At 63.4% G+C, this 56,151-nt stretch carries 58 protein-coding genes, 1 tRNA gene and 2 pseudogenes (2 of these 61 only partly in view); 19 read left to right on the top strand and 42 right to left on the bottom strand.

All coding sequences use genetic code 11. The features are described from left to right. From JHX87_RS09305 to kynU, 4 genes are all read right to left on the bottom strand, one after another. A protein-coding gene (locus JHX87_RS09305) for an efflux RND transporter permease subunit (protein WP_271886448.1) crosses the window boundary here: on the bottom strand, positions 1-2,079 show its 5' portion. The gene continues 1,002 nt to the left of window position 1, outside the view; 2,079 of the gene's 3,081 nt are visible here — the first part of the coding sequence; its start codon is at positions 2,077-2,079; the stop codon falls past the left edge of the window. After that, positions 2,076-3,191: an efflux RND transporter periplasmic adaptor subunit gene (locus JHX87_RS09310; protein ID WP_271886447.1), complete on the bottom strand. Its 1,116-nt coding sequence runs from the start codon at positions 3,189-3,191 to the stop codon at positions 2,076-2,078. The genes JHX87_RS09305 and JHX87_RS09310 overlap by 4 nt, the downstream gene beginning before the upstream one ends. Beyond that, positions 3,188-4,270, bottom strand: coding sequence for an efflux RND transporter periplasmic adaptor subunit (locus tag JHX87_RS09315; RefSeq protein ID WP_271886446.1), 1,083 nt, complete (start codon positions 4,268-4,270; stop codon positions 3,188-3,190). Before JHX87_RS09315 ends, JHX87_RS09310 begins: the two co-directional genes overlap by 4 nt. A gap of 64 nt (positions 4,271-4,334) precedes the next feature. Next, positions 4,335-5,525 (bottom strand): kynureninase, encoded by a 1,191-nt coding sequence (kynU, locus tag JHX87_RS09320; RefSeq protein WP_271886445.1) that lies wholly within the window; start codon positions 5,523-5,525, stop codon positions 4,335-4,337. Between the two features lie 59 nt (positions 5,526-5,584). Between kynU and JHX87_RS09325 the strand changes: the two genes are divergently transcribed. Further along, complete coding sequence (locus tag JHX87_RS09325) at positions 5,585-6,370, top strand: alpha/beta hydrolase (RefSeq protein ID WP_271886444.1); 786 nt, start codon at positions 5,585-5,587, stop codon at positions 6,368-6,370. On the opposite strand, the gene JHX87_RS09330 is transcribed toward JHX87_RS09325, so the two are convergent. Beyond that, positions 6,371-6,841 (bottom strand): YbaK/EbsC family protein, encoded by a 471-nt coding sequence (locus JHX87_RS09330; protein WP_271886443.1) that lies wholly within the window; start codon positions 6,839-6,841, stop codon positions 6,371-6,373. Between the two features lie 117 nt (positions 6,842-6,958). Then, a complete protein-coding gene (gene wrbA, locus JHX87_RS09335) occupies positions 6,959-7,558 on the bottom strand; it encodes an NAD(P)H:quinone oxidoreductase (RefSeq protein WP_271886442.1) in 600 nt (199 codons plus the stop codon). A 601-nt stretch (positions 7,559-8,159) separates the two neighbouring features. Here wrbA and JHX87_RS09340 point away from each other — a divergent pair. The 3 genes from JHX87_RS09340 to JHX87_RS09350 all read left to right on the top strand — a co-directional run bounded on the left by JHX87_RS09340 (position 8,160) and on the right by JHX87_RS09350 (position 10,231). Then, positions 8,160-8,501, top strand: a complete 342-nt coding sequence (locus tag JHX87_RS09340; protein WP_271886441.1) for a hypothetical protein — start codon at positions 8,160-8,162, stop codon at positions 8,499-8,501. A 167-nt stretch (positions 8,502-8,668) separates the two neighbouring features. Further along, entirely contained in the window at positions 8,669-9,931 is a 1,263-nt protein-coding gene (locus JHX87_RS09345) for a lytic murein transglycosylase (RefSeq protein ID WP_271886440.1), read from the top strand. A 63-nt stretch (positions 9,932-9,994) separates the two neighbouring features. After that, on the top strand, positions 9,995-10,231 hold the full coding sequence (locus JHX87_RS09350; RefSeq protein ID WP_271886439.1) for a hypothetical protein: 237 nt from the start codon (positions 9,995-9,997) through the stop codon (positions 10,229-10,231). Between the two features lie 45 nt (positions 10,232-10,276). Here JHX87_RS09350 and JHX87_RS09355 read toward each other — a convergent pair whose 3' ends face one another. The 7 genes from JHX87_RS09355 to JHX87_RS09385 form a co-directional block, all read right to left on the bottom strand. Beyond that, complete coding sequence (locus tag JHX87_RS09355) at positions 10,277-10,774, bottom strand: RNA pyrophosphohydrolase (protein WP_271886438.1); 498 nt, start codon at positions 10,772-10,774, stop codon at positions 10,277-10,279. Continuing rightward, complete coding sequence (locus JHX87_RS09360; RefSeq protein WP_271886437.1) at positions 10,767-12,209, bottom strand: S41 family peptidase; 1,443 nt, start codon at positions 12,207-12,209, stop codon at positions 10,767-10,769. The genes JHX87_RS09355 and JHX87_RS09360 overlap by 8 nt, the downstream gene beginning before the upstream one ends. A 17-nt stretch (positions 12,210-12,226) precedes the next feature. Then, complete coding sequence (locus tag JHX87_RS09365) at positions 12,227-13,420, bottom strand: murein hydrolase activator EnvC family protein (RefSeq protein WP_271886436.1); 1,194 nt, start codon at positions 13,418-13,420, stop codon at positions 12,227-12,229. Continuing rightward, positions 13,417-14,934: a 2,3-bisphosphoglycerate-independent phosphoglycerate mutase gene (gpmI, locus tag JHX87_RS09370; protein WP_271886435.1), complete on the bottom strand. Its 1,518-nt coding sequence runs from the start codon at positions 14,932-14,934 to the stop codon at positions 13,417-13,419. The genes JHX87_RS09365 and gpmI overlap by 4 nt, the downstream gene beginning before the upstream one ends. A gap of 110 nt (positions 14,935-15,044) precedes the next feature. Next, positions 15,045-15,512, bottom strand: a complete 468-nt coding sequence (gene rlmH / locus JHX87_RS09375; RefSeq protein WP_271886434.1) for a 23S rRNA (pseudouridine(1915)-N(3))-methyltransferase RlmH — start codon at positions 15,510-15,512, stop codon at positions 15,045-15,047. Positions 15,513-15,526: 14 nt separating this feature from the next. Continuing rightward, positions 15,527-15,892: a ribosome silencing factor gene (rsfS, locus tag JHX87_RS09380; RefSeq protein ID WP_271886560.1), complete on the bottom strand. Its 366-nt coding sequence runs from the start codon at positions 15,890-15,892 to the stop codon at positions 15,527-15,529. A 137-nt stretch (positions 15,893-16,029) separates the two neighbouring features. After that, positions 16,030-17,397: a mechanosensitive ion channel family protein gene (locus JHX87_RS09385; protein WP_271886433.1), complete on the bottom strand. Its 1,368-nt coding sequence runs from the start codon at positions 17,395-17,397 to the stop codon at positions 16,030-16,032. 247 nt (positions 17,398-17,644) lie between these two features. Between JHX87_RS09385 and leuC the strand changes: the two genes are divergently transcribed. The 4 genes from leuC (at position 17,645) to JHX87_RS09405 (ending at position 21,855) form a co-directional block, all read left to right on the top strand. Continuing rightward, positions 17,645-19,075: a 3-isopropylmalate dehydratase large subunit gene (gene leuC / locus JHX87_RS09390; RefSeq protein WP_271886432.1), complete on the top strand. Its 1,431-nt coding sequence runs from the start codon at positions 17,645-17,647 to the stop codon at positions 19,073-19,075. A 72-nt stretch (positions 19,076-19,147) separates the two neighbouring features. Continuing rightward, positions 19,148-20,173, top strand: a complete 1,026-nt coding sequence (locus tag JHX87_RS09395) for a patatin-like phospholipase family protein (protein ID WP_271886431.1) — start codon at positions 19,148-19,150, stop codon at positions 20,171-20,173. Positions 20,174-20,191: 18 nt separating this feature from the next. Then, positions 20,192-20,797 (top strand): 3-isopropylmalate dehydratase small subunit, encoded by a 606-nt coding sequence (leuD, locus tag JHX87_RS09400; protein WP_271886430.1) that lies wholly within the window; start codon positions 20,192-20,194, stop codon positions 20,795-20,797. Next, complete coding sequence (locus tag JHX87_RS09405) at positions 20,788-21,855, top strand: endonuclease/exonuclease/phosphatase family protein (RefSeq protein WP_271886429.1); 1,068 nt, start codon at positions 20,788-20,790, stop codon at positions 21,853-21,855. The genes leuD and JHX87_RS09405 overlap by 10 nt, the downstream gene beginning before the upstream one ends. On the opposite strand, the gene JHX87_RS09410 is transcribed toward JHX87_RS09405, so the two are convergent. From JHX87_RS09410 to JHX87_RS09450, 9 genes are read right to left on the bottom strand one after another with little or no spacing between them, the layout of a single operon-like run. Beyond that, on the bottom strand, positions 21,849-22,220 hold the full coding sequence (locus JHX87_RS09410; RefSeq protein ID WP_271886428.1) for a hypothetical protein: 372 nt from the start codon (positions 22,218-22,220) through the stop codon (positions 21,849-21,851). The genes JHX87_RS09405 and JHX87_RS09410 overlap by 7 nt on opposite strands. Then, positions 22,214-23,275, bottom strand: coding sequence for a flagellar type III secretion system protein FlhB (flhB, locus tag JHX87_RS09415; protein WP_271886427.1), 1,062 nt, complete (start codon positions 23,273-23,275; stop codon positions 22,214-22,216). The genes JHX87_RS09410 and flhB overlap by 7 nt, the downstream gene beginning before the upstream one ends. Beyond that, positions 23,272-24,030, bottom strand: coding sequence for a flagellar biosynthetic protein FliR (locus JHX87_RS09420; RefSeq protein ID WP_271886426.1), 759 nt, complete (start codon positions 24,028-24,030; stop codon positions 23,272-23,274). The genes flhB and JHX87_RS09420 overlap by 4 nt, the downstream gene beginning before the upstream one ends. Next, positions 24,027-26,126 (bottom strand): flagellar biosynthesis protein FlhA, encoded by a 2,100-nt coding sequence (locus tag JHX87_RS09425; RefSeq protein ID WP_271886425.1) that lies wholly within the window; start codon positions 26,124-26,126, stop codon positions 24,027-24,029. Before JHX87_RS09425 ends, JHX87_RS09420 begins: the two co-directional genes overlap by 4 nt. After that, the gene (locus JHX87_RS09430) at positions 26,123-26,404 is read right to left on the bottom strand and encodes a hypothetical protein (RefSeq protein WP_272833665.1); all 282 of its coding nucleotides are present in this window, start codon (positions 26,402-26,404) and stop codon (positions 26,123-26,125) included. The genes JHX87_RS09425 and JHX87_RS09430 overlap by 4 nt, the downstream gene beginning before the upstream one ends. Next, a complete protein-coding gene (motA, locus tag JHX87_RS09435; protein ID WP_271886423.1) occupies positions 26,401-27,267 on the bottom strand; it encodes a flagellar motor stator protein MotA in 867 nt (288 codons plus the stop codon). The genes JHX87_RS09430 and motA overlap by 4 nt, the downstream gene beginning before the upstream one ends. Before the next feature lie 12 nt (positions 27,268-27,279). Next, positions 27,280-27,822: a MotE family protein gene (locus JHX87_RS09440; RefSeq protein WP_271886422.1), complete on the bottom strand. Its 543-nt coding sequence runs from the start codon at positions 27,820-27,822 to the stop codon at positions 27,280-27,282. Further along, the gene (locus JHX87_RS09445) at positions 27,815-28,168 is read right to left on the bottom strand and encodes a hypothetical protein (protein WP_271886421.1); all 354 of its coding nucleotides are present in this window, start codon (positions 28,166-28,168) and stop codon (positions 27,815-27,817) included. Before JHX87_RS09445 ends, JHX87_RS09440 begins: the two co-directional genes overlap by 8 nt. Continuing rightward, positions 28,165-28,632, bottom strand: coding sequence for a flagellar basal body-associated FliL family protein (locus JHX87_RS09450; RefSeq protein ID WP_271886420.1), 468 nt, complete (start codon positions 28,630-28,632; stop codon positions 28,165-28,167). The genes JHX87_RS09445 and JHX87_RS09450 overlap by 4 nt, the downstream gene beginning before the upstream one ends. Before the next feature lie 58 nt (positions 28,633-28,690). Between JHX87_RS09450 and fliF the strand changes: the two genes are divergently transcribed. From fliF to fliP, 4 genes are read left to right on the top strand one after another with little or no spacing between them, the layout of a single operon-like run. After that, complete coding sequence (gene fliF / locus JHX87_RS09455) at positions 28,691-30,325, top strand: flagellar basal-body MS-ring/collar protein FliF (RefSeq protein ID WP_271886419.1); 1,635 nt, start codon at positions 28,691-28,693, stop codon at positions 30,323-30,325. An 8-nt stretch (positions 30,326-30,333) separates the two neighbouring features. Next, a complete protein-coding gene (locus tag JHX87_RS09460; protein WP_271886418.1) occupies positions 30,334-30,897 on the top strand; it encodes a hypothetical protein in 564 nt (187 codons plus the stop codon). Then, entirely contained in the window at positions 30,885-31,142 is a 258-nt protein-coding gene (locus JHX87_RS09465) for a FliM/FliN family flagellar motor C-terminal domain-containing protein (protein ID WP_271886417.1), read from the top strand. The genes JHX87_RS09460 and JHX87_RS09465 overlap by 13 nt, the downstream gene beginning before the upstream one ends. Continuing rightward, positions 31,139-31,852 (top strand): flagellar type III secretion system pore protein FliP, encoded by a 714-nt coding sequence (gene fliP / locus JHX87_RS09470; RefSeq protein ID WP_271886416.1) that lies wholly within the window; start codon positions 31,139-31,141, stop codon positions 31,850-31,852. Before JHX87_RS09465 ends, fliP begins: the two co-directional genes overlap by 4 nt. Before the next feature lie 44 nt (positions 31,853-31,896). Here the strand turns inward: fliP and dxs are convergent, their stop codons facing one another. The 5 genes from dxs to dapF all read right to left on the bottom strand — a co-directional run bounded on the left by dxs (position 31,897) and on the right by dapF (position 37,115). Continuing rightward, positions 31,897-33,813: a 1-deoxy-D-xylulose-5-phosphate synthase gene (dxs, locus tag JHX87_RS09475; RefSeq protein WP_271886415.1), complete on the bottom strand. Its 1,917-nt coding sequence runs from the start codon at positions 33,811-33,813 to the stop codon at positions 31,897-31,899. Between the two features lie 27 nt (positions 33,814-33,840). Then, on the bottom strand, positions 33,841-34,704 hold the full coding sequence (locus tag JHX87_RS09480) for a polyprenyl synthetase family protein (RefSeq protein WP_271886414.1): 864 nt from the start codon (positions 34,702-34,704) through the stop codon (positions 33,841-33,843). Beyond that, positions 34,704-34,940, bottom strand: a complete 237-nt coding sequence (locus JHX87_RS09485) for an exodeoxyribonuclease VII small subunit (protein WP_271886413.1) — start codon at positions 34,938-34,940, stop codon at positions 34,704-34,706. Before JHX87_RS09485 ends, JHX87_RS09480 begins: the two co-directional genes overlap by 1 nt. Positions 34,941-35,034: 94 nt before the next feature. Beyond that, positions 35,035-36,288 (bottom strand): tRNA (N(6)-L-threonylcarbamoyladenosine(37)-C(2))-methylthiotransferase MtaB, encoded by a 1,254-nt coding sequence (gene mtaB / locus JHX87_RS09490; RefSeq protein WP_271886412.1) that lies wholly within the window; start codon positions 36,286-36,288, stop codon positions 35,035-35,037. Continuing rightward, positions 36,285-37,115, bottom strand: coding sequence for a diaminopimelate epimerase (dapF, locus tag JHX87_RS09495; protein ID WP_271886411.1), 831 nt, complete (start codon positions 37,113-37,115; stop codon positions 36,285-36,287). Before dapF ends, mtaB begins: the two co-directional genes overlap by 4 nt. A 93-nt stretch (positions 37,116-37,208) precedes the next feature. Between dapF and JHX87_RS09500 the strand changes: the two genes are divergently transcribed. The 3 genes and pseudogenes from JHX87_RS09500 (at position 37,209) to JHX87_RS09510 (ending at position 39,404) form a co-directional block, all read left to right on the top strand. Further along, positions 37,209-37,284 (top strand) — tRNA-Lys (locus tag JHX87_RS09500). 253 nt (positions 37,285-37,537) lie between these two features. Continuing rightward, positions 37,538-38,122: pseudogene (locus JHX87_RS09505) on the top strand (hypothetical protein); the annotation flags it as partial. Positions 38,123-38,189: 67 nt separating this feature from the next. Then, positions 38,190-39,404 (top strand): IS256 family transposase, encoded by a 1,215-nt coding sequence (locus JHX87_RS09510; RefSeq protein WP_272833666.1) that lies wholly within the window; start codon positions 38,190-38,192, stop codon positions 39,402-39,404. Between the two features lie 91 nt (positions 39,405-39,495). Here the strand turns inward: JHX87_RS09510 and JHX87_RS09515 are convergent, their stop codons facing one another. The 6 genes and pseudogenes from JHX87_RS09515 to JHX87_RS09540 all read right to left on the bottom strand — a co-directional run bounded on the left by JHX87_RS09515 (position 39,496) and on the right by JHX87_RS09540 (position 43,177). Continuing rightward, positions 39,496-39,759, bottom strand: a complete 264-nt coding sequence (locus JHX87_RS09515) for a hypothetical protein (protein WP_271885355.1) — start codon at positions 39,757-39,759, stop codon at positions 39,496-39,498. 16 nt (positions 39,760-39,775) lie between these two features. Further along, positions 39,776-39,898 carry a hypothetical protein gene (locus JHX87_RS09520; RefSeq protein WP_271885354.1) on the bottom strand — a complete coding sequence of 41 codons (123 nt, stop codon included), beginning with the start codon at positions 39,896-39,898 and terminating at the stop codon, positions 39,776-39,778. Positions 39,899-40,036: 138 nt separating this feature from the next. After that, positions 40,037-40,300 (bottom strand): hypothetical protein, encoded by a 264-nt coding sequence (locus tag JHX87_RS09525; protein WP_271885353.1) that lies wholly within the window; start codon positions 40,298-40,300, stop codon positions 40,037-40,039. Positions 40,301-40,302: 2 nt separating this feature from the next. Next, positions 40,303-40,667: pseudogene (locus tag JHX87_RS09530) on the bottom strand (transposase); the annotation flags it as partial. 126 nt (positions 40,668-40,793) lie between these two features. Next, positions 40,794-41,513 (bottom strand): CAF17-like 4Fe-4S cluster assembly/insertion protein YgfZ, encoded by a 720-nt coding sequence (ygfZ, locus tag JHX87_RS09535; RefSeq protein WP_271885352.1) that lies wholly within the window; start codon positions 41,511-41,513, stop codon positions 40,794-40,796. Continuing rightward, the gene (locus JHX87_RS09540; RefSeq protein ID WP_271885367.1) at positions 41,510-43,177 is read right to left on the bottom strand and encodes an ABC transporter ATP-binding protein; all 1,668 of its coding nucleotides are present in this window, start codon (positions 43,175-43,177) and stop codon (positions 41,510-41,512) included. Before JHX87_RS09540 ends, ygfZ begins: the two co-directional genes overlap by 4 nt. 317 nt (positions 43,178-43,494) lie before the next feature. Here JHX87_RS09540 and JHX87_RS09545 point away from each other — a divergent pair, with 317 nt between their 5' ends. Then, complete coding sequence (locus JHX87_RS09545) at positions 43,495-44,673, top strand: pyridoxal-phosphate-dependent aminotransferase family protein (protein WP_271885351.1); 1,179 nt, start codon at positions 43,495-43,497, stop codon at positions 44,671-44,673. A 120-nt stretch (positions 44,674-44,793) separates the two neighbouring features. Here JHX87_RS09545 and copM read toward each other — a convergent pair whose 3' ends face one another. From copM to JHX87_RS09560, 3 genes are all read right to left on the bottom strand, one after another. Beyond that, on the bottom strand, positions 44,794-45,207 hold the full coding sequence (gene copM / locus JHX87_RS09550; protein ID WP_271885350.1) for a CopM family metallochaperone: 414 nt from the start codon (positions 45,205-45,207) through the stop codon (positions 44,794-44,796). Between the two features lie 95 nt (positions 45,208-45,302). Beyond that, positions 45,303-45,869, bottom strand: a complete 567-nt coding sequence (rsmD, locus tag JHX87_RS09555) for a 16S rRNA (guanine(966)-N(2))-methyltransferase RsmD (protein ID WP_271885349.1) — start codon at positions 45,867-45,869, stop codon at positions 45,303-45,305. Positions 45,870-45,933: 64 nt separating this feature from the next. Then, on the bottom strand, positions 45,934-47,133 hold the full coding sequence (locus JHX87_RS09560) for an NAD(P)/FAD-dependent oxidoreductase (RefSeq protein WP_271885348.1): 1,200 nt from the start codon (positions 47,131-47,133) through the stop codon (positions 45,934-45,936). Positions 47,134-47,218: 85 nt separating this feature from the next. On the opposite strand from JHX87_RS09560, the gene JHX87_RS09565 reads away from it, so the two are divergent. Further along, positions 47,219-47,701: a peroxiredoxin gene (locus JHX87_RS09565; protein ID WP_271885347.1), complete on the top strand. Its 483-nt coding sequence runs from the start codon at positions 47,219-47,221 to the stop codon at positions 47,699-47,701. A gap of 30 nt (positions 47,702-47,731) precedes the next feature. Here the strand turns inward: JHX87_RS09565 and JHX87_RS09570 are convergent, their stop codons facing one another. The 6 genes from JHX87_RS09570 to smc form a co-directional block, all read right to left on the bottom strand. Continuing rightward, a complete protein-coding gene (locus JHX87_RS09570; RefSeq protein WP_271885346.1) occupies positions 47,732-48,862 on the bottom strand; it encodes a GNAT family N-acetyltransferase in 1,131 nt (376 codons plus the stop codon). Positions 48,863-48,920: 58 nt separating this feature from the next. Next, a complete protein-coding gene (locus tag JHX87_RS09575; protein WP_271885345.1) occupies positions 48,921-49,841 on the bottom strand; it encodes a phosphotransferase family protein in 921 nt (306 codons plus the stop codon). Between the two features lie 39 nt (positions 49,842-49,880). Next, positions 49,881-50,657 carry a glycerophosphodiester phosphodiesterase family protein gene (locus JHX87_RS09580; protein ID WP_271885344.1) on the bottom strand — a complete coding sequence of 259 codons (777 nt, stop codon included), beginning with the start codon at positions 50,655-50,657 and terminating at the stop codon, positions 49,881-49,883. Then, on the bottom strand, positions 50,657-51,112 hold the full coding sequence (locus tag JHX87_RS09585; RefSeq protein WP_271885343.1) for a RidA family protein: 456 nt from the start codon (positions 51,110-51,112) through the stop codon (positions 50,657-50,659). Before JHX87_RS09585 ends, JHX87_RS09580 begins: the two co-directional genes overlap by 1 nt. An 80-nt stretch (positions 51,113-51,192) precedes the next feature. After that, positions 51,193-51,753, bottom strand: coding sequence for an NADPH-dependent FMN reductase (locus JHX87_RS09590; protein ID WP_271885342.1), 561 nt, complete (start codon positions 51,751-51,753; stop codon positions 51,193-51,195). A gap of 77 nt (positions 51,754-51,830) precedes the next feature. Beyond that, entirely contained in the window at positions 51,831-55,283 is a 3,453-nt protein-coding gene (gene smc, locus JHX87_RS09595; RefSeq protein WP_271885341.1) for a chromosome segregation protein SMC, read from the bottom strand. A gap of 158 nt (positions 55,284-55,441) precedes the next feature. Here smc and JHX87_RS09600 point away from each other — a divergent pair, with 158 nt between their 5' ends. Next, a complete protein-coding gene (locus tag JHX87_RS09600) occupies positions 55,442-55,810 on the top strand; it encodes a CidA/LrgA family protein (protein WP_334220885.1) in 369 nt (122 codons plus the stop codon). Further along, positions 55,803-56,151, top strand: partial view of an LrgB family protein gene (locus JHX87_RS09605; protein WP_271885339.1) — the 5' end (the start) only. The gene runs 371 nt beyond the window's last position; only the first 349 of its 720 coding nucleotides appear in the window; it begins with the start codon at positions 55,803-55,805; the stop codon falls past the right edge of the window. Before JHX87_RS09600 ends, JHX87_RS09605 begins: the two co-directional genes overlap by 8 nt.

The following is a 56,151-nucleotide window of genomic DNA, read 5'->3' on the forward strand; positions in this document are numbered from 1 at the left end:
ATCGCGCAGGCGCGGCTCCTGCGCCAGAACGGTTTCCAGACCGCGCGCCGCATCGCGCGCTTCATCCACGCTGGGCGCGCTGACACGGTATTGCACCGGCTTACCCACAGGCGGGCCGATCTCAAGGTTCTTGACATAGATATCGACGCCGGCAAATTCGCGCGCGGCCAGATCGTTCAGCTTGGCCTTGACCCGGTCGCGGGCTTCCAGATCCGGGGTCTGGATAATGATCTGGCCCATTTGCGGCCCCCGCGTGGGCACATCCAGCGACAGGACGAAACGCGGCGCCCCCTCACCCACGTAAGAGGTCCAGAACCGCACATCCGGGTCGCCGCTCAGCGCCGCTTCCAGCTTGTCCATATCGGCGCGGGTCTTGCGGATCGAGGAATTCTGACGCTCATTGATATCCACGATCACCTCGGTCCGGTCCGAGGTCGGGAAGAATTGCTGTTCGACGAAGCGCATGCCAAAGACCGACACCCCGAACAGCACGAAGGTGATCAGCACGGTCGTCCATTTGAAGCGCATGGCCCGCAGCAGCAGATGGTGAAAACGCCGCCGCAGCCAGCCCGCCTTCTGTTCGTGATGGCCGATATTTTCCTTCAGAAAGGCCACCCCCAGAAGCGGCGCGAACAGCACCGCGACCACCCAGGAAATCAACAGCGACACCGCGATCACGACGAAAAGCGAAAACGTGAACTCGCCTGCCGCCGAATTGTTCAGCCCGATGGGGATGAAACCCGCCACGGTGACCAGAGTGCCGGTCAGCATCGGAAAGGCGATCGAGGTCCAGGCATAGCTGGCGGCCTCTGGCAGCGATTTGCCGATCTCCAGCCGCGAGATCATCGTTTCAATGGCGATCATCGCATCATCGACCAGCAGCCCAAGCGCAATGATCAGCGCCCCAAGCGAGATCCGCTGCAGGGTGATCCCGTAGAGATCCAGAATGACAAAGGTGATCGCCAGCACCAGCGGAATGGTCATCGTCACGACGAAACCCGCACGGAAGCCCAGGCTGACGAAGCTGACGATCAGAACGATGATCACCGCCTCGGCCAGCGCCTTGACGAAATGGCCCACGGCCTCATCGACCACATGCGGCTGATCGGCGACCTTGGCCATCTCGATCCCGATCGGCAGATCGGCTGCGATCTGCTCCATCAGGGCGTCCAGTTCCTGACCGAATTCAAGGATGTTCTCACCCTCGCGCATGCCGATCTGCAAGCCGATGGCGGGCTGTCCGTTATAGCGAAACAGCGATTGCGGCGGATCCTCATAGCCGCGCGTCACCGTCGCGACATCGGCAAGGTTGAAGAAACGCTCGCCCACACGCAGGTTCACGGCAGCAATGGCCGAGGCATCGTCAAACTGCCCGCCGACGCGGACCAGAACCCGCTCTGGCCCGGTTTCGACCACGCCCGAGGGCGCGATGGCATTCTGCTGGGCCAGCGTGCCGATCACCTGCTGCTGGTTCACCCCAAGCGCGGCCAGGCGGGCGGCGGAAAACTCCAGAAAGATCTGCTCGTCCTGCTCGCCCAGCAGCGAGGTCTTGCCCGCCGCATTCAGGGCCGTCACCTGTTTGCGGATATCCTCGACCCGGTCCCGCAATTCACGCGGGGTGAAGCCGTCGGCGGTGAAGGCATAGATATTGCCATAGACATCGCCGAAATTGTCATTGAAGGCGAAGCCCTGGAATTCGGCGGGAAAATCGGCGCGGATATCCGACATCATTTCGCGCACATGGCGCCAGATGCCCCGCACCTCGGATGCGGGGGTGGTCGGCAAAAGCTCGATATAGACGATGGACTGTCCCGGCGTCGTGACCGAGCGGGTGAAGTCCAGTTCGTCCAGTTCTTCCAGCTTGGTTTCGATCCGGGTGGTGACCTGCTTCAGCGTATCGTCGATATTGGCGCCGGGCAGCGCGGCGCCGATCACCATGGTCTTGATGGTGAAATTCGGGTCCTCTTCCCGGCCCAGATTCAGATAGGCCAGCGTGCCCGCGATCAGCGAGATGATCAGCAGGAACCAGACAAAGCTGCGATGGCGCAGCGCCCAGTCGGACAGGTTGAATCGCGTCACGGCGCAACCCTCCGCCCGACCTGCTGGCCGTCGGACAGCGAATGAATGCCGCGGGTGACGATCTCATCGCCCGGCTGGATCCCGGTATCGACCGACAGGCGGCCCTGAAATGACGGCATATGCGTGATCTGCACCTTTTCGACGGTTGCACCCTGCGGCTGTCGCAGGACGCGCCAGACATAGGACACCCCATGCTCTTCCAGCACCGCAGAGGCGGGCAGCGTGATGACCGGCTGGAATTCGGTGCCCAGGCGCGCGCGCACCAGCGCGCCCAGCCGGAAGGGCGCATCCTTGGGCAGGGTCAGATACAGGCGCCGCGTGCGGGTTGCCGTATCCGCCATCGGATCGATCCGGTCCAGCGTGGCGGGGATGACATTCTCTGGCGCCGTGCGCTGCCAGATCGAGAATGACGCATCCTCGGGCAGGCTGACCAGCGCCGATTCCGGCAGGTCGATCACGGCTTCGCGGCGATCCCCGGCCGAAAGTTGCAGCACCGCCGAACCGGCGCTGACAACCGCGCCCGGCGCCTCATAGACCGCGCTGACCACGCCGGAAAACGGCGCAACCATGGTGGCATAGCTTTCGGCGTCCTGCGCCTGCACCAGTTCCGACCTTGCCTGCCGCAGCCCGGCATCGGCTGCCGCGGCAGCGTTTTGCGCCTGTTCAAGCTGGGCGGTGGTCGCGACATTGCGCCGGGCCAGCGCGCGCGTGCGTTCCAGCGTCAGCTGCGCGGTTTCGTTCTGCACCTCGGCCGAGTCGACAGCGGCCCGCGCCGCACGGGTCGAGGCCTCAAGATCCTCGCTGGCCAGTTCCGCCAGCACCTCGCCCCGCTGGACCCGGTCACCCAGATCGACATTCCGCGTCACCATGCGGCCAAGCGTCTGGAACGCCATTTCGACCTGCGTGCGGGACTGGACCAGCCCGGGGACCGAGCGCGCATCCTCGCCATGCCCCTCGACGATCTCGCTGACGACGGGGCGTGGCGGGCCGCTGTTTTCGGCACCGGCACTGAAATTCAGCCAGTCCGGCAGGCTCAGCGCCGAGGCCGACGTGAGCGGCATCGAAACCAGCATCAGGGCCAGAAGCGCGGCGCAGCCCCTGCGGACAGTCATGGCAACACCTCGGCCCGCTGCACCTGACGGCCCGGATAAAGCAATTGCGAGCCTGCGCCCACCACGGTCTGGCCGGGCTCGACCCCTTCGGTCAGAAAGACGATGCCGTCCACGAAACTGCCGATCCTTACCGGGGTCAAGCTGACCGAGTTGTCGGGGTTCACGATCCAGACGGCGGCATCTTCGCCCTGCCGCATCAGCGCCGTCCACGGCACCGCGATGCCCTGATCGGCGGCGATTTCGACCTGCGCACGGACCGCAGCACCCAAAAGCGCCATATCGGAACGCACGCCGTCAATTGCGACCCGCAGCGTCACGGTGCCGCTGGCCGGATCCACCAGAGGCGAGATTTCACTGACCGTGCCGGACATGGGCGGACGCTGGATATCCAGCGTCGTCAGCTTGACATGCGACCCAAGGGCACCGTCAAGCCGGGGGTGATCGGCGGCGGCAAAAACCGCCTCCATCCCGTCCAGCGTGGCCATGGAAAAGGCGGGCTGTGCGGCGCCGACGATCTGGCCGGGGGCGACATAACGGTCGGTGATGACGACCTGTTCGGGCGCGCGCAGCACGGTATCATCCACCGCCCGCTGCGCCTGATCCAGATTGCTTTGCGCACTTTCCAGCGCGCCATTCGCCTCGGATTCCGCCTGCACGGCATTGTCGCGCGCCGCGCGGGTGCCGACACCACGCGCCAGCAGCGCCTTGGCCCGGTCGCTGGCCTGCCTGGCCTGATCGGCCGCCGCCTGTGCCGCGGTCACGGCGGCCTGCGCCACCTGCAGGGCCTGATCCTGCTGAACCGCCTCAAGCCGCGCCAGCGCATCGCCGCGCGCGACGTAATCGCCTTCATCGGCCAGCACCTCGATCACGCGACCGCTTTGCTTGAAGCCCAGTTCAATGCTGTCCTTGGCCTCGATCGTGCCAGAGAGTTGAAAATCGGTCAGTACGGATTCTTCCTTCACCTCGACCATTTCGACGCGCAGAAGATCGGATTGCGCAGATGCGCCATTGGCAATGACAGAAAAAGATAAACAGAATGCTACAACGGCAAGCTGGTGCCCCAGCCGAAATTCAATCATACCACGCCCCGTCGTTGTCATAGACAAGATGTAAAAGCAGGGAGCTTTTACAAGCCCCCTGCCCTTACGTTACCGCCGCTTTTTGATGAAAATCCGGTCTATTCCACGTGCGATTGGCCAGAATATCGGCCAGAATATCGACCGCATGGGCCACATCGTCCAAATCGTTATAAAGCGGCGCAAAGCCGAAACGCAGCACATCGGGGGCGCGAAAATCGCCGATCACGCCCCGCGCGATCAGCGCCTGCATCACCGCATAGCCATCGGGATGGCGGAAACTGACCTGAGATCCGCGCTGCGACGGATCCCGTGGTGAATTCAGCGTGACCTCGGGGCAATTCGCCTCGACCCCGGCGATGAAGGCCTGGGTCAGGTCGATGGATCGTGCGCGCAGATCGGCCATGTCCACATCGTCCCAAACGTCCAGCGCCGCATCCAGCGCCGCCATGGCGATCACCGGCGGCGTGCCGACGCGCATCCGCTCGATCCCTGCTGCCGGACGATACTCCATGTCAAAGGCGAAGGGCGCGGCGTGACCCATCCAGCCCTGCAGGATCGGCTGCGCCTGTTCGGCAAGATCGGGATTTGTCCAGATAAAGGCCGGCGCGCCCGGCCCGCCATTGAGGTATTTATAGGTGCAGCCGACGGCAAAATCCGCCCCGCAGCCCAGCAGGTCCACATCCACCGCCCCCGCCGAATGCGCCAGATCCCAGACCGTCAGCGCGCCGTGGCGATGGGCCTTTTCGGTCAGCGCCTTCATGTCATGGCGGCGGCCCGTGCGGTAATCGACCTCGGTGATCATCAGCACCGCCAGATCGTCACTTATCGCATCCGCGACCTGTTCCGGGGCAACGACCCGCAATTCGGCATCGACCGCCTTTGCCAGCCCTTCCGCAACATAGAGATCCGAGGGGAAATTGCCGCTGTCGGACAGGATCACCCGGCGATCCGGGCGCAGGGCGCGCGCGGCGCTGACCGCCTGAAACACCTTGATGGACAGCGTATCGCCCATCACCACCTGCCCCGGTCCCGCGCCGATCAGCCGGGCGATTCGGTCGCCCACCTTGCGCGGCTGGACATACCAGCCCGCCTTGTTCCAGCCCGTGATCAGCATCTGCGACCACTCATCCGTCATCATATCGGCAACGCGACGCGCGGCATCCCTGGGCATCGGCCCCAAAGAGTTTCCATCCAGATAGGTCACGCCCTCTGGCAAGTGAAATGCCCGGCGCGTATTGGTGAAATCAGTCGGCATGTGAGCCCTCCCCAGCGAAACCTATCAGCGCATCCCGGCAACTGAAAGAGGAGTCAGCCATGCCCTATCAGGTCAAAGACTGGAACGACGCCTATTCGAATTTTGCCTATATTCCGGATGCCGAACAGATCGTTGTACGAATGCAGCAGCAGGCGCAGGAATTCTGCCTGCAGCATCCGCCACAACCGCTGGGCGGTGGGCGCCTGTTTCTGCCCGACGGTCCGGCCAAGGGTCTGGCCGTGTTCATTCATGGCGGATACTGGTCCGAACCCTATCCAGATCTGTGGTCGCATCTGGCGGCGGGGCCTTTTGCGCAGGGCTGGGCGGTGGCGATCCCTGCCTATCAGCTTGCGCCAAAGGTACGGGTTGCGGATATGGCCGTGGAACTGGCGGGCATCATTGGTCAGGCGGCATCGCGGGTGGATGGCCCTCTGGCGCTGACCGGCCATTCGGCGGGCGGTCATCTGGCTGCACGGCTGATCTGCGGCGATCTTCTGGGATCCGAACTGCTCGCACGGGTGCAAAGCTGCGTCCCGATCTCTCCCATTGCGGATCTTCGGCCGATCCTGCGAACCGAAATGAACAGCGTGATCGGGCTGGATGAGGCCGAGGCCGCGCATGAAAGCCCCATCTTCCTGACCCCACATCCGGGCATTCCCGTGACCTGCTGGGTCGGCGGGGATGAGCGGCCCGAATTCCTGCGACAGGCAAGGCTCTTGGCCGATATCTGGGCCGGGCTGGGTGGCCCGACCGATTGCGTTATCGACGCGGGGCGCAATCACATGACGGTGCTGGAAGGTCTTTGTGATCCGGGCAGCCCGCTGACGCGCTGCCTGATCGCCTGATCACAGGGTAAAATCCGCCACCGTCGCGCCGGTCAGCGCCAAAAGCCGCTGCGGCGAGATCGCAAAGATATGTCGCGGCGTCCCGGCGGCGGCCCAGACCTGCGCGAAATCCAGCAGGCGCGGATCGAAATAGGCGGTGATGGGCCGCAGATGCCCCACCGGGGCAACGCCGCCAATGGCAAATCCGGTTTCCTCGCGGATCAGCGTGGCATCCGCCTTGCCCAGAGGCTGCCCTGCCACGGCCGAGGCCTTGGCCGCATCGACCCGATTGCCGCCCGCCGTCAGGAAAAGCAGGACATGGCCGCTCTCTTCGCCCCGGAAAATGATGGATTTGGCGATCTGATCGACCTCGCAGCCCGCCGCGCGGGCCGCATCTTCGGCGGTGCGGGTCGTTTCCGACATCTCCAGCACCTCGACCGGTTCTTGCGCGGCCTCCAGCGCCGCCTTCACCCGCTTCAGACTTTTGCTCATGCCCGCCCCCTTCTTGCGTCGCGGCAAACCTAGCTGTCGGCTGCGGGCTTGGAAAGCCGGGGCGGAAACAGAAAAAGGGCGCCGGTCCCGCGGCGCCCTTTCAGACATGTCAGGAGATCAGCCGAACAGCTTGGCTGCGGTATCGGCCACGCGGCGGCCCATATAACGGGCGCCGTCCAGGTCTTCGGCTTCGGGCTGGCGGCTGCCATCGCCACCGGCGATCGTGGTGGCACCATAAGGCGCCCCGCCGAGGACCTTGGAATTATCCATCTGCGCCTGGAACCCGTAATCCAGACCCACAACCGTCATGCCGAAATGCAGCAGGTTGGTGATGACGGAAAACAGCGTCGTTTCCTGCCCGCCATGCTGCGTCGCGGTCGAGGTGAAGGCCGCGCCCACCTTGCCGTTCAGCGCGCCGCGCGCCCAGAGCCCGCCTGCCTGATCCAGGAAATTCGCCATCTGGCTGCTCATCCGGCCAAAGCGGGTGCCGGTGCCGACCACGATGGCATCATAGTTTTCCAGATCGGCGATTTGCGCCACCGGCGCCGCCTGATCCAGCTTGTAATGCGCATTGCGGGCGACCTCTTCCGGCACCAGTTCCGGGACGCGCTTGATATCGACGGTGGCACCGGCGCTGCGTGCGCCTTCGGCGACAGCCTCGGCCATCTGCTCGATATGGCCATAGGCCGAGTAATAGAGAACCAGAACCTTGGTCATCCGTCCGCTCCTTTTTTTCCATTCAGGGAAGATTTCTTGCCAGCGACATAGGACAGGGCGATCGCTGCTGTGAAGTCACGACAAGGGAAACGCCGGGTTCGAAAAATCAGATCGCATTCGCAATATTCTGTCGAAATGATTTCAACGGGATGGTCGAAAACGCTTTCATGCCATCAATTTTGAGTGTACATTTATCTAGCGCGTCACGCGCCCAAGCTAAGACCATGGTCACCTTAACGATGTGTATTGTTCAAGTAAATTTAAGCCGAAAGACGCGATTTTTGCCGGTTACCTGATGTTGACGAAAGCGCCTGTGATTGCAGGCGGGAAGTTCCGGTATCTTGCCTTATGGGGACCATGACCACGCTTGGTTGGTTGCGCCGTGAATCAGGCGGTTGGCGCAGATCGTCTGGTGAAATCGCAACTGCACATCGCTCCGCCTCTGTCCTTTTCGGCTTAGGCACAGGCGATGAGAGGAAACGCCCCGCACCTCCTCCCGCGGGGCGTTTCTTTTTGCGGCACGGCCCGGCAGGATGGTTCCACCTGCGCATTCTTGCCGCTATGACGGGGCATCGCGACAGTTGCCCCGAAAGGAACGGCCATGGATGTTTACACTTTGCTGGTTCAGGTCGGCCGCAATGCCGGGGACGGGCTGCCCGATGGCGCCACCGGGGCCGCGCTGGTCTGCTATGCCTCGGGCAAGGATGAGGCCGAGGCCGTGCGTGAAACCGTCGCCATCCTGAAACAGGCCGATCTGGCACCGCTGGATGTCACCGGCTACGGCAGTCTGGATGAACGCCTGTCCGAAGGGCATGAGATCGATCAGGACGAACGTGACCTGATGCAGCGCGCGCTGGACGAAAATTCGGTCATCATCGCGCAGATGCAGCCCTTTTTTAAAGGCTGCGACGGCGCGGCAGATGAGGACGGCCCCCTGCACTGATCGCCGCTGCCCGATTGCGGCGCGCGCGGCGAAAAATCCCCGGAATGCGCGGCAAAATTCGGATGGCAGCCTGATGCTGTTCGGGTGATGTTACCCTATTCAACCGGTGTCTGTTTCGTTACACTGCCTCACAATAACAACTGAAGCAGTCACAAACAGGCGATTACATGAATTTATCCCGCTTCATTCTGACCACCGCGCTGGTGGGCGCAGTGGCCGCATGTGCAAGCCCGATGAACCGCAGCCCGGGGGGCATGTCCTCGGCCACGCTGCCCGAACCCGCCCCGATTCCCGCCGCCTCTGCGGGGGATGAGGCCGGTCTGCAGCGCTTCGTTCAAAGTTTCCGCTCGCGCGCATTGGCCTCGGGCGTGTCGGCCACGACCTATGACCGCGCGATGCGGATCGCGCGCTATAATCCCGACGTGATCCGGCTGGACCGCAAACAGGCCGAATTCTCGCGCCCGGTCTGGCTGTATCTGGACAGCGCCGTCTCGGATGCCCGTATCGGCACCGGGCGCGAAAAGGCCTCGCAGCTCAACAGCACCATGTCGGCCATCGAATCCCGCTACGGCGTGCCGCGAGAGATCGTACTGGCCGTCTGGGGGATGGAATCGAATTTCGGCGCCAATCGCGGCAAGATGCAGATCATCCCCTCGCTGACGACGCTGGCCTATGACGGTCGCCGGGGCGAGATGTTCCAGAACCAGCTGATCGCCGCGCTGCGCATCCTGCAGGCGGGCGATATCAACCCGGAAAACATGCTGGGCAGCTGGGCCGGGGCGATGGGCCATACGCAGTTCATGCCGACCTCTTATCTGGAATATGCGGTCGATTTCACCGGCGATGGCCGCCGCGACATCTGGTCGGACAATCCGACCGACGCGCTGGCATCGACGGCCGCCTATCTGGCGCGCAACGGCTGGCGTCGGGGCGAGGCATGGGGCGCGGAAGTGCGGCTGCCCTCGGGCTTCAACATGGGCCAGATCGGCAAGAAGACCCGCAAATCCACGGGCACTTGGGCATCGCAGGGCGTGACCCGGATCGGTGGCGGCGCGCTGCCCTCGGGCAATGGCTCGATCATCATGCCCGCGGGCGCGAATGGTCCGGCCTTCCTGATCCTGGACAATTTCCGGGCGCTGCTGCGCTATAACAACTCGGACAATTATGCGCTTGGCGTGTCCTTCCTGGGCGAACGGATTGCCGGTCGCTCGGGCATTCAGGGATCCTGGCCGCGCAACGACCGTCCGCTGTCAACGGCGGAACGCAAGGAAATCCAGCAGCGCCTGCGCGCCAAGGGTTTCTATAATGACGAAATCGACGGGCTCTTCGGATCCGGCACGATGGAAGCCGTGGCAGCCTATCAGCGCTCTATCGGTGTCACGCCCGACGGCTATCCGACCTCGATCCTTCTGGGTCAGTTGCGGCGCTGATCTTGACCACCGGTGTGGCCGGAAACCGGCCACCCGCCACTTCACTGCACAGGAGATCCCCGAGTGACCAAATACTTCCTTCTTACCGGCGTGGCGATTGCGGCACTGGCTGGCTGTTCGCCGAAAGACTATGAATCGGCCCCGGTCACGCTGGAAACTCCGCAAGGTCCGGTTGTCTGCCAGCTTTATACCAAAAGCAGGCTGGACTGGGACCGCTCGGTGACGCGCCCCAATACGATGAGCGTCGATGTCGCCGATGCCCTGTGCGAAGAAGAAGGCCGCCGCCAGCAGCGCAACTGATCGGATAGGGGCATGGCCGCAGATCGCGCGGCCATGCCGACCCCGTCACCGCAGACGCGTGCGGAAGCTTTCAATGACGCTGGCGTAAACGTCGCGCTTGAAGGGCACGATATTGTCCAGCAGATCATCCGCCTTGATCCAGCACCACTTGTCGAATTCGGGATGCTCGGTCTCGATTCGGATATCGCGATCCTCGCCCTTGAAGCGCATCAGGAACCACTTCTGGCGCTGGCCGCCATATTTGCCCTTCCAGATCTTGCCGACCATCTCATCGGGCAGATCGTAATACAGCCAATCGGGTGTTTCGCCCAGCAGATCGACCTGATCCGGCGTTACCCCGGTTTCCTCGACCAGTTCGCGCAGCGCCGCCTGTTTCGGCGTTTCGCCCTTGTCGATCCCGCCCTGCGGCATCTGCCAGGCGCCGGGCATCTCGATGCGCTGGCCCGCAAAGACGCGACCGTCATCATTGATCAGCACGACACCTGCGCAGGCACGATAGGGCAACCCGCCCGGGCCGGTTCTTTCCGTCGCCGGATCACTCATTGCTGCCCGAGGTGTCGGCCCCGCCCTGTCCGGTGCCCGAGCCTTCGCCGGTCGCGGCAGGCGTGGCCGAGGCCGGCACCTGATCGGCGCGGAAATCGACGGCTGCAAGCCCTTTCAGCACATCGACGGCATAGGCCAGCTGGTAATCCTCTTCGCGCAGCTTGGCGGTCGCCTCGACCTCGGCGGCTTCGGCCTCGATCTGCTTGCGCTCTTCCTCGCTGATGGAATCATTGTTCAGCGCGCCACGAAGATCAGCCTCGGAGCGGCCGAAATTCGACTGGCTGCGCGGGCCGTCCCCATCCTCGCCGGCCTCATCTCGGGGCGCGCGGCGCGGCTGGGCCACGATGATGTCGGGCTGGATGCCCAGCGACTGGATAGACCGGCCCGAGGGCGTGTAATAGCGCGCCGTGGTCAGACGGATCGCGCTGTCCGAGGTCACGGGCATGACTGTCTGGACCGAGCCCTTGCCAAAGCTCTTCTCGCCAACGACGATGGCGCGGCGGTGATCCTGCAACGCGCCGGTGACGATTTCCGAGGCGCTGGCAGAGCCGCCATTGATCAGCGCAACGATGGGCTTGCCCTGCGCCAGATCGCCCTCTTCGGCATTCCAGCGCTCGCTTTCCTCGGGGTTGCGGCCGCGGGTCGAGACGATCTCACCCGCATCAAGGAAGGCATCCGAAACGCTGATCGCCTGATTCAGCAAACCGCCCGGATTGTTGCGCAGATCCAGAACGAAGCCCGTCACCTTGTCGATGCCGCCGACCTCTTCCACGGCCTTTTCCAGTTCATCGGACAGGGTGTCATAGGTCTCGTCATTGAAGGTCGAGATCCGCAGAACGATGGCATGACCCTCAATCCGGGTCTTCACCACGGTCAGCTTGATCGTGTCGCGGGTCATGGTCAGGTCAAACGGCTCTGTCTCGCCCTCGCGCAGGATAGTGACGGTGATTTCGCTGCCGACCGGGCCGCGCATCATGTCGACCGCCTGATCCAGCGTCAGCCCCATCAGCGATTCCCCGTTCACATGGGTGATGAAATCGCCCGAGGTCACGCCCGCTTGCGCCGCAGGCGTATCATCGATGGGTGAAACGACCTTGACCAGGCCATCTTCCTGGCTGACCTCGATCCCCAGGCCGCCAAAGCTGCCCCGGGTCTGGGTCTGCATATCCTCGTAATCATTGGCCGACAGGAAAGAGCTGTGCGGATCCAGCGAGGTCAGCATGCCGTTGATCGCCGCCTCGATCAGTTTCTTGTCATCGGGCGCCTCGACATAATCGGCGCGCACGCGTTCAAAGACGTTCCCGAACAGTTCAAGCTGTTCGTAAATCGAGGTGTTGCGTCCGGCATCTTGCGCCAGCAGCGGCCCCGCCACCTGGGTCGTCAGCACCGTCCCCGCGACAATGCCGCCAATCCCCGCGATCAGGTAATTTTTCATATCGGCCTTTCCTGCCTTCAGTCCTGTTCAGGCTCCACAACGGGATTCAGCACGAACCAATCCGCCGGGTCCAGTGTTTCCTGTCCTCTGCGCAATTCCAGATACAGCGTTTCCGGTCGGCCCGCAGCACCGCCCTGCGCCGCATCGGCCACGAATTGCGCGCCAAATTCCTGCGCCGGCGCCTCTTCGCCGCCCATCAGCCCGATGGGTTCACCCGCGTTCAGCACATCGCCGACCTCGCCAAAGACCTGCGACATTCCCGCAAATATCAGAAGATAATCCCGCGCGGGTTCCAGTATCATCACATTGCCGTAATCCAGCAAGGGGCCACGATAGCGGATCGTGGCGGGCCAGGGCGTCGTGACCAGCGCCGCAGGCGGCGCGGCAAGGATCCAGCCGGGGCGACGCACCCCGGCGCCGTCAGCCTCGTTATAGGGGCGCAGGACACTGCCCACGACGGGAAGGGGCAGACTGCCCTGCGCGCCTTCGAAATCCTCCATCGGCGGGCCGACATCGGACTGCATCTGGCTGACGCCATTGGCAAATTCATCCAGGGTTTGTGCCGCATCATGCAGCTTTTGCAGCTCTTCCGGGGCCTCGGCAAAGCGCAGCGGCATGGTCGAGCGGTCGGTCACGGCACTTGCCAGCAGCCGACGGGCCTCTTGCACCGAGGCCAGACCCTCGCCCAGCATCGTGGCGGCACTGGCCTGCAGCTCGCGCACGGTGGCGATTTCATCCAGCGCGGCCTGCAACTCTTCGGCCTCGGCGCGCAGGCCGGGGGTGACATCGGACAGGATCATCCCGGAACGCGCATTCGACAGCGCCCCCGCCGGATGCAGCAGCATGGCCGATTCGGGCGATTGCTGCAGCGAGGTCATCGCGCCCAACACACTGGCCAGACGGGCGCGCTGGCGTTCGAACTGTGCGCGCAATTCGGCCTCTCGGGCGCTGGCCTCGCGCAGGCCGCCGCGCAGGGCCGAAAGCCCCTGTTCATAGCCGCGGATCACCTCGGTCAGGGCGACGACCTGATCGTCCTGATTCAGCGCATCGGACAGCTTGGCGACCGCCGCGCGCAGTTGCGCCGCGGCGTCCTGCGCGTCCAGCACGGCCTGACTGGCGGGCGAGACATCGGCATCCTGCGCCGTCGCAAGGACAGGCGCAGCCGCGATCAGGCCGCCAAGCAGCAGGGGAAACAGAAGTCGGGGCGTCATTCGGTCACGATCAGGCTTTCACCGGTCATTTCCGCCGGGGGCTGCACGCCCATCAATTGCAGAACGGTGGGCGCAAGGTCAGACAGCCGGCCATTGCGCAGACGCGCCCCCGGGGGACCGTTATAGACGATGACCGGGACGGGATTGACCGTATGCGCGGTATGCGGCCCGCCGGTTTCGGGATCGACCATGGTTTCGCAATTACCGTGATCGGCGCAGATCACCGCCGCCCCGCCCGCCTTGTCCAAGGCGGCGATCATGCGGCCAAGGCCCTTGTCCACCGCCTCGCAGGCGCGCATCGCCGCAGGCAGGCTGCCGGTATGGCCGACCATGTCGGGATTGGCGAAATTCACCACGATCATGTCGTACCCGGCCTCGATCGCCTCGACCAGCTTGTCGCTGACCTCTTCGGCGGCCATTTCCGGCGCCAGATCATAGGTCGCGACCTTCGGGCTTTGCGGCATGAAACGATCCTCGCCCGGTTCGGGCGCTTCCTTGCCGCCATTCAGGAAGAAGGTGACATGCGGATATTTCTCGGTTTCGGCCAGACGGAATTGCCGCAGGCCCTGCTGTGCGACCCATGCGCCAAGCGTATTCACCACCTGCCGCTTGGGATAGGCAGAGCTCATGTAATCCCGATGCCGGTCGCTGTAATCGACCATGCCCAGCAGCGCGGCCCATTCGGGACGGTCACTGACATCGAAGCCGGTGAAATCGGTATCGCCGATAGCCGAGAGGATCTCTCGCGCGCGGTCGGCGCGGAAATTCAGGCAGAAGAACCCGTCGCCATCCATCGCACCGTTATAGCCGTCGATCACATAGGGCTGGATGAATTCATCCGTCTCGTCACGCGCATAGGAATTGGCGACGGCGTCATCCGCATTTGCCGCAAGCTCTCCCTCTCCGGTCACGATGGCACGATAGGCGCGCTCGACCCGGTCCCAGCGGTTGTCGCGATCCATGGCGAAATAGCGGCCAATGACCGTGCCGATCCGCGCGCCCGCAGGCAGGTTTCCCTGCAATTCGGTGACAAAGCCCTGCGCGGATTTCGGCGGCACGTCGCGGCCATCGGTGATCGCATGGACCACCACAGGCACGCCCGCATCGGCCAGCGCCTTCACCGCCGCCAGCACATGCATGATATGGCCATGCACGCCCCCATCCGACACGACGCCCATCACATGCGCGGTGCCGCCGCTGGATTTCATCTTCTGGATAAAACCACCCAGCGAGTCATTACTGAAAAAGCTGCCATCCTCGATCGCCAGGTCGATCTGCCCAAGATCCATGGCGACCACGCGGCCCGCGCCGATATTGGTGTGGCCCACTTCGGAATTGCCCATCTGGCCACGCGGCAAGCCGACATCGGGTCCGAAGGTGGTCAGCGTCGCATGGGGGCATTCCGCCATCAGCCGGTCGAAATTCGGCGTATTCGCCTGATCGGGCGCGCTTTGTTCGGGCCGGTCCGAGATACCCCAGCCGTCAAGAATGCACAGGATCACCGGTTTCGTCATCTTGGCCTCATCGTGTTTTGTGTTCTTGTTACGCTGCTCTGCGAAAGCCGACAACCGGGCAAAACCCGGACTGCGCCCCAATCCGCTGGAAATAGGCGCTCACCCGGCGATCAGGCGCGGTGATAGGGAGATCCGGCCAGAATGGTGGCGGCGCGATACAGCTGTTCGGCCAGCATCACCCGCACCAGCATATGCGGCCAGACCATCCGGCCAAAGCTGATCTGCCAGTCGGCGCGCTGACGCAGGGCAGGCTCGATCCCATCAGCACCGCCGATCACGAAGCACAGATCGCGGGCCTGATCGCGGTAACCCGCGATGCGTTCGGCAAATTCGGGGGATGTGGGTTGCGTGCCGCGCTCATCCAGCATCACCAGCGCAGAGCCCGATGGAATGGCGCGGTCCAGAAGATCGGCCTCGGCTTGCGGGCCGCCGCCGCGCTTGTCCTCGACCTCGATCACATTGATCGCGGGCAGGCCAAGCGGACGGCCGGTCCGGGCAAATCGTTGCAGGTAATCCGAAACGAGGTCAGCCTCGGCGCCGCTGCGAAGCCGACCGACGGCGGCAATATCAATCCGCATCAGCCCGCCGCGACTTAACGGTCTGGCCGGGCGGCTTCACGGCTGCGGCTGAGCGCGTCGGCGGGAAGCCACATCTTTTCCAGTTGATAGAATTCACGGACTTCGGGGCGGAACACATGCACGATGACATCGTCGGTGTCGATCAGCACCCAATCCCCGGCATCCTTGCCTTCGATACGGGCTGTGCGGCCGGTCTGCTGCTTGAACCGGTCAGCCAGCTTCTCCGCGATTGCGGCGACCTGACGCGTGCTGCGGCCCGAGGCGATCACCATGTGATCCGCGATCGACGACCGGCCACGCAGATCGATGGTCACGATATCCTCGGCCTTGTCATCCTCAAGCGAGGTCAGGATGCTGGCAAGAAGCTGATCACTGGTCAGCTTATCGCCCTTGGCGGCGGCCGCAGCAGAACTGGCGGCCGGCGAGACGTCATTTGACAGGGTTCCATCCTCCGGTCAGCGCATCGATCAGCCCCGATGCAGGGATACCTATAAAGATAGCATCTTTTTGCGCCGTCTCAATCATCGGTCACGCTTTTGGCACCAATATCTTGCGTCACGGGCGATGTTTTGCCCCGCCTGAGGGTGATCGCGTCATTCATCACGCGCACCTCACGCTGCGGGAAGGGGATGGAGATGCCATGTTCCTTGAACGCATCCCACAGTGCCAGAAACACCTGCCCGCGCACATTGGTCAGCCCGGTCGAGGCGTCGCGGATCCAGAACCGCAGCACGTAATCCACGGAATTGTCACCGAAACCGGTGATCCAGCAGACCGGGCGGCGATGGGCCTGAACACGGTTGACGCTGACGGCAGCGGCAATGGCGATCTCACTGACCTGATGGGGGTCATCGTCATAAGAGGTGCCGAAATGCAGATCGACCCGGACGTAATTGTTCGAATGTGACCAGTTGACCACCTGCCCGGTGACCAGATCCTCATTCGGGATCAGGTATTCCTTGCCGTCCCGTGTCACCACGCTGACATAGCGTGCGCCCAGCTGCTCGATCCAGCCGAAGGTGTCTCCCAGGCTGATCACATCGCCGGGCTTCACCGATTTATCCAGCAGGATGATCACGCCCGACACCAGGTTCGAGACGACCTTTTGCAGACCGAAACCCAGCCCCACACCGACAGCGCCGGAAAAGACCGCAAGCCCGGTCAGATCGAAACCCACCGCTTTCAGACCGACAATCACTGCAAGGCTGAACAGAACCACCTGCAACAGCTTGCCCGTCAGCACCCGCATGGTGGGCGAAATATCCTCGTTCTGCGCAAGCCGCCCGTTGATCAGCCTGGACAGGGCGCGCGCGCCCGCCAGCATCAGCCCGGTGATCGCCAGCGCCTTCAGCACGGTCAGCAGCGACAGCCGGAAATCGCCGATATGCAGGGCCACGCTGTCCAGAAACTCTCCGAAAGGCTGTGTCAGTTGCAGCAGATGCAGCGTCACCCAGATCCACGCGATCCATGTCACCAACCGCCGCAGGAAGCGGTTGGCGATGATCCGCGCCAGAAAGAAGGTGATCGCCCAGGCCGTCGCGATCGAGGCGGCCAGCGCAATCAGCTGGCTGCGGAACCCGAAAGTCACCTCTCGCATGACCAGCACCACCGACCAGCTGAGGATGACAAAGATGATCAGGGTCAGCTTGCGCTCGATCAGAAGGCCCAGCCGAAGCCGCCATTTCGGCCAATGTTCGCGGCGGCGCAGCCAGCCCGTGAAACGGGGCGAGATCAGGCGTGCCAGCAGCCAGGACAGCAGCATCAGCCCCAGAATCGCGGGAACCTGATACAGGCGCGACGGTATCAGCAATGTGTCGGCGAACAGTCGAATCCGATACCAAAGACCCTGCGCGGCATCTATGACCTGCGGATCCAGTTGTTCCATCGCCACCCCCTTCCCAAATCGCAAAACCAAGCATGCGCAACGGCACAATATTGCGTCAACGCAGAAAGAGACGTAAAAGCCCAACTATGTCTGGATTCATTTATTTCGACATACATGATCGCGCCCGCCTGCCGTCCCGGTTTTTTGGCGAAGCGCTGTGCGTGACAGCCCGGGGCTGAACGGTCGCGGCATTGCCTGCCGCAGCCAATGATATGTCGCACCTACATCACAGCCGAAAGCTACAGCCATGACGAACACAGCCGCAGCACGCACATTATATGACAAGATCTGGGACGCCCATGTGGTTGACCGGTCCGAAGACGGCACCTGCCTGCTTTATATCGACCGCCATCTGGTCCACGAGGTCACCAGCCCGCAAGCCTTCGAGGGGCTGCGGATGACCGGCCGCAAGGTCCACGCGCCCGAGCGCACCATCGCCGTGCCCGATCACAACGTGCCGACCACCTGGGACCGGCAGAACGGCATCGATAATGAGGAAAGCCGTATCCAGGTCGATGCGCTGGACAAGAATGCCCGCGAATTCGGCGTGCATTACTATCCGGTCAACGACATCCGGCAGGGCATCGTCCATATCGTCGGCCCGGAACAGGGCTGGACCCTGCCCGGCATGACCGTCGTCTGCGGCGACAGCCATACCGCCACGCATGGCGCCTTCGGGGCGCTGGCCCATGGCATCGGCACGTCAGAGGTGGAACATGTTCTGGCCACGCAGACGCTGATCCAGAAGAAATCGAAGAATATGAAGGTCGAAATCACCGGCCGCCTTGCGCCGGGCGTCACCGCCAAGGATATCGTGCTGGCGATCATCGGCCATACCGGCACGGCGGGCGGCACCGGCTATGTCATCGAATATAGCGGAGAGGCGATCCGCAACCTGTCGATGGAAGGCCGCATGACCATCTGCAACATGGCCATCGAGGGCGGCGCCCGCGCCGGTCTGATCGCGCCGGATGAAACCACCTTCGAATATGTCAAAGGCCGCGCACATGCGCCCAAGGGCGCCCAGTGGGAGGCCGCGCTGACCTGGTGGCGCACGCTTTACAGCGATGACGATGCGCATTGGGACAAGGTCGTGACCCTGCGGGCCGAAGATATCGCCCCCACCGTCACCTGGGGCACCAGCCCCGAAGACGCCCTGCCCATCACCGCCGATGTGCCCGCCCCCGACAGCTTTACCGGCGGCAAGGTCGAGGCCGCGCGCCGCGCGCTGGATTACATGGGCCTGACGGCAGGCACCCCGCTGACCCAGATCGCCATTGATGCGGTGTTCATCGGATCCTGCACCAATGGCCGGATCGAGGATCTGCGCGCTGCGGCCGATGTGCTGCGGGGCCGCAAGCTGGCCGATGGGGTGCGGGGCATGGTGGTTCCGGGGTCCGGCCTCGTGCGCGCGCAGGCCGAGGAAGAGGGGCTGGACCAGATCTTCAAGGATGCCGGGTTCGAATGGCGTCTGGCGGGATGCTCGATGTGTCTGGGGATGAACCCGGACCAGCTGGCCCCCGGCGAACGCTGCGCGGCGACCAGCAACCGCAACTTCGAAGGACGTCAGGGCTACAAGGGCCGCACCCATCTGATGTCGCCTGCCATGGCGGCGGCGGCCGGCGTGACAGGCCACCTGGTCGATATCCGCGACTTCGCGGCCGCCCCTGCGGTCTGAACATCAGTTCGCGCGATAGATGTGATACCCTTGGTGCCACTTCTATCGCGTGAATTTGAAAGGTGATGACCGATGACTTTCCGGCTTCTCTCTTGCGACGGCGGCGGGATCCGCGGCTATATCTCTTCGACGCTCATTGCCCGGCTGAACAAGGACACAGGCGGCAAGCTTCTGGATAATATCGACGGCTATGCCGGAACCTCGACCGGCGGGCTCATCTCGATCGCGCTCGCGGCGAAGGTCTCGATCGATACGATGGTCTCGATATATGAAAACGACGCCGGGAAGATATTTACCGAAAACAGCGCTTATTTTGCGCGAAACGCCGAAAAGTCGCGGCAGGTTGCACAGTTGGCGCAACAGCCCCTTGCTGGGCCGGGCATTTTTGAATGCCAATATACCGCCAATGGGCTGCATGACACATTGCTGCCCTATCTGGGTCAAACCACCTTCGGCGACATCACGGACAAGCTGCTGGTCATTAACGCGGCGCGGCTGGATAACGGCGATCCCGCAGGAGGCAGCTGGACCCCGGCCTATCTGAACAATTGCGGCATACAGGCCGATTACTCTGACATCTCGCTGCTGAACGCCGCCCTTGCGACCTCAGCGGCCCCGACCTATTTCCCGCCACACAATATTCCCGGCCTCGGCTTTTTCGCGGACGGCGGCACTTTCGCCAATAATCCTGTCCTGAACGGCGTGCTTGTCGCACTGGCCAGCGGTCGCGCGGCGACCTTATCCGAGATCGAGGTCCTTTCCTTCGGCACAGGATCGACGCCGGTGGCGATTTCGGAAAAGGCCGTCGGCGATCCGCTGAGTTGGGGTGTCACACGCTGGCTTTGGCCCACCGCGTCTGATGGCGTTCCGGCAACGCCGCTGCTCGGCATGATGTTCGATCTGTCGGCCAACAATATCGCCGATATCGCCGGAATCATCCCCAATGGCAAAATGGTGCGGATCAATCCGCCGCTGCCCGCTGAAGTCCCCTTGGACGGCTACAGCGCGCAGGATTATCATTACATGCAGCAGGCAATCGACGCTGCAATCAACAGTTCGCAATGGCAAGACGCTGTCGCTCTGGTCAACAGCTGGTAGCGTTTGAAGGAGAGTTAAATGGACAAATTCACGACCCTTACAGGTATCGCCGCGCCCATGCCGCTGGTCAATATCGACACCGATATGATCATCCCCAAGCAGTTCCTGAAAACCATCAAACGCTCGGGCCTTGGGGTGAACCTGTTCGATGAATTGCGCTATGACCGCGAGGGCAACGAGATCCCCGATTTCGTGCTGAACCAACCCGCCTATCGCCAGACGCAGATCCTGGTGGCCGGTGACAATTTCGGCTGCGGATCGTCCCGCGAACATGCGCCCTGGGCCCTGCTGGATTTCGGCATCCGCTGCGTCATCTCGACCAGCTTCGCCGATATTTTCTTCAACAATTGCTTCAAGAACGGCATCCTGCCCATCACCCTGCCGCAAGAGGCGGTGGATGTGCTGATGGATGATGCGCAAAAGGGCGCAAATGCCCGCATGACCGTGGACCTTGAGGCGCAGACGGTCAGCACCTCGGACGGGCAGGAATTTCATTTCGACATCGACCCCTTCCGCAAGCATTGCCTGCTGAACGGGCTGGACGATATCGGCCTGACCATGGAAAAGGCTCCGGCCATCGAGGATTTTGAAGAGCGGATGTCGCAGGCGCGCCCTTGGATCTGAGGCTTCTTGCCATTGCGGCGCTGATCGGCCTGCCCGCCCTGGCCGAGCCGGTCCGCATCGCCACCTATGATCCCGGCCTGTCACGCAAGGGGCCGGGGCTTTTGCTGCGCGATATCGAAAAGGGCGATCCGCAGGTCAGCGCGGCGGCGCAGGTCATCGCGGCGGCTGCGCCGGATGTGATACTGCTGACCGGCATCGACTGGGATCTGGACGGTCGCGCGCTGTCGGCCTTTGGCGCGGTTCTGGCGAAGGCGGGGCATCAGATGCAGTATCGCTTCACCGCCCGGCCCAATCGCGGGATCGCCACGGGTCTGGACCTGAACGGCGATGGCCGCAGCGGACGGGCCGAGGACGCGCAGGGCTTTGGACAGTTTTCGGGACAAAACGGCATGGCCGTCCTGTCGCGGCTGCCAATAGATCAGGTCGTGGATTACTCATCCGATCTATGGAAAGATTTTCCGGGCAACATCATGCCGCCTGTCTCGCCAGAGGTCGCCGCGATCCAGCGCCTGTCGTCAACCAATCACTGGAATGTGCAGATCACCACGCCGGATGGCCCGCTGCATCTTCTGGCATGGGCCGCCACGCCGCCGGTCTTTGACGGCGCAGAGGATCGCAACGGCCGCCGCAACCATGATGAAGCGGTCGTCTGGCTGGATCGCCTGCCCGATGCGCCCTTCGTCATGCTGGGCAAGATCAATCTCGATCCGGTCGATGGTGAAGGCCGGGCCGGGGCCATCACCGCCCTTCTGCAACACGCCCGGGATCCCCTGCCCCAGGGCGCCTATCAGCCCCCGCAACTTGGCGCGAATGCCGCGCATCGCGGCGATCCTGCGCTGGACACCGCGCAGTTCGACGAGGCCGGACCCGGCAATCTGCGGGTGGATTACGTGCTGCCCGCCAAGGGCCTGCGCGTGCTGGACAGTGGCGTGCTGTGGCCTCTGCCCGATAGTGATCCGGGTCAACTGGTCGGTCTTGCCTCCGATCATCGTCTTGTCTGGGTCGATCTGGATCTGACGCCCGCAGAAGACTCCGCAGCACCTGCCACCCTTCAATAGACGTCCCCCGGCCCCTTGGGCCGATGCTTGTCGGCCAAGGTCAACAGCACCTCTGCCCGTCCGAATTCCCGCACGGCATCCTTGCGGGCGGCCTCGAATTTGGGTTGCAGGCGCAGGATCTCACGCTGCGCATAACGCAGCTCGCGCGCGCTGCGGCCCGCCTGCGCATTGGCCATCCGGGCCTCGGACAAATGCAGCGGCGCGGTGCTGCGATAGCTTTGCGTCATGGCCATCTGCAGGGCCTCGGCCCGTTGCCTGGCCTGAACCATATGCTGGTTGAAGGCGGCGAATTTCTTCAATTCAAGATCCGCCTTGATCCGGGCGATCCGCTCCAGCATCTTCAACTGATCCCGCTTATTCACCATCCCGTTCTGGCCTTCTGCCGCATCTGCTCTGCAAATCGTATCGCCGCAGCCACCGCCGCGAAATGTTCATGCCGGATTTCACGGCCGATATCGACCGTGGCATGGATGGCCCTTGCACAAGGCGGATCCGACCAGATCGGCACCTTGTGGTCCTTTGCGCGTTCGCGGATCCGGGCCGCGACCTCATCCACGCCCTTGGCAAGGCAGACAGGCGCCTTGCCGCTGCCCCGCTTCCATTCCAGCGCCACGGCATAATGGGTGGGGTTCACGATGATCACATCGGCTTTGACCACATCCGCCAGCATCTGCCTGGTCGCCATATCGATGGCTTTCTGGCGACGCGCGGCCTTCAGATGGGGATCGCCCTCGTTCTCCTTGTATTCATCCTCCATCTCCTTGCGCGTCATCCGGTTCTTGCGCCGGTGATCGAACCAGCGCCAGCCCATATCAACCGCCCCGATCACGACCGAGATCGCCAGCGCCATCAACAGCACCCGCCCCAGGATCAGCCCCAGATCGCCGACCCAGCGACCACCGCCCATCGCGCTGCCCGCCAGCCGGTCCAGCAGCGCGCGAAACATCAGCCAGCCGCCGATGCAGACCAGCGTCACCTTGCACAATGAGATGCCGAAATTGACCAGACCAGAGATCCCGAATTTCTGCTTCGCATTCGAGACAGGGTTGATCCGCTTGATATCCGGCGCCAGCTTTTGCGGCGCAAAGACAAGCCCGCGCTGCAGCACAAGACAGATCAGGATCGCGATCGCGGGCACCGTGGCCAGCCCCACCGTCGCCCAGCCCGCAAAGCTTCCGATGGCGCGGGCGGTCATAAAGGTGGCATCCGGCGCCCAACCCTCGACCCCGACCGCACGGCTGGTCATGGACAGCCAGCGCTTGACGGCAAAGCTCGCCGCCAGACCAAAGGCCAAGGCCGCGCCCAGATACATGGCCGCCACGTTCAACTCGGTAGAGCGCGCGATATCCCCCTTTTCACGTGCCCGTTGCAGCTTCTGTTCCGAGGCCTCGAATGGTTTGTCGTCGTTCTCTTCGCTCATCCGGACCTCGGCAGGGTAAAGCTCAGAACTGCATCGCTCCAGATACCGATCAACATCGGCGCAAGGATCGCCAGCGCGGCCAGCGCCATCAGGACGGCAATGGGCGAGCCGATGAAGACAACCGGCAAGGCGGGCATCACGCGATTGACAACCCCGGAAAGAGCCTGAAACAGGAACCCACCCAGTGAGAAAGGCGCCGCAAGCAGCATCGCCAGGCCAAAGCTGTAGCTGAGAACGCGGACGGCTTCGGACATCATCATGCCCGCATCCGGCCAGGTCCCGATCGGCCACAGCAGGAAGCTATCGGCCATCAACTGCACCATCATCACCGGCGCGCCCAGCGCCATCAGGATCGCGACCCCGCCCAGATGCAGCATGTTCCCGATCGGATGGGGCGCGGCCTCGTTCTGGCCACCGACGATCTGCGACAGCGATGCCGTGGCGGCTATGGCCGAGGTGGCAATGTCGATGGACAGCGCCAGAAGGCGCAGCAGCATCCCCGCCGACAGGCCGATGACCATCTGGCCTGCCGCCTGCGACAACATCAGGGCCGGACCGTCGGGCATCGCGACCTTGGTGACAGCCGCCGCCAGCAACGGCGAAAGCGCCATGGCGATGGCAACGCGGACGCGCACCGGGATCACGCGCTCGCCCAATGCAGGCAGCGCCATGACGAAGGCCTGAACGCGCAGATAGACCAGCAACAGCGTCCAATCCAATCCCGGGAAGGTCGCGACAAGCTGGGGCCAGGTCATGCGGCCTCGACCGTGCCGACGAATTGCAGATCCATTCCGGGATCGATTTCCTCGAAGCCGATGACAGGGATGGCGATGCCATTCGCCCCAAGCACCGCGCGGATCATGCGTCGGCGATGGTCTGGAATGACCAGAACGGGCCGCAGAAGCGGCTCGGACCTGGCCAGCGCACGGCGCGTCTGTTCCAGCAGTTTCTGGGACAGTTGCGGTGTCATTGCCCCGGCGCCCGGCCTGCCGATTTCGCTGTCAGACCTGACAAAATCAGCCTCCCATGCCGGGTGCAGTTGCAAGGCGCGGATCTGGCCAAGATCATCCGCATGCTGCTGAGAGATCTGGCCGCGCAGACGTTTGCGCACCATTTCATATTGGGTTTCCAGCGACTCGATGCTGCGGAATTCGGCCATGGCGTCCAGGATCAGCGGCAGGTTGCGGATCGAGACACGCTCTTCCAGCAGGGCGCGAAGTATCGTCAGCAGGGCTTCCGGCGTCACCTTGTCCGGGATCATCCCCTCAAAATAGCGGCGATTGCGTTCCGCGCGCCCCGAGTCGGACAGCGACTTCAGCTCATCTATCTGCCGCTGCATCGCGCCCAATGTCATCAGCGCGGGGAGATTGCTTTTGACCACCTCCATCAGGTGGGTCGACAGCACCTCCATCGGGCTGACCACGGTGGCTCCGCAGGTCGCGGCCTCATCCTGATGATCCGGAGAAATCCACAGCGCGGGGCTGTCATAGACGGGCTCTTTCACCGGCGCGCCCGAGAGGGATTTCAGAACGCTGTCTGGACCAAGCGCCAGCACCTCTTTCGGGCGCAGCAGGCCACGGCCCCGCACCACGCCATGCACACGGATCTGATAGCTGCCAGCGGGCAGATCATCCATATCGGTGATCCTCACATCCGGCAGGATCAAACCGTAGCTGCGGGCGATGTGGATACGAAGATTTGCAATCCGGCTGCCCAGACCGCGCGCCTGATCCAGCGCGATCAGGACCAGATCCGGACCGATCTCGACGCTGACCTCATCCGTATCCAGAACATCCCCGATCCGCGCAGCCGGTCGCGTGGCTTTTTCCTCGACCGGCAGGTCGGGAATCGAGTCCTCCTCCTGCCGCTGTCGCCTCGCGACCAGAAACGCGACGATCGCCATGAGTGCAGCCATCGACAGAAACAGCGGCCTGGGCATGCCCGGTATCAGCGACATGATCAGCATCGCAGCGGCCACAACCGCGGCGGGCTGCCAGCTCCGCAGCAATTGTCCCGACATCAGCTGCGCGGTCGTATCGGTCGCGCCGCCCCGGGACAGCAGCAGCGCCGCCGCCATCGAGGTAATCAGCGCCGGAATCTGCGTCACCAGTCCGTCGCCGATCGTCAGATGGGAATAGGTCGACATCGCTTCCAAGACCGGAAGCCCGTGCACGACGACCCCGACGCTTAACCCGATCAGCAGATTGATGATGGTGATGACGATACCTGCAATCGCATCGCCCTTGACGAATTTCGATGCGCCATCCAGCGATCCGAAAAAGCTGATTTCGCGCTGCTCCTGCGTGCGACGGCGCTTGGCTTCCTGATGGTCGATGGCACCTGCATTCAGATCTCCGTCAATCGCAAGCTGTTTGCCCGGCAGCGAATCCAGCGCAAAGCGGGCTGCGACCTCGGCCATACGTCCTGACCCCTTGGTGATGACCATGAAATTCACCACCGAAATCACGGCAAAAACCGTCAGACCCACCAAAAGCGACCCGCCCGCGACGAAATTGGCAAAACCGTTGATGACATTGCCCGCGGCCGTGGTGCCATTATGGCCCTCGGTCAGGATCAGGCGGGTCGAGGAGACGTTCAGAGACAGACGGATCACCAGACTGACCAGAAGCAGAACCGGGAAGGCCTGAAAATCGGTCGGCTTTTCGACCAGAGAGGCCATGACAAGAACCAGAGTCGCTGTCGCGATGGACAGGGCGATCCCGAAATCCAGCAGCCCCGGCGGGAGCGGGATGACCAGCGAAATCACGATCAGCACCAGCGCGCCCGTCACCATCAGTGAGGCGTCCAGCCCGCGCGAAGATTTCGCGACTATCGCGCCAACGGCTTTCATTCGGTCACCTCAGCAGGGATGGCGGGGCGCAAGATGTCCTGCAGCGCCCATCCATCGGCCTGAAGCAGGCCCACGCGACGCAGGAAAATCAACGTTTGCAGCCGCGCCTCTGGCGACATTTCCAGAAGCGTGACACGGTAGTCGGGGGGCAGCGTGCGACCGTCCAGCAGCCAGCCACTTGCGGTTTCGGCATAGGCCGCCGCATCAGGCAGCAAAGGCAGCTCTGCGACCGCCGAGTTCAGCAGGCCTACGGACAGGATCGCGGCACCAAACATCACGCCGCCTTCTTCAGATCGCGCAATGCGCTTTCCAGCGTGTCAAAGCTGGGCCGGACATGCTCTGGCACCGCCTGGCGGCCGACCTCGACACAAAGATTCGTCGCGTGCTGGTGCAACCCGGCGATCAGCACGGATTTGATCACATCGAAGAAACCAAGATCCTGCTTCACGACACCGCTCAGGCGGTTGGCCAGCGGCGCAACAAAACCATAGGCGAGGAAAACCCCCAGGAAGGTTCCCACCAGCGCGCCGCCGATCATCTTGCCCAGAACCTCTGGCGGCTGGTCAATCGAACTCATCGTCTTGATAACGCCCAGAACCGCCGCAACGATGCCCAGGGCGGGCAAGGCATCCGCCATGGTCTGCAGGGCGTGGGGCACATGCATCCGCTCTTCCCGCAGGATGGACAGGCGCTGGCCGATCATTTCCTCGACCTGATAAGGGTCGTCATAGTTCAGACTGATCGAGCGCAAGGTGTCAGCGATCAGCGAGACGACGTCATGATCCGCAAGCAGCCGGGGATAGGCCGCGAAGATATCGGATTCGTTGGGCGTCTCGATATGCTGTTCCAGCGCGACGGGGTTTTCGCGGGCGATGCGCAGCAACTGAAACATCAGGCAAAGCACATCCTGATGGTCGCTTTCCTTCCATTTCGGCCCTTTGAAGGCCTGGATCAGGCCACCAACCGTGTGTTTCAGCACGTGACTGTCATTCGACAGCAGGTAAGAGCCGATCGCCGCCCCCATGATCATCATCATCTCGAATGGCAGCGCATGGGTGATCACGCCCATCTTGCCGCCCGCCAGAATATAGCCGCCAAAGACCATCGCCAGGGTCAGGAAGATTCCTACGAAACCGAACATGGAATTTTCTCCTTACCGCTTGCGAAGATTGCGAGCGCCCATCTGGGCGGTCAGCAGGGCAGCCTGTCGAGGCTCGACCGAGGCGATGATCCTTGCGCCGTTTTCGGGCTGGACGCGCATCAGGATCTCGGCCGCGAAATCGGCGGGCAGATTGCTCAGCACGGCGGCGGCCTCTGTCGGCTTCATCTGGTCATAGACCGCGACGAGCCGGTCGATGTCGCTGCGTACCGCAGAGGTGTCATTGCTGCGCCGCGCGCGGATCCCGTCTTTCTGTGCCCGCAACTCACCCAATCGAACAACCAGAGCGCGTTCGGCGGCGGCAAGTTCGGCCTTCTTTTCGTCGATCGATTGCATGTAGCGCTCGACACGCAGGGCCCTGTCGCGCAATTCGGTCGCCAGCGTCATCGCCTCTGGCACATCCGTGCAGCCCTGCAAGAGCCCCGGCGGCTCGGCAAAGGCAGCGAAGAACCGGGACGCATCCTGCGACTTCCACAGAACCGCCGCGGCAGGCAGGGCAAAGCCCGCCATTAAAAGGGAGAGCCAGGACCTACGCATGCGCATTTTCCACACGTTTGCGCAAACGCCGCGTCGCAACGACCGTCGTTTCCGGACTAGCAGCCGCGCGATCGATCTTCTGTCGCAAATCCCACAGCGCGCGCTCTTTCCGGGCTGCCGTGATGCTTTGGGTCAGTGCCTCGCCGGCCTCGGTCGCGTCGTCGCGCGCGGCGCGCATCGCGACTTCCAGCCGATCCACCTCGGCTGCCATGACGGCAATCGCACCTCCAAGCCCGGTTTCCAGATCATTCAGCCGCCGCAACCGCCGCGACAGGATCAGACAGAAGAAGGCAAGTCCGACGGAGGCCATGACCAGCACGGCCTGAAAGAGGTATTCTACACTCATTTTAAGCGAAACTCCGTAATCAGCAGGTCATTGACCATGTCCTCGCCAAGGGCCTGTCGCGTCCGCGACAGAAGCTCGGCGCGAATGATTTCCAGCACGCCGCGCTTGTCATAGGCAGCCGGGTCGATAGCAGTAAGAAAGATCGTATAGGCGTCCAGCACACGCGGCATCTGCGCCTCGACATCCTTTTTATAGGCCTCATCGGTTTCGATGCTGGTTGCCAGCCAAAGGTTCAGCCGGCTACCGGCGATGCTCAGATCCAGGGGCGGAACCTCGACAAAAGCCGGTTTTGACGAAGGCTCTTTCTTCGCCCCATCAGAGACGAGCAGAGCGGACGGCGTCCAAAATCCCATATAGGTTGACGCAAAGCCCGCGCCCGCCAGGGCAACGGCGACGAGAATGGGGATCAGCTTTCGCTTTTTTTTCGGGACCTGCTCTGCAGGGTCCAGGGCGACGTCAGTCATGGTGATTCTCCGTCCTGATAAGACGGAATTAGCACTGTGCGACTAACCAAATATTAATGTGCGCCATGCCATTGATGACAGGACAACGGAACCTGACGACGATTCGAAAGGAACGGTTTTGCAAAAACTGCAGGACTATTGGAGTGAGCGAAGCTCTCAGCAGAAAGCGATCCTGGCCGGTGCATTTCTGGCGACATTTCTAGCTATTTTCAGTTTTGCCTGGATCGCGAGTCGGCCTAACATGTCAATGATCTATGGCGGGCTGGATGCGGCGCAGGCGGGTGAAGTGGTCGCCGGTCTGGAACGCAGCGGTGTGCCCTATGAGGTGCGCGGCGATGCGATCTGGGTTGAAACATCGCAGCGCGACCGTCTGCGCATGGAACTGGCCGCGCAGGGCCTGCCCGCCGCGGGCAGCATGGGGTATGAATTGCTGGACGGAATGTCCGGTTTCGGCACCACGTCGCAGATGTTCGACGCCGCCTATTGGCGCGCAAAGGAAGGAGAGCTGGCACGCACCATTCTGGCGCTGCCCAATGTGAAATCGGCGCGCGTGCATTTGGCTGTTGAAGCCGGGCGCGGATACCGGCGGGACGTGACGGGCAATGCTTCTGTCACGCTGACGACCAATGGCCAGGCGATCAGCCGCGATCAGGCGGTTGCGCTGAAATATCTGGTCTCGTCGGGCGTTCCCGGCATGATGCCCGACAGCGTGACCGTCATTGATACGCAGCGCGGGATCGTCGCCGCCTCGGAAGATGACACCGGCGCGGATCGCGCGGCCGACATGAAGCGCAATGTCGAACGGATTCTTGAACCGCATGTCGGCACGGGAAATGCGATCGTGGGCCTGAATCTGGACCTCGTGACCGAGACGGAGCTGCTGACCGAGCAGCGCTTCGACCCCGACCAGCGTGCTTTGATTTCGCAGGTGACGGAAGAAACGTCGGATCAAAGCAACTCATCGGGATCGGGGGCTGTCACGGCTGCGTCCAATTTGCCCGACGGTCAGGATGCACAGGGCGACCAGACTCAATCCGCGCGGTCGGAAAATCGCCAGCAGGCGAATTACGAGGTCAGCCACGTTACCCGAGAGGTATCTCGTCAACCCGGCACGATCCGCAGGCTCACGGTCGCCGTGCTTCTGAATGGTGTCGCGCAGACCAATGCCAGTGGCGAGACGGAAATCGTCCCGCGTTCGGATGCCGAGCTTCAGACCCTGCGTGAGTTGGTCGCATCCGCGGTGGGTTACGACGAATCTCGCGGCGACCAGATTACGGTCAAGTCCCTGCCCTTCGCCGCGCTGGGAGAAGATGGCACGGCCGCGCAGACCGGCTTGCTTGACCGTCTGGAGCCGAACGGGCTGCTGCGGATCCTGCTGATCGGGTTCTTTGCAATGGCCATGATCTTCATGATCCTGCGCCCGATCCTGAAGATACGAAATGCCGCACCGGGCAAGCCCATGCTGGACGATTCCTCGCCAGCCGAACCTGCCTTGACCGGCGTTATCGAAACCGACGATGCCCAGCCCAGCCCGGCCAGCACCCTGATCGCGCCAGAACCGCGCGAGCCGGAACCGCTAGCCCTGCCCTCGGCAGATCCGGTCGCCAGGCTTCGCAGCATGATGCGGGAACGCCATGACGAAAGCGTCAAGGTTCTGTCCGGCTGGATCGACAACAAGGAGAACGCGCATTGAGCCTTGCCATGTTCAAACTGGAATCCTTCACATCCGCGCTGACCCATCAGGGCGCCATGGTCACTTTCACCCGCGAGGCGGTCGATAAGGCCTATGCCGACGGTCTGAGCGAGGGACTGTCCCGAAAGGAGGACGAAGATATCCGCGGCCTCGCGGCAGGCCTGGAGCAGCTTCGTCTTTGCCTGCGCGATGATCAGATCCGGCGCGCAGAACTGCGTCAGGAGGCTGTGATCTCACTAACGCCGATCCTCGAACAGATGCTGGAATGTCTGCTGCCCGCCCAGACATCGCAACGGCTGGAAAGCATATTGAAGGACGAATTGCTGCGGCTGTCGCAACTGGCTACCCCGCTGCGTGCCGTCATTTCCTGCAACGCGCGGCTGCGCGAAACTGTGGAAAAATGCCTGTCAGAGGCGGGTATCGAAGAGGTCGAACTGATCGACACGCAATCCGACAAGATCAGCCTGTCCTTGCAAGGCGGTCGGGTCGAGCTTTGCCCACAAAAGATCGCTGAGGATATCCGCCACATGATTTCCGAACTGAAGCTTGAGGACCCGACATGGACGCACTGAAACATCTGATCGACACCGACAATATTCAGGTCGAGGTCACCATCCGCCTGGGCCGGACCCGCCGGACCGTCGCACAACTTTCCGCGCTGACGGCGGATGACGTCCTGCTGCTGGACCAGACCATCGATGACGGTGTCGAGATCTGCGTGGGAGACAAGGTCATCGCGCGCGGCGAACTGACCGGGGACGGGTCGCCGGAGCAACGGTTGTGCGTGCGTATTCTGGGGGCATCGGAAGTCGCGTGATCCGCTGTCTGATCATCTGCCTGCTGCTGGTCCTGCCATCGGCCGCGCTGGCGCAAAGTCTGGCCGGGCTGGATCAGGCTGCGGGCCAGGGTTTGGGCCAGAATGCCGTCCTGCTTGTCGCGGCGCTGACCGCGCTGTCGCTGGCGCCGGGCATCGCAATCATGGTGACCTGCTTTCCCTTCATCGTGACGGTTCTGTCGATCTTGCGACAGTCGCTTGGCCTGCAGCAATCGCCCCCAAATATGCTGATCGTCAGCCTGGCGCTCTTTCTGACCTGGTTCATCATGGATCCGGTGCTGCAGGAAGCCTGGCGCGTCGCCGGCGCGCCGCTTCGCGACGGGCAGATCGACATTGCCGAAGCCATCCAGCTTGGCATCCGTCCGTTTCAGTCCTTCATGATCGCGCGCACCGATCCGGCGACACTTCAAAATCTAGCAGAAATCGCGCCCGGTGTGGGCGATCCGGCCCAGCGTTTGTCGGTGATCATCCCCTCTTTCATGCTGTCGGAGATTCAGCGCGCCTTCGAGATCGGCTTTCTGGTCGCGCTGCCATTTCTGATCATCGACCTGGTCGTCTCGGCCGTGCTGATGTCGATGGGGATGATGATGGTGCCACCGGTGGTGGTCTCGCTTCCCTTCAAGCTGGCGTTTTTCGTCGTGGTCGACGGCTGGGGCATGATTGCCGGTGCATTGGTCAGAAGCTATCAGTAGGCCGGACAGGGGTTTGACCCTGTCCGATACCAAATGCGCATCATTCAGGCGCGGCGATCCGAGAGCGCTTCGATTCCCAGCACGCTCAAGACCTTGGCCTCGATATGCGCGGCGTTCAGTGCCGAGCTGTCATACATCGCAACCGGCGCATCATGGTCGACGAAACGATCCGGCAGCACCATCGAGCGGTATTTCAGCCCGTGATCAAAGACGCCCTCTTCCGCCAGAAGCTGGGCGACATGGCTGCCGAAGCCGCCCACGGCGCCCTCTTCGATGGTGATGAGCGCGTCGTGGCCGCGCGCCAGTTTCAGGATCAGATCGCGGTCAAGCGGCTTGGCGAAACGCGCATCCGCAATGGTCGGCTTGATCCCGCGCGAGGACAGTGCCTCGGCCGCCTTCGACACCTCGGACAGGCGGGTACCGAAGGACAGGATCGCGACACCCTTTCCTTGCGTCACGATGCGGCCCTTGCCAATCGGCAGGATCTGACCGTGTTCGGGCAGGTCGACACCGGTGCCTTCGCCGCGCGGAAAACGGAAGCTGATCGGGCCGTCATCATAGGCGGCGGCGGTGGCAACCATATGCATCAGTTCCGCCTCATCGGCGGCGGCCATCACCACCATGCCGGGCAGGTTTGCCAGAAATGCGGTATCGAAAGCCCCGGCATGGGTCGGACCATCCTGCCCCACCAGACCGGCACGGTCGATGGCGAAGCGAACGGGCAGGCCCTGCACGGCAACATCATGGACGATCTGATCATAGCCGCGCTGCAGGAAGGTCGAATAGATCGCACAGAACGGCTTCAGCCCGCCCGCCGCGAGACCTGCGGAAAAGGTCACCGCATGCTGTTCGGCGATGCCGACGTCAAAACTGCGGCGCGGAAAACGCTCGGCGAATTGCTTCAGCCCTGTGCCGTCGGGCATGGCAGCGGTGATGCCGACAATCCTGTCGTCACGGCCCGCCTCATCAATCAGCGCCTTGGCAAAGACCGAGGTATAGCTGGGCGCATTGGATTTCGCCTTGGCCTGCTGGCCGGTAACGACATCGAATTTCGCCGTGGCATGGCCCTTGTCGGCGGCGTTTTCGGCGGGGCCATAGCCCTTGCCCTTGCGCGTCACCGCATGGATCAGCACCGGCCCGGTGGCCCGCGACTTCACCGTCCGCAGCAGCGGCAGAAGCTGGTCCAGATCATGCCCGTCCACCGGACCGATATAGGAAAAGCCCAATTCCTCGAACAAGGTGCCACCGACGGCCATGCCCTTCAGCATTTCCTTGGCCCGGCGCGCGCCCTCTTGCAGGGGTTCTGGCAGCAGGCCTACCGCCCCCCGCGCTGTCGCCTTCAATTCCTGAAACGGACCGCCCGTGTAAAGCCGCGTCAGATAGGACGACATCGCCCCAACCGGCGGCGCGATCGACATTTCGTTATCATTCAGGATCACGATCAGCCGCTTGCCCAGATGGCCCGCATTGTTCAGCGCCTCATAGGCCATGCCGGCACTCATCGAGCCATCGCCGATCACGGCAATCGCGTCGCCCGGATCCCCGCCCAGATCGCGCGCCACCGCAAAGCCAAGCGCTGCAGAGATCGAGGTAGAGCTGTGCCCCGCGCCAAAGGGGTCATAGGGGCTTTCCGCGCGCTTGGTGAATCCGGCCAGACCACCACCCATCCGCAGCGTGCGGATGCGGTCGCGCCGCCCGGTCAGGATCTTATGCGGATAGCATTGGTGGCCGACATCCCAGATGATCTTGTCGCGCGGCGTGTCAAACACCGCATGCAGCGCGACGGTCAGTTCAACAACGCCAAGCCCTGCCCCCAAATGGCCACCCGTTACGCTGACCGCGCTGACGGTTTCGCTGCGCAGCTCATCGGCCAGCTGGCGAAGCTCTGCATCGCTCAGCCCCTTCAGATCGGAGGGCAGATTGACGCGGTCGAGGATCGGCGTCTTGGGGCGGTCATTCATTTGGCTGGCCCTCCGGCCGGGCTGTCATCAGGTGTCGCGTTCGATAACGAAACGCGCAAGATCACGCAAGTTTCCTGCGGCCTCGCCATAGGGCGACAAGCCGCCCTCCGCCTGTTGCACGAGGGCCTCGGCGCGCGCGCGCGCCTGATCCAGACCCAGCAGCGAAACGAAGGTGGCTTTGCCCGCCGCGTCATCCTTGCCGACGCGCTTGCCGGTCACGTCTTCGCTGCCGGTCACGTCAAGAATGTCATCGGCGATCTGAAAGGCCAGACCAAGCGCACGGGCATAATCATCCAGCGGCGCGGTGTCCGCATCCGCGATCAGCGGCCCGGCCGTGGCGGCAAAGCGGATCAGCGCACCGGTCTTGCCATCCTGCAGCCGGGTGATGGCCTGCAGATCCAGCGGTTCCGAGGCAGCCTCGGCCGCGATGTCAAGCGCCTGCCCCCAGACCATGCCCTGCGCACCAACCGCGCGCGCAAATCCCGCGATCAGACGCAAACGCGCCTCTGCCGTGCCGATGCGCGGATCTGCAAGCAGTTGAAAAGCCAGCGTTTGCAGCGCATCCCCGGCCAGTATGGCGGTGGCTTCGTCCCACTGGACATGCACCGTCGGCTGACCACGGCGCAGATCGTCGTCATCCATCGCAGGCAGGTCGTCATGGACCAGCGAATAGGCATGCAGCGCCTCGACCGCGGCGGCGACAGACAGGGCCGCCTGGTCCGAGATCCCGTGCAGCCGGGCAGATTCCATCACAAGAAAAGCGCGAAGCCGCTTGCCGCCCGTCACCGCATAGGCCATCGCATCGCGCAGATCCCCCGCAGGCAAATCCGCAAGCGACTGATCCAGCGCCTGCTGAACCAGCGCTTTGACCTGCGTCAGCCGCGCCTCCATTACAGACCCTCGGCCGGTTCCGTTCCCGTCGGCTGGCCATTGGCCGACAGCGTGATCTTTTCGACCCGCTCTTCAGCCTCGCGCAGGCGATCCTCGCAAAGTTTGCGCAACTCGGCGCCGCGTTCGTACAGCTTGATCGATTCTTCCAGCGTCGCTTCGCCGGTTTCCAGCTTGCCGACGGTGGCTTCCAGTTCGCGCATGGCGTCTTCGAAGGACAGCTTCTTTTTTTCGCTCATAGCTTCGCTCCTTGAGGTCGGCGGGGCCTCGGCCCCGAATTTGGCGGATCATAGCCATCCCGGGCGGCAGTTGCCACCGGATCGCAGGTCAAGATCAGCCCATCAGCCGCTGGCCGTCATGGCCACGGATCGGCAAGGACATCAGCGCCCCTTCCGGCTGATCGCTGTAAAAGGCCACCTCGGTGAATTGCTCGGTCCGGCCCAGACGCGGGCCTTCGGTCAGGACACGATGTTCGACGCCGACCTGCGCCTCCAGATGCGCCTGCAATGCCCGATCGCCCGCCTCGCGCAGCCGCGCGGCGCGTTCGCGGACCACCGGCCCCTTGACGGCGGGCATACGCGCGGCAGGGGTGCCCTTGCGGGCGGAATAGGGAAAGACGTGCAGGAAGGTCAGTCCGCAATCCCCGATCAGCCGCAGGGAATTGTCGAACATCTCGTCGGTTTCCGTCGGGAAACCGGCAATGATATCAGCACCAAAGACGATATCGGGTCGCAGGCTGCGCGCCTCTTCGCAAAAGCGGATGGCATCGTCGCGCAGATGACGGCGCTTCATCCGTTTCAGGATCATGTCGTCCCCCGCCTGCAGCGACAGATGCAGATGCGGCATCAGCCGGGGCTCGGTCGCGATGGCCAGCATCAGGTTTTCATCCGCCTCGATCGAATCGATGCTGCTGATGCGCAGGCGCGGCAGATCGGTAACCAGCCGCAGGATCCGCATGACAAGATCGCCCAGCCTCGGCTCGCCGGGCAGATCGGCGCCCCATGAGGTCAGGTCGACCCCGGTCAGGACCACCTCATTGAATCCGCGCTGAACCAGCCGCTTGATCTGTTCGACGACGACACCGGCCGGGACGCTGCGCGAATTTCCACGACCATAGGGGATAATGCAGAAGGTACAGCGATGGTCACAGCCGTTCTGCACCTGCACATAGGCGCGATGTCGGCCAAAGCCGTCGATCAGATGGCCCGCCGTTTCCCTGACCGACATGATGTCATCAACGCGGATCTTTTCCGTCTCGCCGATCAGATCGGGGGCCTGCAGGCTGGCCCAGGTCTGCGGCTGCATCTTTTCATGATTGCCGATCACCTTGGTGACTTCCGGCATGGCGGCAAAGGTTTCGGGCTCGGTCTGGGCCGCGCAGCCTGTGACGATGACCGGTGCGCCCGGATTTTCCCGCGACAGGCGGCGGATTTCCTGCCGCGCCTTGCGCACAGCCTCGGCCGTGACGGCGCAGGTATTCACCACGACCGCCCCCGACAGGCCCGCAGCCTCGGCCATTTCGCGCATCGCCTCGGTCTCATAGGCATTCAGGCGGCAGCCCAGCGTGGAAAAGACCGGCGCGCTCATGCGGACAGCCATTCGGGCGTCAGCACGCCCGAAAAGACATGCGCGGTCGGCCCCTCCATCCAGACGCCATCCTCGCGCCAGTCGATGGTCAGCATGCCGCCCGGCACATTCACCCGCACCCGCCGCTCCGTCAGCCCACGCCGCGCAGCAGCCACCACCGCCGCGCAAGAGCAGGAGCCCGAGGCAAGCGTCGCCCCCGTCCCCCGCTCCCAGATGCGCAGCAGGACTTCATCGCGCGACAGGACCTGAACGATCTCGACATTCGTGCGCTCGGGGTAAAGCGGATGATGTTCCATCGCCGCACCGAAAGCGGCCAGATCGACGGCCTGCGCATCCTCGACGAAAAAGGTCATATGCGGATTGCCCATCCCCGTCGCCACCGGATCCCCCTCAATCGGCAGATGGTCGATCTCCACCTCGCGGGCCAGAGGGATCGCACGCCAGTCCAGAACCGGAGGCCCCATATTCACGCGCGTCAGGCCGCCACCGGCATCTTCGGCCAGCAGAATCCCGTGATCGGTCCGCAACCGCAAAGAGGCCTGCCCGGTCTCATCCAGCAACACCCGCGCGATGCAGCGCGTGGCATTGCCGCAGGCACCGCTGACAGAGCCATCCGCATTCCAGAACCGCAACCGCGCATCGGCATCTTCACAGGTCTCAAAGGTCGCCAGCTGGTCGAAACCGACGCCCTGATTCCGATCGGCCAGCCGCGCAACCAGCGGCGGCGCAGGAGGGTCACCCCCGCCACGCAGATCTATCACGACGAAATCATTGCCCAGCCCGTGCATCTTCGCAAAAGGCAGTCCGGCCTGCTGAATATAACTCATTCCGCGCATATAGGTCGGAATTCTCGATTCTGCCAGTAGCGTTCATTTTTCTGCTTGACGCCCCCGGCCAGCTTGCCTAGGAAGCCCCTCGTTGGGCCCGTAGCTCAGTTGGTAGAGCAACTGACTTTTAATCAGTGGGTCACAGGTTCGAATCCTGTCGGGCTCACCACTTATCATTATTGTGACGACTCGTGATGTTTGACCATTCGGGTCATGTTTTTGGTCATTATGGTCACTAAGTTTGGTCATTCGCCCGGTTGAGCGTGGTATCACATGGTTATCGGGACGGCGACTCGCGCTTGGATGGTTCGTGCTACAACCGGTCGAACGCCCTACAGCGCAGGTGACCAATCCAGCAACGGCCAGCCGTCAGCGCCACGGACTTTGTGGAATTGCAGCACGAGGCATGGCACCATCCCGTCATGATCGAATTTCGTACTCTCGCCGATGACCATCCCGATCTCGCGCATTCTCCGTTGCTTCGGGGCGCTCTCCTGACCCTGCACTATGTGCAGGAGCACGGATCAATCGGGCTGACCCAGACCAAGGCCTTCAAGCGCACCTTCGTCCATTGGGCTGTCGAGCATTTCAATTGGCCGGGCAAAAGCGCGGAAGAAATGTTCCGCTACAACAAGGTGATCAACGAATATGAGTTCCCACCGCTTGAGCTTCTGCACTTCCTGCTGATTTCCCTGCGCTTGGGGCGTCATTTCAAGGATGAGTTTCGGCTGACCAAACGCGGCGCAGAGCTGGCGCAAGTGCCTGGCCGCCTGTTTGCCGAGTTGATCCCATACTTTGTGTTCCAGGTCGATCACGCGTCCTATGCGCGCTTCGACGACCGTCCTTTCGGAAAATGGGACGTTTGGATGAACGTGATCAATGTAGAAGCGGATCAGGGCACGACCGAGGCCGCCTTGTTCGAAGCCTTCTACGGTGAGACACAAGACTGGCATACTGCGGGTTGGCGAGAGATGGTCGCATTCTCATCCTACGTGCTGCGGCCGCTCATGTGAGAGTGTCCGGTCTTCTGTGGATGGCTGATTGGGTCCATGCTTCCTGAGAGGAGCAAGGACCATGACGATTTCGAACGAACTGCTGGACGAGCTGCTGAAAGGCTGCAAACGGCCTGAGGATCTGCTGGGCGACGCCGGACTGATGAAGGAACTGAAGATCCGGCTGATGGAGCGGATGCTCGGGGCCGAGTTGACGGCACATCTGGGCTATGAGGCTGGTGCGGAGCCGCCGGCTGAGCAGACCAACCGCCGGAACGGGATCGCGACGAAGAGGGTGAAGGGCTCGGACGGCGAGGTGCCGCTTTCGGTGCCGCGAGACCGGGAGGGCAGCTTCGAGCCCGAGCTGGTGAAGAAGGGCCAGACCCGGATCGATGGGGTGGATGACAAGATCATCGGGCTTTACGCTGCTGGGCTGTCGGTTCGGGACATCCAGGCCCACCTGGAAGATCTTTACGGCCTGCGGGTTTCGCCCGACCTGATCAGCCGCGTCACGGATGCCGTGCTGGACGAGGTCCGCGAGTGGCAGCACCGGGCGCTGGACCGGATGTATCCGATCGTCATTTTCGATGCCCTGCGCGTGAAGATCCGCGATGCTGACAGCCGGATGGTCAAAAACAAGGCCGTTTACATCGCCTTGGGCGTCACCCGGGAAGGGGATCGCGAGGTTCTGGGGCTCTGGATCGCCGACAACGAGGGCGCGAAGTTCTGGCTGTCGGTGATGAATGAGCTGCGCAACCGGGGCGTTCAGGACATCCTGATCGCGGTCGTGGACGGGCTGAAGGGCTTCCCCGAGGCCATCACTGCGGCCTTCCCCGAGACCACGGTCCAGACCTGCATCGTTCACCTGATCCGGCATTCGATGAACTTCTGCAGCTGGAAGGACCGCAAGGCCGTGGCGGCCGACCTGCGCCCGATTTACGAGGCCCCCACCGCTGAGCAGGCCGCCCGCCAACTGGGTGCCTTCGAGGAGAAATGGGCCGGGAAATACCCATCCATCGCCCCGGCCTGGCGCCGGGCATGGGCGGAAGTGACCCCGCTCTACGCCTTCAGCGCGGCGATCCGGAAGATCATCTACACCACGAATGCGGTGGAATCGCTGAACCGCGTGCTGCGGAAAACGCTGAAGACCAAGGGCTCGTTCCCAACCGAGGAGGCCGCAACGAAGCTGATCTTCCTCGCCATCCGCAACTTCGAAAAGGGCGGCCGCGCGGTCCGGGAATGGGTTGCGGCCCGCAATCAGCTGGCCATAATGTTCGCAGGGCGCTTCGACGCCTGAACGTATCTGAAAACCGCATGGGCCACATCAGATACACAGAGTTTCAGACACACCCCGATGCTGACAGCCGGATGGTCAAAAACAAGGCCGTTTACATCGCCTTGGGCGTCACCCGGAAGCCGGTCTGCTTTTTCAGGGCGCTGCCAACCGGCGCACCGCAAACCACACATTGACGTTTACATTGGATGCCACCGCCAGAGACAACTTTCTCGCGCAACTCCGTTTTAGGATGCTGACAGGCTGAATCCCGGTGTTGCTCGATCTCCTTGAGATACTGCTCCGCCAGATCGCCCAGAAGTTCGATCTGCTCATCTTCGTCAGGATGGCTGAAGGTTGCCCGTGTCAATTTCGCCATTATTGTTCAGCCAGCTTCACGACAACCAGGGCTTCAGTCGTTCTTCCACCCGCTGCATCTGTTTGCGCATTTCGTCTTGGGTGACGTTCTGGGCTGTCAGGTAGTCGCGTATTGCGGCCTCGGCTTCGCTCCAGCTCACCCCCTCTCTTGCATCGTTTCCATCATGGCCCGCGCCCTTTTCTCATCGTTGGGGTGCATCGCAAAAGGGGCGGTCATACCTGCGAAGCAACCTGGAATCTGTTCTTGCCACGTCTTCATTTTTTCTTTCCATCATTCGTTATTTAACGACCCGGAGCTGGCTGCCCTTTTGAGGTCGAATGGGATCAGCGGCTAATCCGAAGGTCAGCTTCTCAATTTCGTCCAGGGGCAGATTCAAGGTGCGTGCAATCGTGTCCTTGGTTTTACCTTCCTGCCAGAGATGATCGAAAACCTGCTTCCAGACGCGCGATTTGTCTCGATCGGTCCCGTCCGGCTCGCCGGTTCGATACCCTCTTTGGGTCAGGTCAATACACATGGATCGGTACTGCCAATCAGTCAGCAACCCCACTCGCCTTCGCCCTCGACCTTGATGCCGGTGCTGTCGATCAGCAGCTGCAGCGGCTCCTTGGAGCCGCGATACGGGATGTCCACAGCCAGGGTCTTCTGGCGGCGGGACAGGGTACTGAAGTCAGGCGCCGTCCAGTCGAGGCCAGCCAGTCGCAGCAGGCTCTTGACGAAGCCGGTCGTCTGCCTGAGCGTCATGCCGAACAGCACATTCATCACGAGGCACGTCTGTATGGCGGAGACGCTGTAGCTCTGCTGGCGGCCACGCCTGCATGTCGGGGCGGCCTCCCGGCTCATCTCGGGGTTGACCAGATCGTCCGCAAGCAGCGGCGCTTGAGCGACTTATTATAGGCAGGCCAGTTCATGGTCTTGTAGCCAGTTCCTGGTCTTGTAGGTCGGGGGCGCGAGTCTGCTCATGTGCTTCAACTAACACAATGGATTCATGATATTAATCCTACAAGGGACTTGTGTGATAGAGCCTCTTCGACCACTCATTCGACAAAAACCGCGCAGTCGCCCGCCTGCATTCCATCGCCAACCCGGTCGAAGCGCAGATAGGCGATGGCGTGATCGCGCGATTGGGTGAAGATCGTGCCGACCTCTTTTCCGTCGCGCAGGATCGGGGTCCCGACCGGCGCCTTGCCCTCGGTCCGGACTACCCGCAATCCCTTGCGGAGCTCTGTCTTGTGCTTCATCCGGGCCGTGACCTCTTGCCCGACATAGCAGCCCTTGCGGAAATCGACGCCGTGCAGCCGGTCGAAGCCAGCCTCCAGAATATAGGTGTCATTCGGGATCAGTTCGACCAGCGTCTCGGGGATCACATGCTGCACCCGGATGGCATCGAAATCAGTGCCATCATCGCCCTGCCCGCCGTAAAGACGCCAGCCAAGCGCCGCGTGGCGCGGGTCGGTGATCGCACCGTCGGGCGCGGGGCCGGTGCCGCGGGCGACGGTCATATCCGTCGCTTCGATCTGCACATTCGAGCGCAGCTTGTACATCGACAGGCGGCGGATCAGATCGTCGGCCAGATCCTCGTGGACATCCAGAAGCAGGGCGTCACCATCCGGCACGATCAGGAAATCGGCCAGATATTTCCCCTGCGGGGTCAGGATCGCGGCCCAGACCGGCGCCTTGGCGACGTCATTCGTCACCAGCCCCTGCAGAAAGGCGGTGCGATCCTCGCCGGTGATGCGGATGATGCGACGGGTCATTGGCTGTCTCCGAATTGCAGGGCAACAAGGCGGGCATAGGCGCCTTCCAATGCCATCAATTGGTCATGATTGCCCTGCTCGACAACCCGTCCGGCGTCCAGAACCACGATCTTGTCGGCATTCCGGATGGTCGACAGGCGATGAGCGATGACCAGCGTGGTCCGCCCCTGTGACAGGTTGTCCAGCGCATCCTGCACCAGACGCTCGCTGGCGGTGTCCAGCGCGCTGGTCGCCTCGTCCAGAAGCAGGATCGGGGCATCGCGCAGGATCGCGCGGGCAATGGCAATCCGCTGTCGCTGACCGCCAGACAGGGCCGAGCCGCGCGGTCCCGCCATGCTGTCCAGACTGCGCGTCGTGCCATCCACGAAATCGGTCACATGGGCGGCGTCCATCGCGCGTTTCAGCGACGCCTCATCGGCCGAGGGACGCCCCATCAGGATATTGTCGCGCAAGGTTTCGTCGAACAGCGCCGATTCCTGCGCCACGGTGGAAAACTGATCGCGCAGCACAGCCAGATCGTAATCCTGCACCGGCACATTGCCCAGCAGCACCTGCCCCTTGTCGGGGTCGGTCATGCGCGTCAGCAGGTTGAACACCGTGGATTTCCCGGCCCCCGACGGCCCGACCAGCGCGGTGGTTTGCCCCGCCTCTGCCTGAAAGCTGAGCCCCCGCAGAACCTGCTGGTCGTCATAGGACAGCCAGACATCGTCGAGCCGGATCGAGGTATCTTCGGGCGCTTCCCGGCGCGGGCCAGAGATGATCGAGGGCTTGGTGTCAAAAACCTGATAGATCCGCTCCAGACTCGCGGCGGCGGTCTGCCATGTGCCCGCCAGCCCGCCCAGACGCCGCATCGGCTGAAAGGCCAGCGCCAGCGCGGTAAAGAAGGACATGAAGTCACCGACGCTGCGGTCGCCCTCCATCACTTGCGATCCGCCAAGTGCCAGCACCGCGACAAAGCCGATGCCGGTGACGATATCTGTCAGGGCAGGCATCAGGCTGGCCATGGCGGCGACCTTGACCTCGGCCTGGCGGATGCGGGCCACGATCTTGGCATAGCGGCGGGTCTGATCCTCTTCCGCGCGGTTCAGCCGGATCGAGGTGATGCCGTGCAGAACCTCATCCAGACGGGTTGCACGGGCGCTGGCATTGGCGCGGTTCTGGCGTACCTTGCGGCGGATATAGCGCTGCACCATCGCGGCAGGCAGGATCAGGATCGGCGCGCCGATCAGCGCCGCGGCGGTCCAGACCGGGTCGATCGTGATCGCCACCGCAAACAGCATGATCAGCGAGATCACGTCCCGGGTCGAGCTGGTGATGATCGTCGCCCAGACCCCTTGCACGGCAATCGTATCCCCCTGAATCCGCTCGATCATGGCGCCCGGAGGGTTGTCGCGGAAAAACTTTCCATCCAGCGTCAGGATATGCGCCAGAAGGTCGGTCTGCATCTTGGTCGAAATCCCCAGAGAGATCCGGCTCAGCATCGAACGGCTGGCCACCAGCGTCACCGCCCGCAACAGGAAGATGCCAAAGATCGCTCCGCCGACCCACCAGATCGCCCCGGCCTCCTTGCCGATGAACACCCGGTCGAAGAGCGGCTTCAGCATCCAGGAAATCAGCGCCAGGGTGGATCCCTCGACCGTCATCAGCAGAAAGGCCCCCAGCATGCCGCCGCGATGTTCCCGCAGATAATCGGTCCACAATCGGCGGAACAGGCGGGCAGAGTTTTCAGGCTGGGTCACGAGCTGCAAAACCCTTCTTCGCGGATACGTCTTCTGACAGGCTTAGCCCGGACCGGGTGCAGGCGGCAAGGCCGGGCGAAGATCGGGCACCGATGGCCGGTCCTGTCCCGTCATCGGTAACCTGCTGCATTGCAACGCATTTGCCATCCGCCGTCGCGGGACGCAATCAAAGGCGCGAAGCCCCGTTGACCTTGCGACGCGCTGGCCCTACCGATCCTTGCGATATTCAAAGGATCCCCGCCATGAGCCTTGCCGCCGGCTATCCCCTGATCGCCATTCCCGGCCCCTCGCCCCTGCCAGAGCGCGTCCTGCGCGCGGCGCATCGGATTTCGCCCGATATCTACGGGACAGAGCTTGCGGCGACGAATGAGCATGTCATGGCGCAGTTGAAGCGGCTGGCGGGCACCACGGGCCATCTGGCGCCCTATATCGGCAATGGGCATGCGGCATGGGAAGCCTCGGCCGCGAATATGTTCCATCGCGGCGATCATGTGCTGGTGATCACCTCGGGTCATTTCGGCCGCTCCTGGGCGCAGCAGGTCAATGAAATGGGCGTCATGGTCGAAACGCTGGATTTCGGCGCCCTTCCGCCAGAGCCAGAGGCGCTGGCCCGGCGGCTTGCGGCGGATCGCGATCAGATCATCAAGGCGGTGATGGTCTGCCAGACCGACACGGCCAGCGCCTGCATGGCGGATATCCCGGCGCTGCGCGATGCGATGGGCGATCATCCGGCGCTGCTGGTGGTCGATGCCATCGCCTCGCTGGGCTGCGCGCCGATGATGATGGATGACTGGGGGGTCGATGTGCTGATCTCGGCCAGCCAGAAGGGGCTGATGAGCCCAGCCGGTGCCAGCTTTGTCTGGTTTTCGGACCGCGCGGCGCTGCGCGGACGGACCGATCTGACGACGCCCTATTGGGATTGGCATCTGCGCGCCAATGCGACGCCGGACGCGTTGTGGCGCTTTTGGGGCGGGACGCCGCCGGTGCAAATGATCTTTGCGCTGGATGAGGCGCTGCGCATGATCCTGGATGAAGAGGGTCTGATCGCCGTCTGGGCGCGTCATGCGGCACTGGCCCGGGCCGTCTGGGCGGCGGGCGAGGCCTGGGGCCAGGACGAAAGCGGCATCCGCCTGTCCGTGGCCGATCCCGCGTCGCGCGCGGCCTCGGTCACGGCGATGCGCCTGCCCGAGGCCGAGGCCCTGCGCGCCTGGACCGCGACCCATTGCGGCGTCACGCTGGGCATCGGGCTGGGTGCCGAAGATCCGGCCAATGCGCTGCGGGTGGCGCATATGGGCCATTGCAGCGCGGGCATGCTGATGGGGGTTCTGGGCGCGATGCAGGCGGGGATGGTCGCGCTTGGCATCCCGCATGGTGCCGGGGCGCTGGACGCGGCGGCGCGGGCGATAGCCGAACCGGCCTGATCCGACAATCGCCGCGATGTGCTGAACGCGGCGGCAGAGGTCATGAGCCTTTGGCGGATCCTGAGGCCGCGTTCTGACAGCGCGAACACCCTGGCGCGATGATGTCGGCCCTGTCCGGGGTCAGTCCGGGGCCTTACCCTGCTCTACCGCGACGAAGGGGCCGCCCGTCGCCGGATTATAGCCGTTCTGGATCAGCCAGTCCTGCATCCAGCGAAGTTCGGCCTCATGAGCGGCGATGATTTCCCGTGCCAGTTCCTGGATCTCGGGGCCGCGACCCAGTTCCAGCGCCGCCTTGGCCATGTCGATGGCGTTCTGATGATGCGGGATCATGCCAAGGACGAAATCCACATCGGCATTGCCGGTGGGCTCCATCGCCATGTCATTGGGAAGATCCTGCAGACCGTCGGCATAGCCCCCTGCGGCACCGGCGTCGTTGGCGACGGGTTCCTGTTCTGCCTCTTGCGCGTAGGCGCCAAAGGCCAGCGCGAAGAAGATCGGGCTGAGCCCGGCTGCGCGACGAATTTCCTTTGTCATCCAAGCTCCTGACTTGCGCGTGAATTCAGCGGGTTCTGCAATATAGGCATGGGCCGGTTGCCAAAAGGAAATCACGTTTCGGACATGTCGCCGGATCAGGAGGCGGGCATGCGCGCAATGGTAATGAGGCTGTTGCCATAGCGGCGCTGGTCGATCAGATCCAGCGGCGCAGGCAGGATGGGCGGGGTCGCCTCTTCCCAGACGATCGTGGCGTCGGGCGCGATCCAGCCGCCGTCAAGGGCCGAGGCGATGGCGCGCTCTCCCAGGCCCTGACCATAGGGGGGGTCGAGAAAGATCAGCCCATATCCCTGCCCGCGATTGTCGCCCAGTCGGGTCGCGTCGCGCCGCCAGATATCGGTGCTGCCCATCGCACGCGCCTTTTCGACATTGCTGCGGATCAGGGCGCGCGATTTCACCCCGTCATCGACAAAGGCGACGCGGGATGCGCCCCGCGACAGCGCCTCCAGCCCAAGGGCGCCGGTTCCGGCAAAAAGGTCCAGCACCCGCACACCGGGCAGCGGGTTTTCGGGAAGGCTGTTGATCAGCAGATTGAAAATGGCTTCGCGAACCCGGTCGGTCGTGGGGCGCAGATGGGCGGCCATGTCGCCCTCGCCCAGTTCCGCCAGTTTCAGGCCGCGCAAGGTGCCGCCGACGATCCTCATGCCGGTTGCCGCCCGGGGGCTGTCTGCCCCCGGACCCCCGAGGATATTTTTGCAAAGAAGAAGATCACAGCAGCGCCTTGAGGTCGGGGGTTGCGGGGATAAGGGCCGGGTCGGGGGATTTACCGGCCTCGATCAGGCGCTTGCCGATCATATAGGCGCGGGCGTCGTTCAGCGCGTCCACCGCGATCAGACTGTCGCCGTTGTAATACCAGACCGAGCCTGCATGCGCGCCCTCGGCCGCGCGGGTGACAACATGGTCATAGCCGGTGGAGAGGCCCGCGATTTGCAGTTTTGCGTCGAACTGATCGGACCAGAACCATGGTTTTGCCTGATAGGGTTTGCGGGCGCCAAGGATGTTGTCTGCCACGGTTTCGGCCATGTCGATGGCATTGCCGACGCTTTCCAGCCGCAGATGGGCGACCGGGCCGGGGAAGCTGGCGCAATCGCCTGCCGCCCAGATGGCGGGGTCCGAGGTGGTGCCGAACTGATCCGTCACGATGCCGTTTTCGACGATGAGGCCTGCGGCTTCGGCGATCCCGGTGTCCGGGGTCACGCCAATCCCGGTCAGGATGAGATCGGCGGGCAGGTGCTGGCCATCGGCCAGCTCGATGCCGGTTGCGTGATCCGTACCGGTCACGCGCCGGATCCGGACGCCTTCACGGATCCGGACGCCATGGGCCAGATGCAGATCGCGGATCAGATCGGCGGTTTCGGCGGCTGCGACCCGGCCCAGGATCCGCGGCGCGGATTCCAGCAGTGTCACATCCAGCCCCATCTTGCGGGCGACGGCGGCGCCTTCCAGCCCGATATAGCCGCCACCGATCACGATCAGTTTCCTGCCGGGCTGCAGATCGGGCGCCATGGCCTGCACATCCTCCAGATTGCGGATGGTATGGGTGCCGGGCAGATTGCCGCCCATCGCGGCGGGCAGGCGGCGCGGCGTGGCGCCAAGGGTCAGGGCCAGCGCGTCATAGGGGATCTGGCCGCGATCGGTGGTGACGGTCCGGGCAGCACGGTCGATGGAGAGGGCGCGTTCTGACAGGCGCAGATCGATCCGCTGTTCCGCCCACCAATCCGCGCCCCGCAGCAACAGCCGGTCCAGCCCCATCTGGCCCAAGAGATAGGCCTTGGACAGCGGCGGGCGTTGATAGGGTGCGACGGGTTCCGCGCCGACCACCGTGATCGGCCCGTCATGCCCGCGGGCCCTCAGCCGCGCTGCCATCGAGGTCGCGGCCTGCCCTGCCCCAAGGATCACGATCTGCATGGCCTGCCCCTTTCCGGTCTATGGCGTGTCACCCGGCCGCACCCTATAGTCGCCGCGAATCCGTTGCAATTCAGGAGGACATGTCATGACGATTGCCACCGGCGAGACCTTTCCCGCAGGCCAGCTGCTGAAGCTGGGCGAAAACGGTCCCGAACCCGTCGATACCGCAAGCCTGACCGGGCGCGTGGCGATCTTCGGCGTGCCCGGCGCCTTTACCGGCACCTGCACCACGGCGCATATGCCCAGCTTCATCCGCACCGCCGATCAGTTCCGCGAAAAAGGTGTCAGCCGCATCGTCTGCCTGACGGTCAATGACCCCTTCGTCGCCGATGCCTGGGCCAAGGCCACGGGCGCGGATGCGGCGGGGATCGAGGTTCTGGCCGATGCCGATGGCAGCGTGACCAAGGCGCTTGGCCTGTCCTTCGACGCCCCGCCTGCCGGTCTGATCGGCCGCAGCCAGCGTTTCGCGGCGCTGCTGAAGGATGGCGTGGTCGAGGTGCTGGAGATCGAGGATTCGCCCGGTCTGTGCGGGGTCAGCGCCGGCGAAGCCCTGCTGGAGAAGGTCTGAACCAGATCCGAAAGGGGCCGCGCGCCCCTTTCACCCCTTGCGGAACGGCGTCCAATCGGCCAGCGCCTGAATTTCCTGACCCATCAACGCGCGTTCGCGATCCAGATAATCGTCCAGCGCGCGGGCAAAGCCCTGATCCTGCACCCAATGCAGCGAATGGATCGGGACCGGCTCATATCCCCGCGCAAGCTTGTGTTCGCCCTGTGCCCCGGCCTCGACCCGCGACAGGCCATTGGCGATGGCATGGTCGATGGCCTGATGATAGCACAGTTCGAAATGCAGGAAGGCGTGGTTTTCCAGACAGCCCCAATAGCGGCCGTAAAGAGCATCGGGGCCTATGAAGTTCAGCGCGCCCGCAATCGGAAAACCATCCTCTTCCGCCAGCACCAGCAGGATATCGTCGCGCATGGTCTGGTGAATATGGTCGAAAAACGCGCGCGTCAGATAGGGGCGGCCCCATTTGCGGCTGCCCGTATCCTGATAGAAGGCCCAGAAGGCATCCCAATGTTCGGGCCGCAGATCGTCGCCCGTCAGGTGGCGGATGCTGCCGCCAAAGCCCTGCGCCCGCGCGCGCTCTTTCCGGATCGCCTTGCGCTTGCGCGATGACAGCGCGGCAAGGAAATCGTCATAGCTGTCATAGCCCCTGTTCAGCCAATGGAATTGTTGGGTCACGCGGGGCAGAAAGCCCGTCTCTTCGCCCAGTTCCGCCTCGGCCTTAGTGCAGAAGGTGACATGGGCGCCGGATGCGCCGCCCCGTTCGGCCACCTGCGTCATCCCGGCCAGCAGCGCCTGCCGCACGCCCGGATCATGCGCCAGCAGCCGTGCACCCGTGGCCGGGGTAAAGGGCACCGCGCATTGCAGTTTGGGATAGTAATCGCCACCCGCGCGGGCATAGGCATCCGCCCAGGCATGATCGAAGATATATTCGCCCTGGCTGTGGGATTTGGCATATAGCGGCGCGACACCGACCGTCTGGCCGTCATGGTCCACCGACAGATGCAGCGGTTGCCAGCCCGTTCCCGGCCCGACCGATCCCGATTCCTCCAGCGCCATCAGAAAGCGGTGCGAGGTGAAGGGGTTGCCATCGCCCAGCCCATCCCAATCCGCGGGCGCGATCTGGGAAATCGAGGCATGTGTGGTCAGGGTCAGGGGCGTGCTCATGGGCCTGAACCTAGGCATTGCCAAGGCGATTGTCAGGGGCCTGAACCTCACAATCGGATTATGTCGCGCGACCCGATGGCAGCACCGGGTGCGCAACGGGCATCGACGCCCAGTCATCCAGCAAATGACGCGACAACCCGCCGAATTGCGGGTGGTCATGGGCGTCCATCAGATCCGCCAGCCTGTGAATGCCGGTCAGGATGGCGATGCGCCGCAGGTCGATCTGACGACCGGAGATATGCTGGTAATGCGCGACCATCCTGCGGGTCAGATCCGGGTGGATCAGGTTGGTGTGCTGAAGATCCCAATGGGGCGATCCGATGGACGCATCGGCAAAATCAAACGCACCGCGCAGGATCCCCTGCCGGCGGTCAAAGGCCATGTTCCAGCCGTGACCGTCGAACCAGCTGAAGACCTGATCGCTTTCGGGCGGCAGATCCTGCCAGGCCACCACCACAGCGCGCGCCCAGCCTTGCTGTGCATCGGACAGCAGCGGCAATGTCGTCGACAATATCTCATCCGGTGGTGGCAGATCCTCGACCGGGGGTGCCCCGATTTCGACGGCCTGAGCCAGCGGGATGGCGTGCAGCTGGGCGTAAAGACGCGCCAGATCACGGGCCAGCAGATCGCGCCGTGCCGCATCCAGCGCCAGATATTCCGGCGCGCCCAGCGTCTGACCCGGGATCAGACGATGGCTGGAAAAGACCGGCGGACCATCATGGATACGCAGATCGGGGACCGGCAGATCGACATGCGGACGGATCAGCGACAGAAAGGCGGCCTCTGTCACCAGCCGCGCGCGGGCCTGATCGTGGCGCGGCAGGCGAAAGACATGGGTGCGGGTGATGATGGCGATATTGTCAAAGCCATTCGCCATCACATGCCGGGGCTGCGGGTCCGGGAAATCGCGCGCGATCACGGCAAGCGCCGCCGCCAGATCGAAATCAGGGGGCGGCTTGTGCGAAAAGGGATCGATCATCGCCGCCGCCTGTTCCGGATCATGGTTGCGCCGCCGCAATCACGTCTGCGGCGCGGCATCCCCGACAACCGGACGATACCCCTCGAAGGTGATATTGTCGGCCATGTGCCGGGCGGTCGCCTCGTCTTCGTGGCTGCGGATGGTCCAGCACAGGACCGGATGGCCAAGCGCCTTCAGCGCGTCGACCCGTGGATTGCCCAGATCGCGCCAGTCATGAGAGATGAAGCAGGCCCCCGAGGGATCGAAATCATCGATTGCGGCCAGCGAGACACGTTGATCGCCGGTCAGCAGGGGCCAGTCCTTTTCGGGAAAGCCGCAACTGGTCAGGCCCACGGGAATTTCGGGCGCGATATGGTGAAATGCCGTCACGACATGCGGGTTGAAGGACATCACCGCCACCGGCCCGTCATAGCCCTGCAGGGCGTCGGCGACCCGCTGATGTAAATCGCCGATGTCGGCGCCAAGACGGCCATCCTGATCCTTGATCTCGATCAGCAGCGGCACACGGCCCGCCACCAGTTCCAGCATCTGGGTCAGCGTCGGAATGGGCTGGTCGCTGCCCAGCAGGCGCATCCCCTCCAGCGTCGAGGGCAGATGGTTGCGGATCATGCCCTGCTCGCCGGTCAGCCGCTCCAGCGCGTAATCGTGAAACACCATCGGCGTGCCGTCATTGGCGGGCTGGATGTCGATCTCTATCCCGTAGCCCGCGTCGATGGCGGCACCGGCAGCGGCCAGAGAATTCTCTGGCACGCCCATTCCGTGCAGACCACGATGGGCCAATGGGATCGCAGTGAAACCGGCGGGCAGGCCGGTCATCACTTGACCTCGAAGACGGCATCGACCTCGACGGCGACGCCAAGGGGCAGCGATCCTGCCGAAACGGCGGCGCGGGCGTGGCGTCCGGCATCGCCGAAAACCTCGACCATCAGATCGGAACAGCCGTTCACCACCTTGGGCTGGTCGGTGAAATCGGGCGTCGAATTGACGAAACCGCCCAGCTTGACCACCCGGACCACCCGGTCCAGATCGCCAATCGCGGCTTTCAACTGGGCAATCAGCGCCAGACCGCAGCGACGGGCGGCGGCCTGCCCTGCCTCGACATCCAGATCCGCGCCCAGCTTGCCGGTGATCAGGCCATTTTCGCCCGCGCTGATCTGGCCCGAGACAAAGACCAGATTGCCGGTCTGCACGAAGGGCACGTAATTGGCCGCAGGCGCAGGCGCGTCGGGCAAGGTGATGTTCAGATCTTTCAGGCGGGCTTCGATGGACATGGGACACCTTTTTCTGTGAATGCGAGGCCGCCCCGGTCCGGGGCGGTTGCGACGTTACAGATCATCAGGAGAATGCGGCGTCAACGCAAGGTTTTCAGCGCCCCGGCCCAGCGGGACAGTTCAGGCAGCATCGCATCGGCGCTTTCGATCATCGGCTTGGTCGGCTGCAGCTTGCCATCCTTCAGATGTTCGAACACCATCGGCATCATCACCTGCTCGGTCAGCGGCATGACCTTCAGCGTCGTCAGGATCGGCTTGGCCGATTGCGTCGCCCGCAGCCCGCCCGAGATCCCCCCGTAGGAGACAAAGCCCGCGGGCTTGTAGCCCCATTCCTTCACCAGATAATCCAGCGCGTTGAAATAGCTGGGCGGCGCGGTGAAGTTATATTCCGGCAGCACGAAGACAAAGGCATCCGAGCCATCGACAATCGCCGCCCATTTCTTCGTATGGTCGTGCTGATAATCCTGCTTGGCGGGGTGGTTCGGCTCATCGAAGACCGGCAGGTTCAGTTCTGCCAGGTCCGTCAGGATCACCTCATCAAAGCCCGAGGGGTTTTCGCGGGCGTAATCGAAGAACCAATCTCCGATGGCTTTCCCGATGCGGCCCGGACGGGTCGAGACGATGATGACATTCAGTTTCATTCCGTTCTCCTGCTGATGTGGCGCCGATATAGCGCGTCATGTCAGCAAGGCAACGCAGCAAGGGGCTTTAAGGTCCGTCAGGCGACCAGGGCTTCTGCACGTTTCAGATCGACGCTGACCAACTGGCTGACGCCCTGTTCGACCATGGTCACGCCGAACAGCCGGTCCATCCGCGCCATCGTGACCGCGTGGTGGGTGATGATCAGAAAGCGCGTATCGGTGCGGCTGGTCATTTCATCCAGCAGATCGCAGAAGCGGCTGACATTGGCATCATCCAGCGGCGCGTCAACCTCGTCCAGCACGCAGATCGGGGCCGGATTCGCCAGAAAGACCGCAAAGATCAGCGCCAGCGCGGTCAGCGTCTGTTCGCCCCCCGACAGCAGCGACAGCGTTGACAGCTTCTTGCCCGGCGGCTGGCACATGATCTCCAGCCCGGCTTCCAGCGGGTCATCGGATTCGACCAGAACCAGACGCGCCTCACCCCCGCCGAACAGCGTGGTGAAAAGCGTGCCAAAATTGGCGTTCACGGTCTCGAACGCGGCCAGCAGACGTTCGCGCCCCTCGCGGTTCAGACTGCCGATTCCCGCGCGCAGCTTGCGGATCGCCTCTTCCAGATCGGTTTTTTCTCCGGCCAGCCGGTCACGCTCTGTTTCCAGTTCCTGCTTGTCCTCATCGGCGCGCAGATTGACCGCACCAAGGGCGTCGCGCTGCCCGCGCAACCGGGCGATCTGATCCTCCAGCGCATCGGCGGGGGCGTCGGTGCTGACCTCGCCCAGCGAGGCCAGCAGATCCTGGGGCGAGCCCTCGGTTTCCTCGAAAATCCGGCTGCGGGCGGCGGTTTCGGTGTCGCGGGCGGCTTCGGCGCGGGCTTCCCGAGCGGCGCGGTCTTCGCGCGCGTCCGAGGCCAGGCGCGCCGCATCGCGTTCGGCATGGGCCGCCGCGCGAGCCGCATCATCGGCGGCAGATAACGTCGCGCGGGCAGCGGTCAGGCGGTCATTGGCCTGATCTTCCCGATCCGACAGGCTGGCGCGGCGTTCGGCCAGAATGGCGGGCTGCGCCTGCGCGCTGGTCAGATCCTCGCTGGCCGCATCGCGCCGCGACGCCAGTTCCGAGGCCCGCGTCCCCGCCTGCTGCAACCGCAGCTTCCAGCCCGATTCCTCTTTCGCGATCTCTTGCAGGCGCTTGATCCGGGCATTCGCCTCGCGCCGCAATTCATCCAGTGCAGCGCGGCGGGTCATGGTGGCGATCCGTGCGGCTTCGACACCGGTACGGGCGTTTTCGACGGCCTGGGCGGCATCGCTGCGATCGGGCAGATCGGCCAGCGCGCGTTCGGCCACCGCCAGCCGCGCCTGCGCGTCCGAGGCATCGGCACAATGGCGCGACAGTTCAGAGCGGGCCGATTCGACACGGCTATTGGCCATGGCCAGATCGGATTCCGCACGGGTCGCGGCGCGCGAGGCCTCGGACAGCAGCCTTTCGGCTTCGCGGCGCGCGTCGCGGGCGGATTTTTCGGTGCCGACGGCATCGGCCAGATGCGCCTTTGCCTCGTCATGCGCCTCGACCGCGACGGCGACGCGGGCCTGCATCTCTTCGGCCTGCGCGGTGATTTCGTTCAGCTGGTTCACCTTCTGCAGATGCAGCGCGGCCGAGGACGAGGCCTCGCCCGACATCACCCGCATCCCGTCCCAGCGAAACAGATCGCCCTCGGCCGTGACCAGCCGCTGACCGGGCAGCAGGTCGGCCTGCATCGCCGCCGCAGTATCAGGATCGGCGACAAGGCCCACCTGTGACAGCCGACGCGACAGCGCATCCGGCGCGGTGACATGCTGCGCCAGCGGCTGCGCCCCGGCGGGCAAGGGCTGCGGCGCGTCCCAGCCGGGCAGGCTGTGCCAGCCGCTTTCGCCATCCACCGCCAGACCGGCGCGCAGATCATCGCCAAGCGCGGCACCAAAGGCGATCTCGAACCCCTTCGTCACCTGCACCTTGTCCAGTATCGCCTTGCCATCCGACTGGCCGCGTTCGACCAGACGGCGCAGCGCGGCCATTTCGGCGGTCAACGCCCCGGCCTCGCCCTCGGCCTCGGACCGGGCGATGCGGGCGGCGGCTTCGGCGGTTTCGGCATCGCTGCGGGCGGCCTCGGCTTCGGCCAGCGCATCTTCGGCGGCCTCGGCCCTGTCGCGGGCCAGATCCTGCGCCTCTTCCGACTGGCGCAGGCTGTCGGCGGCGCTTTCGCCAGCCTCAGCGGCGCGATTGGCGGCCTCTTCGGCCTCACCGGCAGCGCGCTGCGCACGGTCCAGCATGTTGCGCAGATCCGATACCAGACGTTCGGCAGATTGGTGACGGGCGGCCAGACGCGCGGCCTCATCGGTCAGTTCGGCCAGTCGCGCCTCGACCTCGCGCAGGGCATCTGCGGCCTCATCTGCGGTATCGCCCGCGAGTTGCAGCCGTTCGTCATGGCCATGACCCGCCTTCTCTAGCTCTCCCCGCTCCCAGGACAGGCGTTCGACCACCTCTCCGGCATCGCGGTTCAGCGATTCCTCGCGCTCGATATCGCGGTCAAGCTGGGCAATGCGGGCGGTCAGGGCGGTGATCGCCTCGGCGGCGCGGGTTTCAGCCTCATCCAGCGCCTCGCGCTCGACCACGACGCGGGACAGGATCGCGGCGGCTACCTGCTCTTCCTCGCGCAGCGGCGGCAGGGCGGCCTCGGCCTCTTCGCGGCGGGCCTCGGCCTCGCTGGCGGTGGCGGCGCTGGCGGCAGCGGCCTTGACCGCCTCGGCCAGCGCCTCGGCCGCAGTCAGCCGCGCGGCTTCGGCCTCGGCCCAGCGGCGATACAGCAAGACGCCTTCGGCCAGCCGCAGCGCCGCACCGATTTCGCGATATTTCGCCGCCGCCCGCGCCTGACGCGCCAAGGACGCCGCCTGCGTGGACAGCTGATCCAGCGTGTCATCCACGCGGGTCAGGTTGTTTTCAGCGGCATTCAGCTTCAACTCGGCCTCGTGCCTGCGCTGATACAGACCGCTGATTCCGGCGGCCTCCTCAAGAATGCGGCGCCGGTTCTTGGGCTTGGCGTTGATCAACTCGCTGATCTGGCCCTGCCGCACCAGCGCCGGCGAATGCGCCCCGGTCGAGGCATCCGCGAACAGCATCTGCACGTCGCGCGCCCGCACATCGCCGCCGCCGATCTTATAAGCGGAACCCGCATCGCGGGTGATCCGGCGGACGATGTCGAAATGGTCGTTATCGTTGAAGCCCGCAGGCGCCAGCCGGTCGCGATTGTCGATGGTCAGCGTCACCTCGGCATGCGCGCGCGCCGCGCGGCGGGTGGTGCCCGCGAAGATCACATCCTCCATCCCCGCGCCGCGCATCGCCTTGGCCCGGTTTTCGCCCATGACCCAACGCAGCGCCTCCAGCAGGTTCGACTTGCCACAGCCATTCGGCCCGACAACCCCGGTCAACCCCTCGCGGATGATCAGGTCGGTCGGATCCACAAAGCTTTTGAAGCCATTCAGGCGCAGCCGGTCAAAGCGCAAGGCGAATTCCTTTCGTCATGTCGCGAAGGATTGTCGCAAGCCCGGGGCCAGAGTCAATCAAAACCGCAATATCTAGCGGTAAAAGGGCAGTTATCCACAAGATGCAAGTACTCGCCACAAGATTTTTAGCGGCTATGATGGCGCTTATGATAGCTGCATTGTCCCTGATTCTTGCCTTTCAGCTGGTGGGAGAGGTCATCTCTCGGCTGCTGGATCTGCCGCTGCCCGGCCCGGTGATCGCGATGGTCCTGCTGGTCGCGGCCTGCCTGTGGCGGCCCTCGCTGGCCGCCCGGATCCGCCCGGTGACCGAGGTGTTGCTGGCCAATCTGTCGCTGTTCTTCATCCCGGCGGGCGTCGGGGTGATCGCGCATATCCCGACGCTGCGCGAATACGGGCTTGGGCTGGCGGCGGCGATCGTCGGATCGACGATTCTGGCCATTGCCGCAGGGGCGCTGGCCTTTTCGCTGGTGGCGCGCTGGACCGGCGCGACCGATCCGTCGGCAATGAAGGATGGCGGCCATGACTGATCCGGCGCTGATCTGGTCCTATCTGGCGGAAGGCCCGCTGTTATGGCTGACGGCGACGCTGTTTGCCTATCTGATCGGCAATGCCTGCTTTCAGGCCGCCAGACGGCAAAGCTGGGCCAATCCGGTGCTGATCGCGGTGGTGCTGCTGGGCCTGTTGCTGGGCCTGACGGGCACGCCCTATCAGACCTATTTCGAGGGCGCGCAATTCGTCCATTTCATGCTGGGCCCGGCGACCGTGGCGCTGGCCATGCCGCTTTATGACAACCTGTCGCGGGTGCGCCGTGCCGCACTGCCGATGCTGGCGGGGCTGGTGGTGGGATCGACCGTGGCCGTCGTCTCGG

The sequence above is a fragment of the Paracoccus fistulariae genome (assembly GCF_028553785.1).
GTDB classification, from domain to species: domain Bacteria; phylum Pseudomonadota; class Alphaproteobacteria; order Rhodobacterales; family Rhodobacteraceae; genus Paracoccus; species Paracoccus fistulariae.

Coding starts and splice junctions, on each gene's coding strand:
- JHX87_RS09310 (WP_271886447.1), bottom strand. CDS start 3,191: ATGACTGTCCGCAGGGGCTGCGCCGCGCTTCTGGCCCTGATGCTGGTT.
- JHX87_RS09315 (WP_271886446.1), bottom strand. CDS start 4,270: ATGATTGAATTTCGGCTGGGGCACCAGCTTGCCGTTGTAGCATTCTGT.
- kynU (WP_271886445.1), bottom strand. CDS start 5,525: ATGCCGACTGATTTCACCAATACGCGCCGGGCATTTCACTTGCCAGAG.
- JHX87_RS09325 (WP_271886444.1), top strand. CDS start 5,585: ATGCCCTATCAGGTCAAAGACTGGAACGACGCCTATTCGAATTTTGCC.
- JHX87_RS09330 (WP_271886443.1), bottom strand. CDS start 6,841: ATGAGCAAAAGTCTGAAGCGGGTGAAGGCGGCGCTGGAGGCCGCGCAA.
- wrbA (WP_271886442.1), bottom strand. CDS start 7,558: ATGACCAAGGTTCTGGTTCTCTATTACTCGGCCTATGGCCATATCGAG.
- JHX87_RS09340 (WP_271886441.1), top strand. CDS start 8,160: ATGGATGTTTACACTTTGCTGGTTCAGGTCGGCCGCAATGCCGGGGAC.
- JHX87_RS09345 (WP_271886440.1), top strand. CDS start 8,669: ATGAATTTATCCCGCTTCATTCTGACCACCGCGCTGGTGGGCGCAGTG.
- JHX87_RS09355 (WP_271886438.1), bottom strand. CDS start 10,774: ATGAGTGATCCGGCGACGGAAAGAACCGGCCCGGGCGGGTTGCCCTAT.
- JHX87_RS09360 (WP_271886437.1), bottom strand. CDS start 12,209: ATGAAAAATTACCTGATCGCGGGGATTGGCGGCATTGTCGCGGGGACG.
- JHX87_RS09365 (WP_271886436.1), bottom strand. CDS start 13,420: ATGACGCCCCGACTTCTGTTTCCCCTGCTGCTTGGCGGCCTGATCGCG.
- gpmI (WP_271886435.1), bottom strand. CDS start 14,934: ATGACGAAACCGGTGATCCTGTGCATTCTTGACGGCTGGGGTATCTCG.
- rlmH (WP_271886434.1), bottom strand. CDS start 15,512: ATGCGGATTGATATTGCCGCCGTCGGTCGGCTTCGCAGCGGCGCCGAG.
- JHX87_RS09385 (WP_271886433.1), bottom strand. CDS start 17,397: ATGGAACAACTGGATCCGCAGGTCATAGATGCCGCGCAGGGTCTTTGG.
- leuC (WP_271886432.1), top strand. CDS start 17,645: ATGACGAACACAGCCGCAGCACGCACATTATATGACAAGATCTGGGAC.
- JHX87_RS09395 (WP_271886431.1), top strand. CDS start 19,148: ATGACTTTCCGGCTTCTCTCTTGCGACGGCGGCGGGATCCGCGGCTAT.
- leuD (WP_271886430.1), top strand. CDS start 20,192: ATGGACAAATTCACGACCCTTACAGGTATCGCCGCGCCCATGCCGCTG.
- JHX87_RS09410 (WP_271886428.1), bottom strand. CDS start 22,220: ATGGTGAATAAGCGGGATCAGTTGAAGATGCTGGAGCGGATCGCCCGG.
- flhB (WP_271886427.1), bottom strand. CDS start 23,275: ATGAGCGAAGAGAACGACGACAAACCATTCGAGGCCTCGGAACAGAAG.
- JHX87_RS09420 (WP_271886426.1), bottom strand. CDS start 24,030: ATGACCTGGCCCCAGCTTGTCGCGACCTTCCCGGGATTGGATTGGACG.
- JHX87_RS09425 (WP_271886425.1), bottom strand. CDS start 26,126: ATGAAAGCCGTTGGCGCGATAGTCGCGAAATCTTCGCGCGGGCTGGAC.
- motA (WP_271886423.1), bottom strand. CDS start 27,267: ATGTTCGGTTTCGTAGGAATCTTCCTGACCCTGGCGATGGTCTTTGGC.
- JHX87_RS09440 (WP_271886422.1), bottom strand. CDS start 27,822: ATGCGTAGGTCCTGGCTCTCCCTTTTAATGGCGGGCTTTGCCCTGCCT.
- JHX87_RS09445 (WP_271886421.1), bottom strand. CDS start 28,168: ATGAGTGTAGAATACCTCTTTCAGGCCGTGCTGGTCATGGCCTCCGTC.
- JHX87_RS09450 (WP_271886420.1), bottom strand. CDS start 28,632: ATGACTGACGTCGCCCTGGACCCTGCAGAGCAGGTCCCGAAAAAAAAG.
- JHX87_RS09460 (WP_271886418.1), top strand. CDS start 30,334: ATGTTCAAACTGGAATCCTTCACATCCGCGCTGACCCATCAGGGCGCC.
- JHX87_RS09465 (WP_271886417.1), top strand. CDS start 30,885: ATGGACGCACTGAAACATCTGATCGACACCGACAATATTCAGGTCGAG.
- dxs (WP_271886415.1), bottom strand. CDS start 33,813: ATGAATGACCGCCCCAAGACGCCGATCCTCGACCGCGTCAATCTGCCC.
- JHX87_RS09480 (WP_271886414.1), bottom strand. CDS start 34,704: ATGGAGGCGCGGCTGACGCAGGTCAAAGCGCTGGTTCAGCAGGCGCTG.
- JHX87_RS09485 (WP_271886413.1), bottom strand. CDS start 34,940: ATGAGCGAAAAAAAGAAGCTGTCCTTCGAAGACGCCATGCGCGAACTG.
- mtaB (WP_271886412.1), bottom strand. CDS start 36,288: ATGAGCGCGCCGGTCTTTTCCACGCTGGGCTGCCGCCTGAATGCCTAT.
- dapF (WP_271886411.1), bottom strand. CDS start 37,115: ATGAGTTATATTCAGCAGGCCGGACTGCCTTTTGCGAAGATGCACGGG.
- JHX87_RS09510 (WP_272833666.1), top strand. CDS start 38,190: ATGACGATTTCGAACGAACTGCTGGACGAGCTGCTGAAAGGCTGCAAA.
- JHX87_RS09515 (WP_271885355.1), bottom strand. CDS start 39,759: ATGGCGAAATTGACACGGGCAACCTTCAGCCATCCTGACGAAGATGAG.
- ygfZ (WP_271885352.1), bottom strand. CDS start 41,513: ATGACCCGTCGCATCATCCGCATCACCGGCGAGGATCGCACCGCCTTT.
- JHX87_RS09540 (WP_271885367.1), bottom strand. CDS start 43,177: ATGCTGGGGGCCTTTCTGCTGATGACGGTCGAGGGATCCACCCTGGCG.
- JHX87_RS09545 (WP_271885351.1), top strand. CDS start 43,495: ATGAGCCTTGCCGCCGGCTATCCCCTGATCGCCATTCCCGGCCCCTCG.
- copM (WP_271885350.1), bottom strand. CDS start 45,207: ATGACAAAGGAAATTCGTCGCGCAGCCGGGCTCAGCCCGATCTTCTTC.
- rsmD (WP_271885349.1), bottom strand. CDS start 45,869: ATGAGGATCGTCGGCGGCACCTTGCGCGGCCTGAAACTGGCGGAACTG.
- JHX87_RS09560 (WP_271885348.1), bottom strand. CDS start 47,133: ATGCAGATCGTGATCCTTGGGGCAGGGCAGGCCGCGACCTCGATGGCA.
- JHX87_RS09565 (WP_271885347.1), top strand. CDS start 47,219: ATGACGATTGCCACCGGCGAGACCTTTCCCGCAGGCCAGCTGCTGAAG.
- JHX87_RS09570 (WP_271885346.1), bottom strand. CDS start 48,862: ATGAGCACGCCCCTGACCCTGACCACACATGCCTCGATTTCCCAGATC.
- JHX87_RS09575 (WP_271885345.1), bottom strand. CDS start 49,841: ATGATCGATCCCTTTTCGCACAAGCCGCCCCCTGATTTCGATCTGGCG.
- JHX87_RS09580 (WP_271885344.1), bottom strand. CDS start 50,657: ATGACCGGCCTGCCCGCCGGTTTCACTGCGATCCCATTGGCCCATCGT.
- JHX87_RS09585 (WP_271885343.1), bottom strand. CDS start 51,112: ATGTCCATCGAAGCCCGCCTGAAAGATCTGAACATCACCTTGCCCGAC.
- JHX87_RS09590 (WP_271885342.1), bottom strand. CDS start 51,753: ATGAAACTGAATGTCATCATCGTCTCGACCCGTCCGGGCCGCATCGGG.